The 55,468-nt window shown below is 71.7% G+C and carries 56 protein-coding genes (2 of these 56 only partly in view); 22 read left to right on the top strand and 34 right to left on the bottom strand.

Annotated elements, in window-relative coordinates; all coding sequences use genetic code 11:
- On the bottom strand, positions 1-422 hold the 5' end (the start) of the coding sequence (locus GQF42_RS28410; RefSeq protein ID WP_233273494.1) for an alpha/beta fold hydrolase. It extends 598 nt beyond the left edge of the window; 422 of the gene's 1,020 nt are visible here — the first part of the coding sequence; its start codon is at positions 420-422; its stop codon lies off the left edge, out of view.
- Positions 423-646: 224 nt separating this feature from the next.
- On the opposite strand from GQF42_RS28410, the gene GQF42_RS28405 reads away from it, so the two are divergent.
- The 4 genes from GQF42_RS28405 to GQF42_RS28390 all read left to right on the top strand — a co-directional run bounded on the left by GQF42_RS28405 (position 647) and on the right by GQF42_RS28390 (position 2,494).
- Positions 647-874, top strand: a complete 228-nt coding sequence (locus tag GQF42_RS28405; RefSeq protein WP_158924492.1) for a hypothetical protein — start codon at positions 647-649, stop codon at positions 872-874.
- A gap of 179 nt (positions 875-1,053) precedes the next feature.
- The gene (locus GQF42_RS28400; protein WP_158924490.1) at positions 1,054-1,695 is read left to right on the top strand and encodes a TetR/AcrR family transcriptional regulator; all 642 of its coding nucleotides are present in this window, start codon (positions 1,054-1,056) and stop codon (positions 1,693-1,695) included.
- Positions 1,696-1,829: 134 nt separating this feature from the next.
- Complete coding sequence (locus tag GQF42_RS28395) at positions 1,830-2,057, top strand: DUF3107 domain-containing protein (protein ID WP_031163497.1); 228 nt, start codon at positions 1,830-1,832, stop codon at positions 2,055-2,057.
- Positions 2,058-2,227: 170 nt separating this feature from the next.
- Positions 2,228-2,494: a hypothetical protein gene (locus GQF42_RS28390; protein ID WP_158924488.1), complete on the top strand. Its 267-nt coding sequence runs from the start codon at positions 2,228-2,230 to the stop codon at positions 2,492-2,494.
- Between the two features lie 121 nt (positions 2,495-2,615).
- Here GQF42_RS28390 and GQF42_RS28385 read toward each other — a convergent pair whose 3' ends face one another.
- On the bottom strand, positions 2,616-3,353 hold the full coding sequence (locus GQF42_RS28385; protein WP_199272830.1) for a ferritin-like fold-containing protein: 738 nt from the start codon (positions 3,351-3,353) through the stop codon (positions 2,616-2,618).
- 506 nt (positions 3,354-3,859) lie between these two features.
- Between GQF42_RS28385 and GQF42_RS28380 the strand changes: the two genes are divergently transcribed.
- On the top strand, positions 3,860-6,547 hold the full coding sequence (locus GQF42_RS28380) for a DEAD/DEAH box helicase (RefSeq protein WP_158924486.1): 2,688 nt from the start codon (positions 3,860-3,862) through the stop codon (positions 6,545-6,547).
- 157 nt (positions 6,548-6,704) lie between these two features.
- Positions 6,705-7,607, top strand: coding sequence for an alpha/beta fold hydrolase (locus GQF42_RS28375; protein ID WP_158924484.1), 903 nt, complete (start codon positions 6,705-6,707; stop codon positions 7,605-7,607).
- Here the strand turns inward: GQF42_RS28375 and GQF42_RS28370 are convergent.
- The 3 genes from GQF42_RS28370 to GQF42_RS28360 all read right to left on the bottom strand — a co-directional run bounded on the left by GQF42_RS28370 (position 7,604) and on the right by GQF42_RS28360 (position 10,954).
- Positions 7,604-8,653 (bottom strand): beta-ketoacyl-[acyl-carrier-protein] synthase family protein, encoded by a 1,050-nt coding sequence (locus GQF42_RS28370; protein ID WP_158924482.1) that lies wholly within the window; start codon positions 8,651-8,653, stop codon positions 7,604-7,606. The two genes, GQF42_RS28375 and GQF42_RS28370, sit on opposite strands and share 4 nt — an antisense overlap.
- An 88-nt stretch (positions 8,654-8,741) precedes the next feature.
- Complete coding sequence (locus GQF42_RS28365; RefSeq protein ID WP_158924480.1) at positions 8,742-9,602, bottom strand: MmyB family transcriptional regulator; 861 nt, start codon at positions 9,600-9,602, stop codon at positions 8,742-8,744.
- A gap of 446 nt (positions 9,603-10,048) precedes the next feature.
- On the bottom strand, positions 10,049-10,954 hold the full coding sequence (locus tag GQF42_RS28360) for an NYN domain-containing protein (RefSeq protein WP_158930694.1): 906 nt from the start codon (positions 10,952-10,954) through the stop codon (positions 10,049-10,051).
- 207 nt (positions 10,955-11,161) lie between these two features.
- Between GQF42_RS28360 and GQF42_RS45045 the strand changes: the two genes are divergently transcribed.
- Positions 11,162-11,314, top strand: a complete 153-nt coding sequence (locus tag GQF42_RS45045) for a hypothetical protein (RefSeq protein WP_199272829.1) — start codon at positions 11,162-11,164, stop codon at positions 11,312-11,314.
- A gap of 45 nt (positions 11,315-11,359) precedes the next feature.
- Here GQF42_RS45045 and GQF42_RS28355 read toward each other — a convergent pair whose 3' ends face one another.
- From GQF42_RS28355 to GQF42_RS28345, 3 genes are all read right to left on the bottom strand, one after another.
- On the bottom strand, positions 11,360-11,965 hold the full coding sequence (locus tag GQF42_RS28355) for a MarC family protein (protein WP_158924478.1): 606 nt from the start codon (positions 11,963-11,965) through the stop codon (positions 11,360-11,362).
- Positions 11,966-12,025: 60 nt separating this feature from the next.
- Positions 12,026-12,883 (bottom strand): PHP domain-containing protein, encoded by an 858-nt coding sequence (locus GQF42_RS28350; RefSeq protein ID WP_158924476.1) that lies wholly within the window; start codon positions 12,881-12,883, stop codon positions 12,026-12,028.
- 163 nt (positions 12,884-13,046) lie between these two features.
- Positions 13,047-13,688 carry a DUF6758 family protein gene (locus GQF42_RS28345; RefSeq protein ID WP_158924474.1) on the bottom strand — a complete coding sequence of 214 codons (642 nt, stop codon included), beginning with the start codon at positions 13,686-13,688 and terminating at the stop codon, positions 13,047-13,049.
- 157 nt (positions 13,689-13,845) lie between these two features.
- Between GQF42_RS28345 and GQF42_RS28340 the strand changes: the two genes are divergently transcribed.
- Entirely contained in the window at positions 13,846-15,072 is a 1,227-nt protein-coding gene (locus GQF42_RS28340) for an MFS transporter (RefSeq protein WP_158924472.1), read from the top strand.
- A 40-nt stretch (positions 15,073-15,112) separates the two neighbouring features.
- On the opposite strand, the gene GQF42_RS28335 is transcribed toward GQF42_RS28340, so the two are convergent.
- On the bottom strand, positions 15,113-15,697 hold the full coding sequence (locus GQF42_RS28335; RefSeq protein WP_158924471.1) for a suppressor of fused domain protein: 585 nt from the start codon (positions 15,695-15,697) through the stop codon (positions 15,113-15,115).
- Positions 15,698-16,176: 479 nt separating this feature from the next.
- On the opposite strand from GQF42_RS28335, the gene GQF42_RS28330 reads away from it, so the two are divergent.
- Positions 16,177-17,295, top strand: a complete 1,119-nt coding sequence (locus GQF42_RS28330; RefSeq protein WP_158924469.1) for a magnesium and cobalt transport protein CorA — start codon at positions 16,177-16,179, stop codon at positions 17,293-17,295.
- Between the two features lie 52 nt (positions 17,296-17,347).
- Positions 17,348-17,890: a hypothetical protein gene (locus GQF42_RS28325; RefSeq protein WP_158924467.1), complete on the top strand. Its 543-nt coding sequence runs from the start codon at positions 17,348-17,350 to the stop codon at positions 17,888-17,890.
- A gap of 84 nt (positions 17,891-17,974) precedes the next feature.
- On the opposite strand, the gene GQF42_RS28320 is transcribed toward GQF42_RS28325, so the two are convergent.
- Positions 17,975-18,682, bottom strand: a complete 708-nt coding sequence (locus GQF42_RS28320) for a hypothetical protein (protein WP_158924465.1) — start codon at positions 18,680-18,682, stop codon at positions 17,975-17,977.
- Between the two features lie 269 nt (positions 18,683-18,951).
- Here GQF42_RS28320 and GQF42_RS28315 point away from each other — a divergent pair, with 269 nt between their 5' ends.
- The 3 genes from GQF42_RS28315 to GQF42_RS28305 are packed head-to-tail and all read left to right on the top strand — an operon-like array spanning position 18,952 to position 22,022.
- Complete coding sequence (locus GQF42_RS28315) at positions 18,952-20,241, top strand: magnesium transporter MgtE N-terminal domain-containing protein (RefSeq protein ID WP_158924463.1); 1,290 nt, start codon at positions 18,952-18,954, stop codon at positions 20,239-20,241.
- Complete coding sequence (locus tag GQF42_RS28310; RefSeq protein ID WP_158924461.1) at positions 20,231-20,845, top strand: DUF1003 domain-containing protein; 615 nt, start codon at positions 20,231-20,233, stop codon at positions 20,843-20,845. The genes GQF42_RS28315 and GQF42_RS28310 overlap by 11 nt, the downstream gene beginning before the upstream one ends.
- Positions 20,846-20,888: 43 nt before the next feature.
- Positions 20,889-22,022: an Mrp/NBP35 family ATP-binding protein gene (locus tag GQF42_RS28305; protein ID WP_158924459.1), complete on the top strand. Its 1,134-nt coding sequence runs from the start codon at positions 20,889-20,891 to the stop codon at positions 22,020-22,022.
- Between the two features lie 99 nt (positions 22,023-22,121).
- Here GQF42_RS28305 and GQF42_RS28300 read toward each other — a convergent pair whose 3' ends face one another.
- Positions 22,122-22,529: a hypothetical protein gene (locus tag GQF42_RS28300; protein WP_158924457.1), complete on the bottom strand. Its 408-nt coding sequence runs from the start codon at positions 22,527-22,529 to the stop codon at positions 22,122-22,124.
- A 173-nt stretch (positions 22,530-22,702) separates the two neighbouring features.
- Between GQF42_RS28300 and GQF42_RS45040 the strand changes: the two genes are divergently transcribed.
- Positions 22,703-25,369 carry a DUF6185 family protein gene (locus GQF42_RS45040; protein ID WP_199272827.1) on the top strand — a complete coding sequence of 889 codons (2,667 nt, stop codon included), beginning with the start codon at positions 22,703-22,705 and terminating at the stop codon, positions 25,367-25,369.
- Positions 25,370-25,426: 57 nt separating this feature from the next.
- Here the strand turns inward: GQF42_RS45040 and GQF42_RS28290 are convergent, their stop codons facing one another.
- The 5 genes from GQF42_RS28290 to sigE all read right to left on the bottom strand — a co-directional run bounded on the left by GQF42_RS28290 (position 25,427) and on the right by sigE (position 31,509).
- Positions 25,427-26,095, bottom strand: a complete 669-nt coding sequence (locus GQF42_RS28290; RefSeq protein WP_199272826.1) for a hypothetical protein — start codon at positions 26,093-26,095, stop codon at positions 25,427-25,429.
- Positions 26,096-26,361: 266 nt separating this feature from the next.
- Positions 26,362-26,874 (bottom strand): sec-independent translocase, encoded by a 513-nt coding sequence (locus tag GQF42_RS28285; protein WP_158924451.1) that lies wholly within the window; start codon positions 26,872-26,874, stop codon positions 26,362-26,364.
- A gap of 83 nt (positions 26,875-26,957) precedes the next feature.
- Positions 26,958-28,688, bottom strand: coding sequence for a S1C family serine protease (locus GQF42_RS28280; RefSeq protein ID WP_407699534.1), 1,731 nt, complete (start codon positions 28,686-28,688; stop codon positions 26,958-26,960).
- Between the two features lie 1,052 nt (positions 28,689-29,740).
- The gene (locus GQF42_RS28275; RefSeq protein WP_158924449.1) at positions 29,741-30,802 is read right to left on the bottom strand and encodes a zf-HC2 domain-containing protein; all 1,062 of its coding nucleotides are present in this window, start codon (positions 30,800-30,802) and stop codon (positions 29,741-29,743) included.
- Entirely contained in the window at positions 30,799-31,509 is a 711-nt protein-coding gene (sigE, locus tag GQF42_RS28270) for an RNA polymerase sigma factor SigE (protein ID WP_158924447.1), read from the bottom strand. Before sigE ends, GQF42_RS28275 begins: the two co-directional genes overlap by 4 nt.
- A gap of 234 nt (positions 31,510-31,743) precedes the next feature.
- Here sigE and GQF42_RS28265 point away from each other — a divergent pair, with 234 nt between their 5' ends.
- Positions 31,744-32,442 carry an O-methyltransferase gene (locus tag GQF42_RS28265; RefSeq protein ID WP_158930690.1) on the top strand — a complete coding sequence of 233 codons (699 nt, stop codon included), beginning with the start codon at positions 31,744-31,746 and terminating at the stop codon, positions 32,440-32,442.
- Between the two features lie 135 nt (positions 32,443-32,577).
- On the opposite strand, the gene GQF42_RS28260 is transcribed toward GQF42_RS28265, so the two are convergent.
- Both GQF42_RS28260 and GQF42_RS28255 read right to left on the bottom strand, forming a co-directional pair.
- Positions 32,578-32,745 carry a DUF3117 domain-containing protein gene (locus GQF42_RS28260; protein WP_004950282.1) on the bottom strand — a complete coding sequence of 56 codons (168 nt, stop codon included), beginning with the start codon at positions 32,743-32,745 and terminating at the stop codon, positions 32,578-32,580.
- A gap of 144 nt (positions 32,746-32,889) precedes the next feature.
- Positions 32,890-33,054: a hypothetical protein gene (locus GQF42_RS28255; RefSeq protein WP_158924445.1), complete on the bottom strand. Its 165-nt coding sequence runs from the start codon at positions 33,052-33,054 to the stop codon at positions 32,890-32,892.
- Positions 33,055-33,116: 62 nt separating this feature from the next.
- On the opposite strand from GQF42_RS28255, the gene chcB reads away from it, so the two are divergent.
- Positions 33,117-33,920, top strand: a complete 804-nt coding sequence (chcB, locus tag GQF42_RS28250; protein WP_158924443.1) for a 2-cyclohexenylcarbonyl CoA isomerase — start codon at positions 33,117-33,119, stop codon at positions 33,918-33,920.
- A 4-nt stretch (positions 33,921-33,924) separates the two neighbouring features.
- On the opposite strand, the gene GQF42_RS28245 is transcribed toward chcB, so the two are convergent.
- Both GQF42_RS28245 and GQF42_RS28240 read right to left on the bottom strand, forming a co-directional pair.
- Positions 33,925-34,521, bottom strand: coding sequence for a DNA-3-methyladenine glycosylase I (locus GQF42_RS28245; RefSeq protein WP_158924441.1), 597 nt, complete (start codon positions 34,519-34,521; stop codon positions 33,925-33,927).
- Positions 34,521-34,871 (bottom strand): DivIVA domain-containing protein, encoded by a 351-nt coding sequence (locus tag GQF42_RS28240; protein ID WP_158924439.1) that lies wholly within the window; start codon positions 34,869-34,871, stop codon positions 34,521-34,523. Before GQF42_RS28240 ends, GQF42_RS28245 begins: the two co-directional genes overlap by 1 nt.
- Before the next feature lie 138 nt (positions 34,872-35,009).
- On the opposite strand from GQF42_RS28240, the gene folP reads away from it, so the two are divergent.
- Entirely contained in the window at positions 35,010-35,870 is an 861-nt protein-coding gene (gene folP, locus GQF42_RS28235; protein ID WP_158924437.1) for a dihydropteroate synthase, read from the top strand.
- A gap of 114 nt (positions 35,871-35,984) precedes the next feature.
- On the opposite strand, the gene GQF42_RS28230 is transcribed toward folP, so the two are convergent.
- A complete protein-coding gene (locus GQF42_RS28230) occupies positions 35,985-36,743 on the bottom strand; it encodes an LOG family protein (protein ID WP_158924435.1) in 759 nt (252 codons plus the stop codon).
- A gap of 106 nt (positions 36,744-36,849) precedes the next feature.
- A complete protein-coding gene (gene dapE, locus GQF42_RS28225) occupies positions 36,850-37,929 on the bottom strand; it encodes a succinyl-diaminopimelate desuccinylase (protein ID WP_158924433.1) in 1,080 nt (359 codons plus the stop codon).
- 141 nt (positions 37,930-38,070) lie between these two features.
- Between dapE and GQF42_RS28220 the strand changes: the two genes are divergently transcribed.
- Positions 38,071-39,060 carry a heavy metal transporter gene (locus tag GQF42_RS28220; RefSeq protein ID WP_199272825.1) on the top strand — a complete coding sequence of 330 codons (990 nt, stop codon included), beginning with the start codon at positions 38,071-38,073 and terminating at the stop codon, positions 39,058-39,060.
- A 286-nt stretch (positions 39,061-39,346) separates the two neighbouring features.
- The gene (locus tag GQF42_RS28215; RefSeq protein ID WP_158924431.1) at positions 39,347-39,757 is read left to right on the top strand and encodes an ATP-binding protein; all 411 of its coding nucleotides are present in this window, start codon (positions 39,347-39,349) and stop codon (positions 39,755-39,757) included.
- 122 nt (positions 39,758-39,879) lie between these two features.
- Here the strand turns inward: GQF42_RS28215 and GQF42_RS28210 are convergent, their stop codons facing one another.
- A complete protein-coding gene (locus GQF42_RS28210) occupies positions 39,880-40,977 on the bottom strand; it encodes a bifunctional succinyldiaminopimelate transaminase/glutamate-prephenate aminotransferase (protein WP_158924429.1) in 1,098 nt (365 codons plus the stop codon).
- A 111-nt stretch (positions 40,978-41,088) separates the two neighbouring features.
- Entirely contained in the window at positions 41,089-41,412 is a 324-nt protein-coding gene (gene fdxA / locus GQF42_RS28205) for a ferredoxin (RefSeq protein ID WP_067038742.1), read from the bottom strand.
- A gap of 140 nt (positions 41,413-41,552) precedes the next feature.
- Between fdxA and GQF42_RS28200 the strand changes: the two genes are divergently transcribed.
- Together GQF42_RS28200 and GQF42_RS28195 are read left to right on the top strand one after the other, a co-directional pair.
- The gene (locus GQF42_RS28200) at positions 41,553-42,575 is read left to right on the top strand and encodes a GNAT family N-acetyltransferase (protein ID WP_158924427.1); all 1,023 of its coding nucleotides are present in this window, start codon (positions 41,553-41,555) and stop codon (positions 42,573-42,575) included.
- Positions 42,576-42,582: 7 nt separating this feature from the next.
- The gene (locus tag GQF42_RS28195; RefSeq protein ID WP_158924425.1) at positions 42,583-43,449 is read left to right on the top strand and encodes a transglutaminase family protein; all 867 of its coding nucleotides are present in this window, start codon (positions 42,583-42,585) and stop codon (positions 43,447-43,449) included.
- Between the two features lie 18 nt (positions 43,450-43,467).
- Here the strand turns inward: GQF42_RS28195 and GQF42_RS28190 are convergent, their stop codons facing one another.
- The 8 genes from GQF42_RS28190 to GQF42_RS28155 all read right to left on the bottom strand — a co-directional run bounded on the left by GQF42_RS28190 (position 43,468) and on the right by GQF42_RS28155 (position 51,397).
- A complete protein-coding gene (locus GQF42_RS28190) occupies positions 43,468-44,082 on the bottom strand; it encodes a response regulator transcription factor (protein WP_158924423.1) in 615 nt (204 codons plus the stop codon).
- Positions 44,079-45,272, bottom strand: a complete 1,194-nt coding sequence (locus GQF42_RS28185; RefSeq protein WP_158930686.1) for a sensor histidine kinase — start codon at positions 45,270-45,272, stop codon at positions 44,079-44,081. The genes GQF42_RS28190 and GQF42_RS28185 overlap by 4 nt, the downstream gene beginning before the upstream one ends.
- Before the next feature lie 5 nt (positions 45,273-45,277).
- On the bottom strand, positions 45,278-46,018 hold the full coding sequence (locus GQF42_RS28180) for an ABC transporter permease (RefSeq protein ID WP_158924421.1): 741 nt from the start codon (positions 46,016-46,018) through the stop codon (positions 45,278-45,280).
- The gene (locus GQF42_RS28175; protein ID WP_199272824.1) at positions 46,015-46,944 is read right to left on the bottom strand and encodes an ABC transporter ATP-binding protein; all 930 of its coding nucleotides are present in this window, start codon (positions 46,942-46,944) and stop codon (positions 46,015-46,017) included. Before GQF42_RS28175 ends, GQF42_RS28180 begins: the two co-directional genes overlap by 4 nt.
- Before the next feature lie 271 nt (positions 46,945-47,215).
- Positions 47,216-49,630, bottom strand: coding sequence for a hypothetical protein (locus tag GQF42_RS28170; RefSeq protein WP_158924417.1), 2,415 nt, complete (start codon positions 49,628-49,630; stop codon positions 47,216-47,218).
- A 195-nt stretch (positions 49,631-49,825) separates the two neighbouring features.
- A complete protein-coding gene (locus tag GQF42_RS28165; protein WP_158924415.1) occupies positions 49,826-50,242 on the bottom strand; it encodes a DUF6113 family protein in 417 nt (138 codons plus the stop codon).
- The gene (gene mshB, locus GQF42_RS28160) at positions 50,239-51,099 is read right to left on the bottom strand and encodes an N-acetyl-1-D-myo-inositol-2-amino-2-deoxy-alpha-D-glucopyranoside deacetylase (protein ID WP_158924413.1); all 861 of its coding nucleotides are present in this window, start codon (positions 51,097-51,099) and stop codon (positions 50,239-50,241) included. Before mshB ends, GQF42_RS28165 begins: the two co-directional genes overlap by 4 nt.
- Before the next feature lie 103 nt (positions 51,100-51,202).
- The gene (locus GQF42_RS28155; protein WP_158924411.1) at positions 51,203-51,397 is read right to left on the bottom strand and encodes a hypothetical protein; all 195 of its coding nucleotides are present in this window, start codon (positions 51,395-51,397) and stop codon (positions 51,203-51,205) included.
- A gap of 164 nt (positions 51,398-51,561) precedes the next feature.
- Here GQF42_RS28155 and GQF42_RS28150 point away from each other — a divergent pair, with 164 nt between their 5' ends.
- On the top strand, positions 51,562-53,688 hold the full coding sequence (locus tag GQF42_RS28150; RefSeq protein WP_158924409.1) for a S9 family peptidase: 2,127 nt from the start codon (positions 51,562-51,564) through the stop codon (positions 53,686-53,688).
- A 194-nt stretch (positions 53,689-53,882) separates the two neighbouring features.
- Here GQF42_RS28150 and GQF42_RS28145 read toward each other — a convergent pair whose 3' ends face one another.
- Positions 53,883-54,944 (bottom strand): ABC transporter ATP-binding protein, encoded by a 1,062-nt coding sequence (locus GQF42_RS28145; RefSeq protein WP_158924407.1) that lies wholly within the window; start codon positions 54,942-54,944, stop codon positions 53,883-53,885.
- Positions 54,928-55,468, bottom strand: partial view of an ABC transporter ATP-binding protein gene (locus GQF42_RS28140; RefSeq protein ID WP_158924405.1) — the 3' portion only. The gene runs 443 nt beyond the window's last position; the window shows 541 of its 984 coding nt (coding positions 444-984); its start codon lies beyond the right edge, outside the window — the gene reads right to left on this strand; its stop codon occupies positions 54,928-54,930. Before GQF42_RS28140 ends, GQF42_RS28145 begins: the two co-directional genes overlap by 17 nt.

Below are 55,468 nucleotides of genomic sequence, written 5' to 3'. Positions count from 1 at the left end.
TCGGGGCGTACGGCGGCCACGCGCGTGGTGACCGCGCCGCCCAGCGAGTTGCCGAACAGGTGGACCGGGCCCCGGCCCGCCGCGTCGAGATGGCGGATCACCGCGCGCGCGTGCCCGGTGACGGAGTAGTCGCCGTCGTCCGGTGGCGGGGAGTCGCCGAAGCCCGGCAGGTCGAGCGCCTCGCTGTCGACGGCGCCGTCCAGCTGGGCCATCAGCTCCGACCAGTTCTGCGACGAACCGCCGAGCCCGTGGACGTACAGCGCGGGCGGCAGGCCCTCGCGCGCCGGGCGGCGGGAACGGATCGACAGGGTGACGCCGGGCAGGCCCACGGACCGCAGCCGCTCGCCTTCGCCGACCCGTACGGGCGCCACCTTCGGAAGCACGCTGGCGGCCGGCACGGACGGCGACTCGGTCGAGGACATGCGGCAATGTTACGAGGTGATCACGTCGAGGTTCATGTGTTCGCCGTCACAGCGTGAGGACGTCGTCACCGTGTGAGCCGGGCGTGTCCGGTGAAACGGGAGGCGAACGGGCGTCATGGCATGGCGTCCGGTTCGGCTCTCTCCTAGGCTCGTACACAGGGCACCCGAATGTGGCCCCTGCTGCCCTGCTGCTTCCGGGGACTTTCGTAGGAAGGGAGCCCACCATGCCCCATGACCCCACAGAGCCCTACACGACCGACTACCTGGAGAGCGAGACGGCCGCGGAACTCGATGTCGAGGCCCCCGAGGTGGACGCCGCCGAGCAGCACACCGACCTCGCGCCGCAGCGCGACGACCCCCTGACGGAAGTGGACCCGGACCGGGCCGCGAACGAGGCCGATCAGCTCGAACAGGCACATGTGGTCACGCTCGACGAGGACGACTACCGCTGACCCCGGCGGACCGCCCGGCCGGCTCCTGCGGCCGGGCAAGGGGCTGATCAGAGAGCGATCGCGGCTTTCGCCACCGTCCGGTACATGAAATTCTGCGCTCGCACCGCGCACACCACGGTTACCGAAAAGTACGATGGCCGCGCGGCCGACACCGCATGTGGACGACTTTGGGAGGCGGCGTGACAGCCATCGAGCAAACTGAGGCGGCACGCCCACGTGGCACCCGTCTGCCGCGCCGAGCCCGGCGGAACCAGTTGCTGGGCGCCGCCCAGGAGGTCTTCGTCGCGCAGGGCTACCACGCGGCGGCGATGGACGACATCGCCGAGCGGGCCGGTGTGAGCAAGCCGGTCCTGTACCAGCACTTCCCGGGCAAGCTCGACCTGTACCTCGCCCTGCTGGACCAGCACTGCGAGTCCCTGATCCAGTCCGTGCGCACCGCGCTCGCGTCCACGACGGACAACAAGCAGCGCGTGCGAGCCACCATGGACGCCTATTTCGCCTACGTCGAGGACGACGGCGGCGCCTTCCGGCTGGTCTTCGAGTCGGACCTGACGAACGAGCCCGCGGTGCGCGAGCGCGTCGACAAGGTCACGAACGACTGCGCCGAGGCGATCTGCGAGGTCATCGCGGAGGACACCGGTCTCTCACGCGCGGAGTCGATGCTGCTCGCCTCCGGGCTCGGCGGCCTCGCCCAGGTGGTGGCCCGTTCCTGGCTGCACAGCGACCGCAGTGTCCCGCGCGACCAGGCGGTGCAGCTGCTGGCCTCGCTGGCCTGGCGAGGCATCGCCGGATTCCCGCTGCACGGCACCGAACACCACTGACGGTCGTTTGTTCCCGGAGGCTGTTCGCTGTTGGCGTTCCTGCCAGCAGCGTGTACGTCCCCTCACCGGGCTAATGTGTGCTGCGTACGGCGCGGAAGATCGCGCACATCACTGACCGTCGGAGGGACATAGCCGTGGAGGTCAAGATCGGCGTGCAGTACGCGCCCCGCGAGATCGTTCTGGAGAGCGGTCAGAGCGTCGAGGAGGTCGAGCGCCTGGTGAGCGACGCGCTGGCCGGAAAGACGCAGCTGCTGAGCCTTCAGGACGAGAAGGGCCGCAAGGTCCTGGTGCCGACGGACCGCCTGGCGTACGTGGAGATCGGCGAGCCGACCGTGCGCAAGGTGGGATTCGGCACGCTGTAGGCCGACCTCGCAAGAAGGGCCCGGCGGCCGAGTGCCGCCGGGCCCTTCTGTGTGGATTGTGCACACGGACGGAGCACAAGTCCCGCACAGCGGAGGGTTGCAGTCCGCAGGTCACGGGTATGACGGGCTACGACCGTCAAGGGCAGACGTGCCGTGGGAGGGACCTCGAGATGATTCTTGAAGCGCTCGGATCCGCTGTGCTCGGTCTCGCACTCGCCTGGGCGGCGGTGCACCGCCTGTCCCACCGTCTGCCGGCCCGCCCGCTGGTGTTCTCGACGGGCATCGCCGGAGCCCTCTTCGGCGACTTCGTCACCCACACCGCACTCGGCCCCGGCGTCGCCTGGCTGAGCCTCGTGGGAGCCGCGGTCATCTCGGCGGCGTCCCTGTCCCTCCTGCTCCGCCCGGCAGGCAGGCTGCGCCGATCAGCCACGGCATAGAAGATCAGCCACGGCATAGAAGCAGAAAGCGCCCCGAGGGGCGCGGGGAACTGCGCGAGCAACCACGACGGACCCGCAGCCGCGCGACGACAGCACCCGCCCCCACGGGGCGTACCGTCTCTCAGGCCGCGAGGCCCAGCGCAGCCATCCGCTTCGTGTGCGCCTCGGTGATCCGCGAGAACATCCTCCCGACCTCCGCGAGATCGAACCCGTCGGCGACCCCGCCCACGAGCATCGTCGACAGCGCGTCCCGGTCGGCGACCACCCGCTGGGACTGCGACAGCGCCTCGCCCATCAGCCGTCGCGCCCACAGCGCCAGCCGGCCCCCCACGCGCGGCTCGGCGTCGATGGCGGCCCGCACCTTCTCCACCGCGAACCCGGCGTGCCCGGTGTCGTCGAGGACGGCGAGGACCAGCTCGCGGGTGTCGGAGTCGAGCCGGGCCGCGACCTCCCGGTAGAAGTCGCTCGCGATCGAGTCGCCGACGTACGCCTTGACCAGGCCCTCCAGCCAGTCCGAGGGCGCGGTCTGCCGGTGGAACCCGTCGAGTGCGGCGACGAACGGGTCCATGGCGGCCGTCGGCTCCTCGCCGATCTCGGTCAGCCGGTCCCGCAGGCGCTCGAAGTGGTGGAACTCCGCCGAGGCCATCTTCGCCAGCTCCGCCTTGTCCGAGAGGGTCGGCGCCAGCTTGGCGTCCTCCGCGAGCCGCTCGAACGCCGCCAGCTCCCCGTACGCGAGCGCACCGAGCAGGTCCACGACCGCGGCGCGGTACTGCGGGTCGGCGGAGGCCTGCGTCCAGTCCTTGGCAGCGATGCCCGTGGGTGCGACGGAGTCGTTGTCAGGCTTGTCAGAGCTAGTCATGAGGCGCACAATAGCCCGCTCGCGCCGCCCCGGAAGCGCCCAGTCGATCAGTGTGACCACGACTACGTGACCAAATCGGCCATCGCGTGTGCGCCAATCCGGGGTATGGTGGTAATGCGCCTGCCAGAGTGCGTCGACGGTGTTCGACGTCTCCCGACAGGGCGCACGCATGAGGATGCCCGGTCGGTGGCCCGATCGGCTCCGACCCGACAGCCCTCCCTGGCCGTGCGGCTCAGTACGTACGACGACCGGAGGGACACCCTCAGCGGTACGAGCGCTAGAGCGTCGGCAGAGGTCCCGTGTCTTACGGCTTGCCCGAGTGGTTCGCCCGTACGGCTAGCCGACGTCCCCGGCACGGTCAGACATGACCCCCGCGCTCGCCTCGCACCGCGCCACACAGAAGAGGCAGCACCCTGACTACGACGTTTCGAGAACTCGGAATCCTTCCCGAGACCGCCGAGGCCCTGGAGGCCGTCGGCATCATCACCCCCTTCCCCATCCAGGAGATGACGCTCCCGGTCGCCCTTTCCGGCACGGACGTCATCGGCCAGGCCAAGACCGGCACCGGCAAGACGCTGGGCTTCGGTCTCCCGCTCCTCGAGCGGGTCACCGTCCCCGCCGACGTCGAGGCCGGCCGCGCCGCTCCCGAGGCCCTCACGGACGCCCCGCAGGCGCTCGTCGTCGTCCCCACGCGCGAGCTGTGCACCCAGGTCACCAACGACCTGCTGACGGCCGGCAAGGTCCGTAACGTGCGCGTGACCGCGATCTACGGCGGCCGGGCCTACGAGCCGCAGGTCGAGGCACTCAAGAAGGGCGTCGACGTGGTCGTCGGCACCCCGGGCCGTCTGCTCGACCTCGCGGGCCAGAAGAAGCTGAACCTGAAGCACGTCAAGTGCCTGGTCCTCGACGAGGCCGACGAGATGCTCGACCTGGGCTTCCTGCCCGACGTCGAGAAGATCATCGACATGCTGCCGGTCAAGCGTCAGACCATGCTGTTCTCGGCCACCATGCCGGGTGCGGTCATCGGCCTCGCGCGCCGCTACATGTCCCGGCCCACGCACATCCGTGCCACCGCGCCGGACGACGAGGGCGCGACGGTCGCGAACATCAAGCAGTTCGTCTACCGCGCGCACAACATGGACAAGCCGGAGATGGTCGCCCGCATCCTGCAGGCCGAGGGCCGCGGACTGGCGATGATCTTCTGCCGTACGAAGCGCACGGCCGCCGACATCGCCGAGCAGCTCCAGCGCCGTGGGTTCGCCTCCGGCGCGGTCCACGGCGACCTGGGCCAGGGCGCCCGCGAGCAGGCCCTGCGGGCCTTCCGCAACGGCAAGGTCGACGTCCTGGTCTGCACCGACGTCGCCGCTCGCGGTATCGACGTCGAGGGCGTGACCCACGTCATCAACTACCAGTCCCCCGAGGACGAGAAGACGTACCTGCACCGGGTCGGCCGCACCGGCCGCGCGGGCGCCAAGGGTACGGCGATCACGTTCGTCGACTGGGACGACATCCCGCGCTGGCAGCTGATCAACAAGGCGCTGGAGCTGGACTTCAACGACCCGGTGGAGACGTACTCCAGCTCCCCGCACCTGTTCTCCGACCTCGGCATCCCCGAGGGCACGAAGGGCGTCCTGCCGCGCGCGGAGCGGACCCGCGCGGGTCTGGACGCCGAGGAGCTGGAGGACCTGGGCGAGACCGGCGGCCGCGGTGCACGCGGTCGCGGGGGCCGGGGCGGTCGCGCCGACTCCGGTGCCGCGCCGGCCGAGCGTGAGCGTCCGTCCCGTACGCCGCGCCGTCGCCGCCGCACGCGCGGTGGCACCGCGCTGGACGCCGCCGCTCCTGCCGCACCGGCCGCCACGACGGCTCCGGCCGCCGAGTCCGGCTCGGCGGAGGACTCCGCGTCGGCGCCGCGCACCCTGCGCCGCCGTCGCCGTACGCGCAGCGGGGCACCTGCGCAGCCGGTTCCGGCCGCCGAGACCGTGGTCGAGACGGTGGCCCCGGCCGCCGAGACCGTGGTCGAGGCCGTGGCCCCGGCCGAGGTTCCGGCCGCGCCGGACACCCTGGAGAAGCCGCGTCGGCGCCGCACCCGCAAGTCGGCCGAGCCGGCCGTCGTGACGGCTCAAACGGCGCCTGTCGCCGAGCCGGCGGCCGAGACGCCGGTGACGGTGGCGCAGACCGTGGCCGCGTCGGACCCGGTGACGGTGGAAGCACCGGAGGCGAAGCCTCGCCGCCGTACGCGCAAGACGGCCGCGTCCGCCGCCGAGTCGGCCGTCGCCACGGCCGAGAACGCCGGGAACGCCGGGAACGCCGGGAACGCAGACAACACGGCCGAGTCCGCCCCCGCGGCGAAGCCGCGCCGGACCCGGAAGACCGCCGCCGCTGCCGTCGAGACCGTCGGGGCCCCGGAGGCCGAGGCCGAGGTCAAGCCGCGCCGGACCCGCAAGACGGCCGCCGCCGCCGAAACCGCCGCCGACACGGCGGAGGCCACGGAGGCCAAGCCCCGCCGTACGCGCAAGACAGCTGCCGCCGCCGAAACCGCCGTAGAGACGGCGGAAGGCGCGGAGGCCAAGCCCCGCCGTACGCGCAAGACAGCTGCCGCCGCCGAAACCGCCGTAGAGACGGCGGAAGGCGCGGAGGCCAAGCCCCGTCGGACCCGCAAGACCGCGGCAACCGCCGAGGCCCCGGAGACCGAGGCCGAGGCCAAGCCCCGCCGGACCCGCAAGACGGCCGCCACCGCCGAAACCGCCGCCGACACGGCGGAGGCCACGGAGGCCAAGCCCCGCCGCACGCGCAAGACGGCCGCCGCGGCACCGGAGACGACCGAGGCCCCCGAGGCCGAGGCCAAGCCCCGCCGGACCCGCAAGACAGCTGCCACCGCCGAAACCGCCGCCGACACGGCGGAAGGCACGGAGGCCAAGCCCCGCCGGGCCCGCAAGACGGCCGCCACCGCGCCCGACGGCACGGACGAGGCCGCCCCCGCGACCAAGCCGCGCCGCACGCGCAAGACGGCCGCCGCCGTCGAGGTGGACGGCGCTGCCGAGGTGGCCGCGCCCAAGGTGCGGCGGACGCGCAAGGCCGCGGCCGTTGCTCCGGAGATTCCGGCGCAGGCCGCCGAGGAGCCGGAGGCCAAGCCGCGGCGTCGGACCCGCAAGGCCGCCGCGGTCGTCGAGGCCGTCGAGGCCGTCGAAGGCTGATCCGGCAGCACCCGTCACCGACGGCCCGGCCCACACCCGTGGGCCGGGCCGTCGCGCGTTGGGCACGCGAGAGCGCCTGCTGCGCCGAGGAGACTGAGAAGACCGTCGGCCGCCGCCCGATCCTTCTGTCCCTGGCCCCGCCCGATAGCCTCTTCCCATGAGCAGGCCCGCCACCTTCGTCCCGCCCCCCGGCGCCCGCGCGTACGCGCTGCCCACCGCGCGTGGGGAGTTCGCCGTCGTCGACGCTCCCGTGGCCGACGGGGTCGAGCCCAAGGGCGTGGCGCTGTTGCTTCCGGGGTTCACCGGGAGCAAGGAGGACTTCAATCCGCTGCATGTGCCGCTCGCGCTGCGCGGGTACCGGACCGTGGCCGTGGACGGGCGTGGCCAGTTCGAGTCGGACGGGCCCGAGGCCGACGAATCCGCCTATGCGCAGGAGGAGTTGGCGCGCGACGTGCTCGCCCAGGCGGAGGCGGTCGGGGCGGGAGCGCCGGTGCACCTGCTGGGGCACTCGCTCGGCGGGCTGATCTCGCGCGCGGCCGTGCTGCTCGACCACATGCCCTTTCGCTCGCTCACCCTGATGGCCTCAGGCCCGGCGCACATCTCGGAATCCCAGCAGCAGCGCGTCAAGCTGCTGCGGGACGCGCTCGCGGTGATGGACATGGCGGCGGTCTGGGAGGCGATCCAGGCCATGGAGACGCCCGAGGAGACCGAGACGGCCGCGCTCGACGGCGGGCTGGACGACCGGGACGACCTGCGGCGCCGCTGGCTGGGCACCCAACCGGCCCAACTCGTCGCCACAGGGCACCAGTTGTGCACGGAGCCGGACCGGATCGCCGAACTGGCCGCCGTACCACTGCCGTTCCATGTCCTGTCGGGCGACAGGGACGACACCTGGCCGCTGCCCCTGCTGGACGACATGGCGGTACGGCTGCGGGCGCGGCGCACGGTCATCGCGCGCGCCGAGCACTCACCCAACACCGACCGGCCGCGCGCCACCGCCCACGCGCTCGCCGACTTCTGGGACGACGCCTCCGCCCACCCGGCGCCGGTGCACCGCTAGGCGGTCCAGGTGGCGTGGACGGCGGAGACGCTGAAGCCGGGGCCGTAGGCGACGATCAGGGCCTTCTCACCGGCCGTCGGGGGCTTGTCGTGGGTGCGCTCGAGAACGCGGAGAACCGATACGCCACCGAGGTTGCCCTCTTCCCACAGGGTGTCGAGGGAGTGCTGGGCGTCGTCGTCGGCGAGGCCGAGCGCGGCTGCGGTGTCCTGGATGATCGGCCGCGAGCCGGGGTGTATGACGGGGACGGTCACGGCGCGGCCGTCGAGCCACCCGAGGACCGCGGGCATGACGGTCTTGGCCCCGCCCATGGCGGCCTTGGTGGAGTCGAAGTGGAAGCCGTGGGAGTCGATGCGGCCGGCGTAGTAGCGCAGGGAGCCCGGGAGGGCGTACTCGAAGAGGCCGTCGGGGCCTTCGATGGTGAGGCCGGGGCCGAGGGGGTCGCTGCTGACGATCGTGGCGGCCGCACTGTCGCCGAACAGCGCCTTGTAGATCATGTGCTCGATGGCGGTGTCCGTGTGGTTGTACACCGAGGAGGGGACTTCGGCGGCGACGACGAGGACGCGGGAGCCGGGGTGGAGCAGGGCCTGCTCGATCGCACGGACGAGGGCGGTGGCGCCTCCCACGCAGGCCCCGGTGGTGAGGGCGATACGGCGGACGGTGGGGCGCAGGCCGAGCCGGTCCACGAGGTGGACGTCGAGGTTCGGTACCGACCAGCCGGTGGAGTGGGCGGTGATCAGGCCGGTGATGTCGCCCGGTTCGAGGCCGTGGCCCCGGAGTGCGGAGCGGGCCGCGCTCTCGGCCAGGACCAGGGCGTCGGCGAAGGCTTTGGGCGCGCGTTCCTCGATGGGGGCGGTGCCGTTGATGGTGGGCGAGTTCAGCGGCTGGGTGAAGTACCGGGTCTGGACACCGCAGTTGCCCAGCACGCGGAGGATCGCTCCAAGGCGCGGATGGTCGGGATGGTGGGTGCGGATGTCGTCGGCTATCTCGCCCGTGGTGACCTTGTGCGCGGCGAGGGTGGTGCTCGGACGGGCGATGTGGACGGGCATGGGTCCCCCCTAGGACACGTAACCTGATGGAGGTCAAGGTACGGCAAAGTTGGCTGATTCGATTCCCTGCCGTCCCGGACATGCTCTCTCATCGTCCGTCACTCTCGGGCAAAGAGGAGGGCCCTGGGCCCGACCAGTCGGCCTGAAGCATGGGGGGACGCTGACTCGGTCGCCGTGGACCTGGCCGAAAAATGAGGATCGTGAACCGTGACCCGGGGGCCGCCATCGGCTGCGCGACACACATCCTCGCCCAGCCCGAGCCGTCGGCCGCGTGCCGGATCGGCCGCTCGTCGCCGTCGGGGTGGATCCAGGCGCCACCCAGCTCGTACAGCGATCGGGCGAGGGGGTCGTCGAGGAGGTCCTGCTCGATCTGCCGGAGGACCTTGTCGTCGGGGCGCTGCGCGAGCGCGGCCTGGAGCTGGGGCATGACGAGCGGCGCCCAGGCGCTCGCCCAGTCGGTGAGCTGCTCGCGGCCGTCGATCAGCATCCAGCGCATGGTGTTCTCGGGGGCCTGTCCGGACTCGAAGATCCGATGGAACGGCTCGTTGCAGGTGACCAGGTTCCAGGAGGCGTCGGTGACGTAGGCCGGGTGGGTCACGCCGGCGACGGCGTCCTCCCAGACGGAGGGGACGGCGTGGCCGCTGGTGTCGTAGAGCGGGCTGGGCGGGTCCTCACCGCGCGCGTAGCGACACAGTGAGATCCACTCCTGCTCGTTGAGGGCGAACAGGCGGGCTATGTCGCGCAACAGGTCGGCGGGCGCGTTGGGATAGGTACCGGACTCCAGGCGGTGGTAGGTGCCGTAGGCCCGGTTCAGCAGCTGGTCGACCTGGAGCTGGGACAGCCCGGGGGCGCGCCGTCCGGGCCCGGTCGGCCGGGTGAGGCCGTGGGTTTCGGGGGCTATGAGCGCGCGTCGGTCCTTGAGCAGGGCTTTCAGGGCTCGTTTGTTCACTGGTGCGGATCCCCCAGCGTTGTTGACGGTCGGTCAGTCTATTTAATGGCGTCGGCTTTAATCCGAAAGATCTCCCGTAGAAAGCGTGCAGGTGTGTCCTGCATGCTCGGTGGTGCGTGGCGTCGGCCTGCCAGTGTGCTCTCCGGTGACCACGTGGACACACCCCTTCGCGGGCGTCGGCCGGGAATCCTCGAAATACCGACCGGTATCTGCGAACGGGGCCACCGGGACAAAGCCAGGTCACGTACCGGTCCCCTCACCGCTTCCCGCAAGGGAAGCACAGTGCGGGATCCGGGACACCGCCGGTACTGCGCTGGCGCAGCTCCGGCGACCGGGCTGCGGCCGGTGCCCTCCCGCCCCACACCAGGGGCCTCGGCACCGGCCGCCGACGCGTTTCCGGCGGCGAACGCCGTGCCCGACGCAGGAGTTGGCATCCGGGTACCCGGCTAGTACTGCGCCTGCAGGTGCTCCCAGAAACCGTCCCTGAGGGAGCGGCGCAGGTCCGCCTGGCCGCGCAGGGAGTACTGGAGCAGGCCCTCGGCCTCGACCAGCAGGTCCTGGTCGACGGAGCCGGGCAGGTAGGGGTGGCCGGGGAGCAGCTCGACGAGAGCCTCGCGCCCCCGGGAGGCGAGCCATTTCGCCGCGATCTGGGCGCCGACGAAGCGGACGTCGTCACGGCTGGGCCGGGCCCCGGCGCCGGCCTCGTAGGCGACGGCCGTGCGGCGCGAGACGTAGGGCTTGAAGAACTCCAGATCCAGGGTGCGCTGACTGTCGACCTCCCAGAGCAGGGGCTCGGCCTGGTTGCGGCCCTCCGGCGCCTCGATGCCCCACAGGTGGACCCGGGCGCCGTAGCCCTGGGCCGCCTCGACCGCCGAGACCAGGTCCTCGTCGCCACCGAGAAGCACCGCGTCGCTGATGGCCCGGTGCCGGGCCAGTGACTCCAGATCCGTGCGGATCAGCGAATCGACGCCCTTCTGCTGGTTGTTGGCGTTGAGGTTGCCGAGGCGGACCTTGACATCGGGCAGCTCGGCGATGGACTGCTGCTCGGCGGTGTGGATGCGGCGGCGGGCGCCGTCGTACCAGTAGACGCGCAGCAGGCGGCTGTCCGCGAAGATCTGGCGTGCCTTGTCGATCAGTGCCTCGATCAGCCCCTCGGCGTCGAGGTCGAAGGCCCGGCGGTCCTCGGTCCCGGCGACCAGCCGGCCCGCCGCCGCGTACAGATAGCCCGCATCGACGAAGATCGCGTGGGTGGAGGGCGTCTTCGCCACCTCGGCGAGCATGCGCAGCAGCAGCTCGTTCGTGCGGTCGATGCGGGCACCCAGGGCCACGAGGTCGTCGTTCATCGGTTCCATTGTCCCGGTGCTCACGCTGCGGACACAACCGGTCCCGGTCGGTTCGCCGGGGGCCGCGGCGACGGCGCCTACCGCCCGGTAGTTAGTTGTTCGAAAAATTTCTTTAGCGTAGGGAATGTTTGTAACACGAAGCTCGTTGGATACCTACGACAGCACGTCGCACCAGTAGTTCTCCGCAGGAGGATGACCAGACGAAGGGAGAAGCCCGTGCGCTTCGAAATCAGGCGACTCGACGAGGTCGACGGCACCACCGTGGACTGCACCGTCGTGGACGCCGCCTCCGTCAACCGGATCGTTCAGCAGGCCGCCGCCGTCGGGCAGCGCCTGTGGATCCGCCCGGCCGAGGCCCCTGCCTCGTAACGGGAGCCCCCACTCAGGCCTTCCGGGGGAGCCGAGCCGAGTCGCTCAGCTCCCCCGGATCACTTGAGTGATCCCGTTGATGATCTGCTGCACGGCGATCGCGGAGAGCATCATGCCCGCGAGGCGCGTCACGAGGACGACGCCGCCGTCCTTGATGACCCGGATGATCAGCAGCGAGTAACGCATCACCAGCCACAGCACGACGTGGATCGCGAGGATCGCGGACCACACCGAGACCTGCGTGGCCACACTGCCGGCCTTCTGCACGGCCAGGATCACGGACACGATCGCACCGGGCCCGGCGAGCAGCGGCATGCCCAGCGGTACGAGCGCGACGTTCACGTCCTTGGTCTGCTTGGGCTCGTCCGTCTTGCCGGTGAGCAGGTCGAGCGCGATCAGCAGGAGCAGCAGACCGCCCGCGATCATCAGCGCGGGGATGGAGACGTGCAGGTAGTTCAGGATCTGATGGCCCAGGACGCCGAAGACGGCGATGACCCCGAACGCCACGCAGACGGCCTGGAAGGCCATCCGCTTCTGCACCTTGGCCGGCCGGCCGGCGGTCAGGGCGAGGAAGATCGGGGTGATCCCGGGGGGATCCATGATGACAAAAAGGGTCAGAAACAAAGAGCCGAAGACGGCGAAGTCGAACATGCTGAAGCAGGCCTTGCGGAAAGTAGTGATACGGGCGTGAGTCGGTGAGGCCGGCCGGCCTCAGGCTCCACCGGCTCCCGGCACCGGGAACGCGCCAGTGGCTCGCCGGGTGATCTCCCCGTACACCTCGGGGTCGGTCGTGTACGTGCCCAGCGACACGGTCTTGCGGCTGCCGTGGTAGTCCGAGGAGCCCGTGACCAGCAGGTCCAGCTCCTTCGCAAGGCCCCGCAGCCGCTCGCGCGCATCGGCGTCGTGGTCCACGTGATCGACCTCGATGCCGTCCAGGCCGGCCGCCGCCAGCTCGGCGATGCGTGTCTGCGAAACCGTCCGGCCACGCTTGGCGGCGGCCGGGTGCGCGAACACGCAGACCCCGCCCGCGCCCTTGACCAGCCGGATCGCCTCGAAGGGGTCGGTCTCGTGCTTCTCCACGAAGGCCCGCCCGCCGTCGGCCAGCCACTCCTCGGTGAACGCGTCGCTCACCGTCGGAACGACGCCCAGCTCGACCAGCGCGCTCGCGACGTGCGGGCGCCCCACCGAGCCACCGGCGGCGATCCGCTCGACCTGCTCCCAGGTGACCGGCACACCGAGCGCGTTGAGCTTGGCGACCATGGCCCGGGCCCGCGGCACCCGGTCGTCCCGCACCAGCTCTCGCTCGGCGAGCAGCGCGGGTTCCTCGGGGTCGAAGAGGTAGGCCAGCATGTGCATGGACACACCGTCGACACGGCAGGACAGCTCGGCCCCGGTGACCAGCGTCAGCCCCTCGGGCAGCGCGGCGATCGCCTCGCCGTACCCGCGCGTGGTGTCGTGATCGGTCAGCGCGACGACGTCCAGCCCGGCGGCGGCAGCGTTGCGCACCAGCTCGGCCGGGGTGTCCGTACCGTCGGAGGCCGTGGAGTGGCAGTGCAGATCAATACGCACAAGGGCTCCAGACACCGACGATTCAAAGGGGGACACTCGATAGTACCGGTATTTCCAACCCCCTGAGGGGCGCGGAGAACGGTGCGAGCAACCACGACGCGACCCGCATCCGCCCCCGCATCAGCACCCGGCACCGCATCGGCACCCGGCACGGCAGTGGGCGCTACGGCCGGAGCAAGCGCGGCGACAGCGCTCCGCAGGGCACCAGGTCCAGCTCCGCCCCCGCCTCGCGCAGATCCGTCAGCACCAGTTCGTCGTACATCAGCAGTCCGGACTGCTCGGGCCACATCACCGCCCACAGCCACATGCCGAGCGCCTCGCCGGCGAAGACCGCGCGGTCCTCGGGGGTGCGGAAGACGTGCCAGAGGGGGGTCGGGCGGCCGGCGGCCAGCACCTTGACCTCGGGCGGCTTCTCGATGTTCATGTACGACCCCGGGTCCGGGCCGTCGATGCCCGCGTACCGCGCGCCGAGGCCGACGCCGAGTTCCTCGGCGACCAGGATCAGCTCCCCCATCCCGCCGAGCGGGCCGGGTCCGGAACAGGCGACCGCGGTCGCACGGCCGCCGCTGCGGTCGTCGCCCGCGTAGGCCACACCGGTGAAGAGCCAGCCGACCGGCAGCGGCCAGGGCATCCACACCGGGACCTGGGTGCGCTGCACGACGACGGCGAGGGCTTCGACGCTGGGCGGGATCACGGGCTGCAGCGGATACACCGTGCCGTGCACATCGCACTGCCACGAATCGGCGAAGAGACCGGGAGCCCTGACCCGGCCACCACACCTCGGGCAACTGGGTTCGCCCCTCATAGGGCTCCACGGTCCTACCCCTGCCCGCCCACGTCAAGGACGATCACCCGTCCGGACCGAACCCCACCAAGCAGAACTAGGTGCATCTTGCATTAATTAGCTGCTCTAACTTACTATGTGCATACGTCAACTAATTCTGCTCGAGAGCGGAGGACGCATGGACGACCCATTCGACGCGGGAGCCGGTGGCCTGCTGCGACAGCCCAAGGCGGTCTGGGCCACGGCCGGCGCCTCCGTCGTCGCCTTCATGGGCATCGGCCTGGTCGACCCGATCCTGCCCTCCATCGCACAGGGCCTGCACGCCACGACCAGCCAGGTGTCCCTGCTCTTCACCTCGTACTTCCTGATCACCGCGGTCGCGATGCTGCTCACCGGCTTCGTCTCCAGCCGCATCGGGGGCCGCCGGACCCTGCTGCTCGGCCTCGCCTTCGTCGTGGTCTTCGCGGGCCTGGCCGGCACCTCCGGCTCGGTCGCGCAGCTCGTCGGCTTCCGGGCGGGCTGGGGTCTGGGCAACGCCCTGTTCGTCTCCACCGCCCTCGCGGTGATCGTGGGCGCGGCGGCCGGCGGCAGCGCGGCGGCGATCCTGCTCTACGAGTCCGCGCTCGGCCTCGGCATGGCCTGCGGTCCGCTGCTCGGCGCGGTACTCGGCAACCTCAGCTGGCGCTACCCCTTCTTCGGCACGGCCACACTGATGGCGATCGGCTTCCTGTGCATCACGGCGTTCCTGAAGGAGCAGCCGAAGCCGGCCCGCAGGACCTCGGTCCTGGACCCGATCAGGGCACTCGGCCACGGCGGCCTCGCCTCGGCCGCGGTCTCCGCCTTCTTCTACAACTACACGTTCTTCACCGTGCTGGCCTTCACGCCGTTCGTGCTGGACATGACGCCGTACCGCTCGGGCGCGGTGTTCTTCGCCTGGGGCGTGCTGCTCGCCGTCTTCTCGGTGATCGTGGCCCCGCGCATGCAGGCGCGCTTCGGCTCGCTGAAGGTGCTCGGCGGCTCCCTGGTGCTGCTCGCCGCGGACGTCCTGGTCCTCGGCTACGGCAACCACACCACGGCCGTCGTCTGCACGGTCCTGTCCGGCGCCTTCATCGGCGTGAACAACACCGTCTACACCGAGCTGGCCCTCGGCGTCTCCGACGCGCCGCGCCCCGTGGCGAGCGCGGGCTACAACTTCGTGCGCTGGTTCGCCGCCGCGGCCGCCCCCTACTTCGCGCCGAAGATCGAGGAGTGGACCGACATCCACATCCCGTTCGTGGTCGCGGCGCTCACCGCCCTGGCGGGTGCCGCCGTGGTCGCCGTCCGGCGCGAGGCGCTGACCCACGACGCCGAGGAGCTGGAGGTGGCGCACGCCACGGAGGACGGCGTCAACGCCCTCGCCAACTGACCGGATCCCGCCCCGCGTTGGTGAGATCAGTCACGTCGGCTCAGTCGAGCGGGACGGATCTGCGGGCGGGATCCCTCAGGTCCGTCCCGCTCGCCAGCCAGCGTTCCTGGAGGGCCTGGGCGCCGTGCACCCGCTTCCAGGCCGCCTCGTTCGGGGTCATCGGAAGCAGCGGCAGGAACCGTACGGGATCCATCGGGTCGTCCAGCTCCAGATCCTCGACCAGGCCGCCGGGCTCGCCCACCAGGACCGAGGTGAAGGGAGCGCCGGGCCACAGCGGGTCGCCGGTGTCCAAGGAGGCGCCGGGAGCCACGACCAGACCCTCCACCTGCGGGGACGCGGCCAGGACGGCCAGCGGCCGCAGCACCTTGTCGGTGTCGGCGAGGCCCGCGCGGACGGAGAGGACCAGCTCGGCACGGGGACCCTTGACCGGCTCGGCGAGCATCGCCGTGGGCTCGGTCATGGGGTGCTGGGACATGCCGAGGGTGGCGTAGCGCAGGAGATCCCCCTCCTGGAAACGGAGCACCTCGATGCGGTCCGTACCGAGGAAGGTGACGGCGGCGCGGGCATCCGGTTCACCCAGCGCAGTGCTCAACCGTGCCTCGACAAGAGGAAGAACATCAACCATCCCGTGAGCATAGAACCCGTCAGCAGCGGGCAAAGCGTCGCCTTGACACCGAGGGCGGCTGCTACTCTGAGCCGGTGGTTCGGGGCAGCACGCACAAGCGTCGCTCCAAGTCCCGACGCCGATTGGGACTCCCTTACGAGGGACCGGCCGGAGGAGGTGGGGCTGTCATGGATCGAAGTCGACCTGGTAGTACCACTCGCTCTTCCGACCGCTGATCTGGTCGCTGGCTGAATCTCTGGCTGTCCGCCGCCTCCCGTGCGCGCTGCCGTCCGGATGATCCGGAAGAGCACTTCGTTTCGCTTTGCCTGATCCGCCTGATCACCGTCAGTTCTGCATCAGCAGCGAAGTCCCCACCGCAACGGTGCGGTGCTCCCCGCTTTGTGGACGTGCCAAACATCCGCAGTCAGGACCGTCCTCATTCCGGGTAGTTCCACCCGTCGCCGTGTGCTCTCGCTGCCTGCCTGCGAAGGAGCCTGCCCATGTCGATGATCCGCGACCTGCGCGCCGTGGTCCGCCCGTCCCGTCCCTCGCTGCGCAAGGACACCGCCGCCTCGTACGACACCACCCGTGACCCCGCCACCCCCTCGGCCGTCGTGGACTGCGCCGTCTACCGCGACGGCGCCCGGGTCGAGAGCGGCAAGCCGCTGAGCCCGCACGAGGCGATGCGGCAGGTACGGCGCGACGGCGGCTTCGTCTGGATCGGGCTGCACGAGCCGACCGAGGCCGAATTCGCCGGTATCGCGGGCGAGTTCGGGCTGCACCCGCTGGCCGTCGAGGACGCGGTGCAGGCCCACCAGCGGCCGAAGCTGGAGCGGTACGACGACTCGCTGTTCACGGTCTTCAAGACCATCCACTACGTCGAGCACGACCGGCTCACCGCCAACAGTGAGGTCGTGGAGACCGGCGAGGTCATGTGCTTCACCGGCCGGGACTTCTTCATCACCGTCCGGCACGGCGGCCAGGGCTCGCTGCGGGCGCTGCGCCACCGCCTCCAGGACGACCCGGAGCTGCTGGCCAAGGGCCCCTCGGCCGTGCTGCACTCCATCGCCGACCACGTCGTGGACGGTTACATCGCGGTCGCCGACGCCGTGCAGGACGACATCGACGAGGTGGAGACCGAGGTCTTCTCGCCGGGCCGGGGCGGAGTCGCGCGCGGTGTGGACTCGGCCCGGATCTACCAGCTCAAGCGCGAGGTGCTGGAGTTCAAGCGGGCAGTGGCCCCGCTGCTGCGGCCCATGCAGCTGCTGAGCGAGCGGCCGATGCGGCTGATCGATCCGGACATCCAGAAGTACTTCCGGGACGTCGCCGACCACCTCGCCCGGGTCCAGGAGCAGGTCGTGAGCTTCGACGAGCTGCTCAACTCCATCCTCCAGGCCAACCTGGCGCAGGCGTCCGTCGCGCAGAACGAGGACATGCGCAAGATCACCGCCTGGGCCGCGATCATCGCCGTACCGACGATGGTGACCGGTGTGTACGGCATGAACTTCGACCACATGCCGGAGCTGCACTGGAAGTACGGCTACCCGCTGGTCCTGAGCGTCACCGTCGCCGCCTGTGTGGGCATCCACCGTGTGCTCAAGCGCAACGGCTGGCTGTGAACCGGGCCGGACGGGACGGCCGGCCGTGCGGGCGGCTGGATAGGCTGGGCGCATGACAAGCGAGCTGCCCGGCCAGGCCCTTTTCGACCGGGCCCTCATCGAGGAGAGCGTGAAGAAGTCCGGCCTCGTCTGGGTCAGGGGCGCCGGCGCTCCGGCCGCGCGCGCACTGTGGCACGTGTGGCACGAGGGCGCGGTGTGCCTGGTCGGCGACGGGCCCGGGGAGCAGCCGCTGCCGGCGCTGGTCGACGGCGGCCTCGCCGAGGTGACCGTGCGCAGCAAGGACAAGGGCGGCCGGCTGGTGACGTTCCCGGCGACCGTGACCGAACTGGCCGCGGGCTCGGCCGATTGGGAGACGGCCGTCGCCGAGCTGAAGGGCAAGCGCCTGAACGCCCCGGACGGCGAGGAGATGCCGGGCCGCTGGGCCCGCGAGTGCCGGGTGCTGCGCCTGACTCCGGACGGGTCCGTGGCGCCGTTGCCGTCGGGCAGCCTGGCCGAGGTGCCGGTGCCCACGCCGGCGACCACGCGGCAGCCGATTCCGGCGGGGCTGCCCAAGCTTCTTGCCAGGCGGCGGAAGAAGGAGCGCCACGGGGGCTGAGCCGGGTTCGGCACCGCCCACGCCCCGGTCGGCACCGCCCCCGCCCCGGTCGTCGCCGAGCGCCGCCCCGGCGCCGGGAACGAGCTACGACGCCGGCAGCTGCCTGCCGTAGTCCACCGTGTCGTCCTTCGCCGGCTCGGTCACGGTGAAGTCCTTGCCCCAGTCCGAGAAACGGAGCGTGCCCGCATCGCCGGCGCGGGACAGGAGGAGCGGGTACGGCGTGCCCTGCAACGAGACGTCGAGGGTGCCGCCGGAGCCCTTGTCGCCGGTGATGCGGATGGTGGGGGTGCCCGACTGGTCGTGGTGGCCGTCGGTCGCCAGGGAGCCGTGCAGCGTCAGCAGCCCGTCGAGCAGGACCGACTTGTCGGTGAAGCCGCTGAACTTCTTGTACGCGGGATCCTGCTGCGGCACCTTGACGTACTTGCCGTTCAGCTTGCCTGCCGTGCCGTCGCCGCCGCCACCGTCGCCCGCGTGGCTCCAGAAGTCCGAGTCGGCCTTCAGATAGAGCTGCTGACCGATCCGCAGGAGCTGGAAGGTCGCTCCCTGCGAGGTCACCGATCCGGTGCCGCCGTCGGCCTTCAGCCGCATGTCCAGCTGGTACGTACGGCCGCTGGTGACCACGGTCCCGGCCAGCCGTAGCGCCGAAGCCGTGTCCGCCGCCGCCCGCGTCCTCTCCTGGATCGCGTCGGCGGACAGCTTGCCCACCCCGTTGGTCCCCGCGTCCGGATCGTCGCCACCGCATCCCGCCAGCACCGCCACCCCTGTCACGGCCAGTGCGCACATCGCGGTCATCCGCGTGGTCCGGCGGATTCGGCCCCGGGGAGTCGCAGTCACAGGTGAGGCTGCCTTTCTGACAAGTCCTGAGCGGCGTACGGCAGCGTACCGGTGCCCCGGCCGCCCGGCGGAGCCAGTCCGTCCGGACTCTCCGCCAGCGCGTGTCCGGCCGGTACGGGCTAGCCTGAAGCGCATCCGAAAGGGCAAATCAGAGTAATTCCCCAGCACCGGACAACTCCCGCGCACACAGCAATCCACCGGCAAAGGAAGCAAGGAAGACTGAAGCCATGGCAGCCGGCGCCCCACGGATCTTCGTCTCACACCTCGCCGGGGTCCCCGTCTTCGATCCCAACGGCGACCAGGTGGGCCGCGTCCGCGACCTGGTCGTCATGTTGCGCGTCGGCCGACGGCCCCCGCGGGTGCTCGGGCTGGTCGTCGAGCTGTCCACCCGGCGCCGGATCTTCCTGCCCATGACCCGGGTGACCGGCATCGAGACCGGACAGGTCATCACCACCGGCGTCATGAACGTCCGCCGCTTCGAGCAGCGGCCCACCGAGCGGCTGGTCTTCGGGGAGCTGCTGGACCGGCGCGTGACGCTCGTGGAGACCGGCGAGGAGGCGACCGTCCTCGACGTGTCCGTGCAGCAGCTGCCCGCCCGCCGGGACTGGGAGGTCGACCGCGTCTTCATCCGCAAGGGGAAGAAGAGCGGTGCCTTCCGGCGGGCCAGGGGCGAGACGCTGACCGCCGAGTGGTCGGACGTCACCGGCTTCTCCCTCGAGGAACACGGGCAGGGCGCCGAGAGCCTGCTCGCCACCTTCGAGCAGCTGCGCCCGGCCGACCTCGCCAACGTGCTGCACCACCTCTCCGCCAAACGGCGGGCCGAGGTCGCCGCCGCGCTCGACGACGACCGCCTCGCCGACGTACTGGAAGAACTCCCGGAGGACGACCAGATCGAGATCCTCGGCAAGCTCAAGGAGGAGCGTGCGGCGGACGTCCTGGAGGCCATGGACCCCGACGACGCGGCCGACCTGCTCTCCGAGCTGCCGGAGGAGGACAAGGAACGGCTGCTGAGCCTGATGCAGCCGGCCGACGCGGCCGACATGCGCCGTCTGATGTCGTACGAGGAGCACACGGCAGGAGGTCTGATGACCACCGAGCCGATCGTGCTGCGCCCGGACGCCACGGTCGCCGACGCGCTCGCCCGGGTCCGCAACCCCGACCTCTCCCCCGCGCTCGCCGCCCAGGTCTACGTCTGCCGCCCGCCCGACGAGACCCCGACCGGCAGGTACCTGGGCACCGTCCACTTCCAGCGGCTGCTGCGCGACCCGCCGTACACGCTGGTCAGCTCGCTCGTGGACGACGACCTGCAGACTCTGGCCCCGGACGCCGCCCTGCCCGTCATCGCCGGGTTCTTCGCCACGTACGACATGGTGGCCGCGCCGGTGGTGGACGAGGCCGGGTCGCTGCTGGGGGCGGTGACCGTGGACGACGTACTGGACCACATGCTGCCCGAGGACTGGCGGGAGACCGAGTTCCACCTGGACGAGGGAGAGGGGGCGGCCGCGCATGGCTCCTGAGCGCGAGAGCGGCACCCGCGAGCGCACCCCGACGGGTGCCACGGCGGCCACCCGGCCCCGTACGCCCCGTCTGGACCAGCCGCGCCCGCCCAGGCGCCGGATCCTGCCCGAATGGGACCCGGAGGCCTTCGGGCGGCTGTCGGAGAAGATCGCGCGGTTCCTGGGCACGGGACGCTTCATCGTCTGGATGACGGTCGTCATCATCCTCTGGGTGCTGTGGAACGTCACCGTGCCCGCCGTGCTGCGCTTCGACCAGTACCCGTTCATCTTCCTGACCCTGGCCCTGTCCCTGCAGGCCTCCTACGCGGCCCCGCTGATCCTGCTCGCGCAGAACCGGCAGGACGACCGCGACCGGGTCAACCTGGAGCAGGACCGCAAGCAGAACGAGCGGTCGATCGCCGACACCGAGTACCTGACCCGGGAGATCGCCGCGCTGCGCACGGGCCTCGGCGAGGTGGCGACCCGCGACTGGATGCGCTCGGAGTTGCAGGACCTGATGAGGGACCTGGAGGAACGGTGGCGCTCCGACGGACACGACGGTCATGTCGTATTCCCGGCGGAACGGTCAGAACGGTCCACGGGACGTGACACAGACGACCGCTGAAGGGCATCCCGAAGGCCCCTCGGCGCGCCGTACCATCGTCCTTATGGCTACGGAAGACGCGGTGCGCGAGGCACTGGCGACGGTGAACGACCCCGAGATCAACCGCCCCATCACCGAACTGGGGATGGTCAAGTCGGTGGAGATCGGCGCGGACGGAGCGGTCGCGGTCACCGTGTACCTGACGGTGTCCGGCTGCCCCATGCGCGACACCATCACCCAGCGCGTCACCGACGCGGTCTCCCGCATCGAGGGCGTCACCCGGGTCGACGTCACGCTGGACGTGATGAGCGACGAGCAGCGCAAGGAGCTGGCCACCGCCCTGCGCGGCGGCCAGGCCGAGCGCGAGGTCCCCTTCGCCAAGCCGGGCAGCCTGACCCGGGTCTACGCGGTCGCCTCCGGCAAGGGCGGCGTCGGCAAGTCCTCCGTGACGGTCAACCTGGCGGCGGCCATGGCGGCCGACGGACTCAAGGTGGGCGTCGTCGACGCCGACATCTACGGCCACAGCGTGCCGCGCATGCTGGGCGCGGACGGTCGCCCGACCCAGGTCGAGAACATGATCATGCCGCCGTCGGCGAACGGCGTGAAGGTCATCTCCATCGGCATGTTCACCCCTGGCAACGCCCCGGTCGTCTGGCGCGGCCCGATGCTGCACCGGGCGCTCCAGCAGTTCCTGGCGGACGTCTACTGGGGCGACCTCGACGTCCTCCTGCTGGACCTGCCGCCCGGCACCGGCGACATCGCGATCTCCGTGGCCCAGCTGGTCCCGAACGCCGAGATCCTCGTCGTGACCACGCCTCAGCAGGCGGCGGCCGAGGTCGCCGAGCGCGCCGGCTCCATCGCGGTGCAGACCCACCAGAAGATCGTCGGCGTGGTCGAGAACATGTCCGGCCTGCCCTGCCCGCACTGCGGCGAGATGGTCGACGTCTTCGGCACGGGCGGCGGCCAGCTGGTCGCCGACGGCCTGACCCGCACCACCGGTGCGACGGTCCCGGTCCTCGGCAGCATCCCGATCGACGTCCGTCTGCGCGAGGGCGGCGACGAGGGCAAGCCGGTCGTCCTGACCGACCCGGACTCCCCCGCGGGCAGCGCCCTGCGGGCGATCGCCGGGAAGCTGGGGGGACGGCAGCGGGGCCTGTCGGGGCTGTCGCTGGGGATCACGCCCAAGAACAAGTTCTGACACGGGCCGTCCCGCAGCGGGACGGCCGGGACGAAGGGGCGCCGTCTTCCAGGACGGCGCCCCTTCGTTCGTATGCCGCTCTCTCGCCTTTCTCTGCGATCACGGTCGATGGTCGTCTTCGCGTCCGTTGCCGGGGCACAGGTCGAGCGTGGTGCACAACTGGAGCACCTCGTACGTCGCTGCGCCGCGCTCCGCACCCGGTGGCCCGCCCTCGCCGTGCGGCAGGAAGCGCCACTGCGAGGCCTTGGTGTGCCGGGTGCCGGCCGTCTTCTCCACATGAGCGTGAAGCGTGCGGGCTCTGGAGTCGTTCGTCTCCACCAGGACCTCGTCCGCGGCGATCGGGAAGTGGTCGTGCAGAAGGCACAGGCCGAAACGGTTCAGGTTCCCGTGCTTGGCCAGCACCGCCACCAGATCCCGGACGAACTCCGCGTCCTGGGGCCCGAGCCCCTGGGCTTCCTCGAATCGGGGAAGAGGGTTCCTCGGCACGGACATTGATGTGTCGGTCATGACCCCTCCGTCAATCAGCCGACGGTCATCGGATTCCATTATCAGCCACTGACTGATTTCCTGCACTTCGAAGGCAACGGCCGATGGAGTGGGCCGGTGGTCCTCCGGCCGTGTGTCAGTGAGCGCCGCATATGACACCCGGCTAAATTCCTCGGGGAGGAGGTGCCGGGGCGATGAAGGGGATCCGGTGGCGGCGGTTTTTGCTGTTCCTGGCGTTGGCCGCGCTGTGGTGGGGGTGTCCCGCCGCGCAGGCACAACAGAACAATAGCGTCAATTGTCGGGATAATCAGCTCGATACCAGCACCGTCGACGCCGGGATCCGGTTCGACCAGAATCCCGGCGGAAACTACGTCAGAGTCTATTCCACCGAGAAAATCAAGTTACCCCTGGACAAATGGCCCCTGGCGAGGCAGCTGACGTTCAGCGAAGACTCCCGGGAATACCAGACCGCAATGCACTGCCTGCTGCGCGGGCCGGACAATTCGCTGCACACCGGGGAGTGGCGGACCCAGTCACCGGTCGTGAGCATCACGGGCAAAAGAGTCAGTGTCGAATACGATTCCATCGCTTTGATCAACAGTTACAAACCAATTGTGCTGGGTCCCTGGGAGATCAACCGGGAGCAGGACGAGAGATGGCAGGTTCGGCTCCGTCCGCCGACACTCCAGAAGGCAGGCTGGGAGAAAGTCGAGGCCGACCTGGGCGGCCTGGATTTCAATGACCGCTCCGGACTCGCATTCCGCTCCACGGAGAAGAGACTGGTATGGGAGAACAACCGGCCCACCAGTATCCGGCTCGAGGTCGACCTCCCGTGGCAGCGCTCCTGGGTCCTCAGCTACGGCCAGTCGTTCTGGAGCACGGCAGGAGTCGCGGCCTGGTGGGTGTGCGCTTCCGCCGTGATCGCACTCGCGGCGCTGCGTACCCGGCGGGCCCATCCGGTCGGCGCCGCCGGCAGCGGGCACGACGACAACCCCACACAGGCCGTTCTGCAGTGGGCCGTGCTCAGCGGGGCGGTCGCCCTGATGCTGATTCTGCTCAACTCCCAGAATTCGATCAGCCCGCACGGGTACACCCTCGTCTGCATCGCCGCCGGACTGGCGCTCGTCCTCGTCGCCCGTCCCTGGTGCGGCGGCGGTCCGATCACGACCGCAGGCGGTACGACCGCTAGCGGTACAGCCGCACGCGGTACAGCCGCAGGCGGTACCGCCGCAGGCGGTACAGCCGCAGGCGGTACCGCCGCAGACGGTACGACCGCAGACGGTACGACCGCCGCGTCCGGCCCCTTCGAGGACCGACGGCGTCGCCAGGCGCCCGCCGTCATCGGCACGGCCTCGACGGTGGCCGCGGTCGGCCTGCTCGTGGTCCTGGCACCCGAGCTGTTCGGCCTGCCGCCGACGCTGGTGTCGAAGGTGGCACCCAGCGCCTCCGCCAAGTTCGGGTACGTGCTGATCGACCTGGCCACCGTGTGGTTGTGGCTGGCCGCCATGACCGCGTGGGCATGGCGCTTCGGACGCGAGGGAGCCCTGATCCCGGCCTCCTGGACCGCCCGGTGGGACAAGGCGCCGGTTCGTTGCGTCGCCGTCCTCTCCGCGCTGCTCGGGGTGGTCGCCGCAGGCCTGCTCCTCTACCTCTGCTGGGAAAGCGAGAACCAGTGGAGACGAATCACCTGGCTCACCGGCCAGAACACCGGGGCCCAGCACGGGGCGTACGTCAGCAAGTACCTGGGAGGATTCCCCGGCACCGAGCTCACCTGGGTCTTCTCCTACAGTTGGGTCCTGACGGGTATCGCGCTCCTGGCCCTGTTGCACATTCGCAGCAAAACGCCACGGGTCCGGACCGGCCGTAAACGGAAAAGTACCGCTCTGGGCCCGGAAGGGCCGGACCTGCTGCTCACCGCGGTGGTGTTCGCCTTCACCACGGGTCTGCAGGGCGCCACACTGGCGGGGAACAGCGCCCAGTACAGCCTCTGGCTCATCCTGAACATCGGCTCGTTGTTCGCGGTCCTCGCCGCAGGGCGACGGTGGTCGGTACTGAGCCAGTTGGGCGACGCCTTCTACGTGAAGAGGCTGAGCACCAAGAAGCGTCGCCGTGCGCTGATGGCCAAGGCCCATGAGTACCGCAGCCTCAACCACCAGTTGGGACTGCTGGACCAAGGGCGCGCCGAAGGCGTCACCTGCGAACAACTGGAGGGCCGGCTGCACGGGTTGCGCCGGTGGCTGGCGGACGGCTGCGGCCACAACAACCCGCCCGAGCACATTTCCGTTCTGGAAGCCGCCCTGGCCTGGGGACCGGAAGGCCGCTGGTGGACGAACGCCCTGCGCACCGCGCGGCCGGCCTTCTGCTTCGGGATCCCGGCCAGCGGAGCGCTGCTCTATCTGCAGTTGCACAATCCCTGGAACATGCTGCAACTCAGCTTCCAGCCCACGGGAATTCCCAATGTCGTCGCAAGTCTCATCGCCTATCAGGTGGCCTGGGCCGCCGCCGGGTTCGTCCTGGGCGCGCTCTGGCGCCTGCTCCCCGGCCGTCGCAGCCCCGTTCGCGCCTGGAGCCTCACCTCCGCCTACGCCGTGCCCGCCTGCCTCGCCGTGCTGCTCAACAGGTTCACCGACGTGGACTTCGGCATGCTGCTTCTCTACTCCGTGCTCATGCTGATCATCCTGACGCTCACCAGCATCTGGATGGACACCTCGACGTTCAGGAAGGAACGGCAGTACTGGCCCAGTCGTTTCGCACTACTGCTGTCCGTCTACCAGCTCCGGGGCCTGTCCGGGCACATCACCTGGCTGCTTGCCCAGCTCGCGGCAGCGGCGACCATCTGGCAGCAACTGGCCCGCGGCTAGCGGGCGCGCCCCGGACCGCCGCAGGGCTGCGGCGGTCCGGGGCGCGCCCACCAGGACCTAGGCGGTGTACGCGGCGATGTCCTTGACCACGGCGAACCCGAGCCCGTACGCGCTCATGCCCCGCCCGTACGCCCCGAGGTGCACACCCTGCCCGGTGGAACCGGCGAGCACCCACCCGAACTCCGACTCCCGGTAGTAGAACGAGACCGCGGCCCCGTCCACCGGCAGCGAGAGCCGGGACCACTCCGGCCCTTCGAGATCGTCGGCCAGAGCCCACGCGGTCTCCGTCTGCTGCTCCAGCCAGTCGTCCCGCAGGCTGTGGTCCATCTGCCCGGGCCAGGTGAACGACAGCAGCCCCACTCCGGCCAGCCACGCCGCCGAGGAGACCGATGTCGCCTCCAGCAGCCCCGTACCGTCGGCGCTCCTCCGGGACGGCTGCGCGGCGACGGTGACCACCACCGCGAACTTCTCCCGCGGCTCACCGGCGGCGCCGCTCTCACTCCGTACGGACGGCTCGTCACCGTGCCCTATCGAACCGTGCTCGACGGCACCGTCGGCCGCCGTACCGACCTGCATCAGCCAGCGCGGCCCGGTGAACGCCTCGTCGAGGCCGTACCACGGGAAGGGCGCCTGCAGGTATCCGTCGACCGTGCGCCGGGCGGAGAGAAACTGCTGTCCACCCTCCGCAGCCGGCGCCTGCGCGCCCACCCGACTCGTCGTCTCCATCTGCCCGGACGCCTCCTCGCTCTCGTCGGACCGGGGCGGCCCGCCCCCCTTCGGGCGCACTCGTCCGGTCCGCACAACAACTCGGCAGCATATCCACCCGGCCGAGGGCCGCAGGGCAGGCGCTGGATGCGTGGGTCGCGCGAACGACCTGTTCAAGCCGTGTGCGACGGGGGTGTGCTATGAAACGCGTCACGTGCGCGGCATGCGCCCGCGTGCGCGTGTCGGCGACCGCCGGCCGCGGCCGGTGCGTCGGTGGGAACGCTGGGTCAGGTGGCGTCCGCGTCGAACGGCGGCCGCTCGTCCGTGCCGGGCCCCTCGGGCTTCTTTGTCATGTCGATGCGCCCGCCCGAACCGGAATTTCCGGATCCGGAATTCCCGGAGCCGGAATTCGAGGACGAGGACGACGCGGAAGAAGAGGCCGAGGAAGAAGTCGAGGAGGCAGCGGAAGCCTCACTGTCCCAGCCGTTGACGGCGTCCGTGACCTCGGCCATCTCCTTCTTCAGGTCGAAGCCGTTGCGGATCTCCTTCAGGCCCAGCTCGTCATTGTCCAGCTGCTTGCGGATGAACGTCTTGGGATTGAGGTCCTCGAATTCGAAGTCCTTGAACTCGGGGCCCAGTTCGCTGCGGATGTCCTGCTTGGCGCTCTCCGAGAACTCGCGGATCTTCCGGATCGTGCGCGTCACGTCCTGGATGACCTTGGGGAGCTTGTCCGGGCCGAAGACGAGCACGGCAATGACGACGATCGTCACCAGCTCCAGTGGCCCTATGTCATTGAACACCTGACGCTCCTTGCGTGTCCTCGGTCGCTCAACGGTACCCGGCGTTGCTGTCCGACCGGTACCGTCCCGAGGTGAGACTTGTGTCAGTTCTGCTCCGCCGCGCCGAGCACCAGCGCAATCTCCCGGTCGGTGCCGTCGCGCCGCACCGTCAGCCGTAGCCGGTCGCCGGGCCGGTGGGCACGGATCTTGACGATCAGTTCCTCGGCGGTGTGGACGCGCTCCGCATCGACCTCGGTGATCACATCGCCCGCCTTCAGACCGGCCCGGTCACCGGGGCCGCCCCTGGTGACGGCGGGGCCGCCGCTCGCGCTCTTGCTGTCCACACGGGCGCCGTCGCCGGTGTAGGCCATGTCGAGCGTGACGCCTATGACGGGGTGGGTCGCCCGGCCGTCGTTGATCAGCTCCTCTGCGACGCGCTTGGCCTGGTTCACGGGGATGGCGAAGCCGAGGCCGATGGAGCCGGACTGGCCGGCGCCCGAGTCGGAGCCGTCGTCGGCGGAACGGATGGCCGAGTTGATGCCGATCACCCGGGCGCGGGAGTCGAGCAGCGGTCCGCCGGAGTTGCCCGGGTTGATGGGCGCGTCGGTCTGCAGCGCGTCGACGTAGCTGACGTCGCTCCCGTCACCCTTTTCGCCGCCCGCCGTTATGGGGCGTTCCTTGGCGCTGATGATGCCGGAGGTCACGGTGTTGGCCAGGTCGAAGGGCGCGCCGATGGCGACGACGGCGTCGCCGACCCGGACGTCGTCGGAGTTCCCGAGCGGCAGCGGGGTGAGCCCGTGCACGCCGTGGACCTGGACGACGGCGAGGTCGTAGCCGCTGTCGTGGCCGACCACCTTGGCCCTGACGGTGTCGCCGCTGCTGAAGGTGACGGTGATCGAGCCGCCGGCTCCGGCGGGGGCGACGACGTGGTTGTTGGTGAGGATGTGCCCCTGGGTGTCGAGTACGAAGCCGGTGCCGGTGTCGGACTGGTCGGTCCCGGAGACGTGCAGTGTGACGACGCTGGGCAGCGCGCGGGCGGCGATCCCGGCCACACTGTTCGGTGCCCGCCCGGCGGGCACCGAGCCGGCCTGCGGCAGGTGCACATCGCCGCCGAGTCCCTGCCTCTCGACATAGGCTCCGACGACGCCGCCGACCCCCGCGCAGACAAGAGCGACGACCAGGGTCCACCCCAGCACCAACCGCCTGCTCCACCGCCCGTCCCTCGCTCCGACGGCTCCGGTCTGCTGGAGGACCCCGTGCAGGAGAGCCTGCTCCTGCGCCGACCCGGGAGCCCAGGGGTCATAACGCCCCCAGGGGTCACCCACGGCGTGCGCGGCTTGTGCGGGGAGGGGCACGGGGGCGCCGACTGCGGGGGGCGGGGCAGCGGCGCCGGGACCCTGCGAACCGAGCCCGGGCACCGAGCCCGTCGGCGCGGGAACCCCCGACGCGGAAGCCGGGGTCACGGGCACCGGGGCGGGAGCCGATGGCGTGGGGGTGGGCATGGGGGCCGGAGGTGTGGACCCGGTCATGGGTGCGGGAGCCGGAGGCGCGGGAGCACCGGCGGCCGGGGCCGCAGGCACCGGGGCAGGAGCAGGGGGCGCGGGCGCGGCGGCACCGGGCGCGGGGATGGGCGCGGGCGCGGGGATGGGCGCGGGCGCGGGGATGGGCGCGGGCGCGGCGGCACCTGGCGTCTGAGCCCCCGGCACAGGCGCAGGGGCGCCGGGCGCAAGAGTGCCTGGTGCAGGTGCGGAGGCGCCGGGCGCAAGAGTGCCCGGCGCGGAAGCACCGGCGACCGGCACCGCAGGCACCGGAGCAGGAGCCGAAGGCGCGGGCACCGGCGCGGCAGGCCCGTGAGTGCCCGGCGTGGGCGCGGGAGCGCCGGGTGCCGGTGCCGAGGGGGCGGGGGCTGCCTGGGCCGCGGCCGCTGCCGGGTGCTGGACGGGCGGTGCGGGTGCCCAGGGGCCCGGCTCACCGTAGGGTGGGGTGCCGTAGGGGTCGGGGTCGTGCAGGGGCTTGGGACGCCCTGTGGGAGCCGCCCAGGCGCTGTCGCCGGGCCCAGCCGGTACGTCGGTCGCCGCACCCCTGTTCGCCTCGGCCTCGCCCGCCTCGAAGCCGACGCCGGCGGCAGACGACGGCTTGGCCAGTTCGAAGTCCCCCTCGGCCATGGCCATGGCCGCCGCCTCGGCTCCGTCCGACGCCCCGGAATTCGCGCCCCCGGAACTCTCGGCCCCCGACGCCAGCGCCTCGGGCTCGACCCCCTCGGACGCACCCGCCTCCGGCTCGCCCCCCTCGGACGCACCCGCCTCGGACACAACCGCCTGGGACTCGACCACCCCCGACGCCACCGCATCGGGCTCGACTCCCTCGGACGCCACCGCCTCCGGCTCGCCTCCCTCCGACGCACCCGCCTCGGACACAACCGCCTGGGACTCGACCACCCCCGACGCCACCGCATCGGACTCGCCCCCCTCGGACGCACCCGCCTCCGGCTCGCCTCCCTCCGACGCCGCCGTCCCGGGCCTCTCCGCATTGCCCCCCGTGGCCTCGCGCGTGTCTGCCGCAGGCTCGGTCTCAGGCGTCCCGGACCGCTCGGACGGCTCGCTCCCGGGTCTCCCCGTGCGGGACCGCACGGGCCGGGCCCCCTCGGCCTGCGGTGCTGTCTCCCGGCCGGTGTCGTCCGGTCGGCCGGGCGGCGTCGCCCCCGCCGGTCCCTCCGGTTCCTGCCCCGGCGGGACGCGGTTCCCCTCGTTCATGCTCTCCCCACAGCTGGCCGCGGCCGCACGCTTCGGCGGCGACCGCGGAACGTCGACTACGCCCCCGGGTCATCGCCGCGGGAACGGCCCTCACCGGATTCAACCAGGTTCGCGGGCCGTGGCGCAGTGGCCGGTCAGGGGGTTTGCAAGGGCGCGGAAGGGGACGGCGCGGGTGCGGCGGACGCGGCGGGGGACGTGGGGCTGGGGACGGGGGCGGTCAGCAGGCCGGAGCCGGTCACTCCGGGGACCGTGGACCAGGCGTTGAGCGGGTAGACCACGGTGTCGTCGAGCGGACGTATCAGCGGGGAGATCGCGGCCGCACCGGCCATCACCGGCGCGGCCAGGCCGCGCAAGGCGTCGCCCGGGGTCTGCCCGGTCGCGGAGGGCGGCATGCCGGGCACCAGCGGCGCGGACATCGACGTCGGCGCCGCCGAGGTCTGCCCGAGCAGCGCGCTGCCCTGGACGAGCAGCGGGCCCGTCGAGCGGCGCCGCTGGCCGGTGCTGTCGGGTGTGACCGCACCTGCGCCCGAACCGGCCGAGCGTGCGGGAACGATGCTGCCGGTGCCGGCGCCGCCGCGGGCGTCCGCGGAGGTGTCGCCAGGGAAGGCGGTGGTCACGCCGCCGAGGGCGACCGCGGCCAGTGAGACCGCACCCGCGGCGACGAACGCGAACCGCAGGCCGCGCGAGGCGGAGCGGACCTCGTCCGGACGGCCGACGGGATGGATGCGGAAGCCGCGCTCATGGGCCGCGGGGGCCGGGCCGTGGGGACGGGCAGGCACGTACCCGAACGCGAAACGCTCCCCGCGCCGCGCTCCGAAGACCCCGGAGACGTCCGGTATGCCGGACAGGCCGGACGCTCCACCGAAGCCGTCGCCTCTTCCGGCCGGCTCGTCCTGAGCGTCGTCCCCGAAGAGACCGCCGCCCGGCGGGGACATGCCGTCACCGCCCGCGGGCAGGCCCTGGAGGCGGGCCAGGAGGCTCGCCGAGGGCGGCGGCGGGGCCGCCTCCGCGAACACGTTCTTCAGCCGGCGCTGGGCGTCCGCCTCCGCCTTGCACCGGGCACAGGTGGCCAGGTGCGCGAGGACCCGCTCACGCGACTCATGACCGAGCTCTCCGTCCACCAGGGCGGAGAGTCGGTCTCCCAGGTGCTGCTCTGCGAGGTGCGCCTCCGCAGGTTTCGACCGAGATCCACTCACGCGGTCGCGCCCCCTCCTCCCAGAGCGGGGACACGGGTCATGAAGGAGCGCCGTTCGGCCGCGCGCGCCTCCGGGGACCGGTGCGCGAGGGCCTTGCGGAGCTGCGAGCGGCCGCGGTGGATACGGGAGCGGACCGTGCCGAGCTTCACGCCGAGGGTCGCGGCGATCTCCTCGTACGACAGTCCCTCGATGTCGCACAGGACGACGGCGGCGCGGAACTCGGGCGCCAGGGTGTCGAGGGCCTGCTGGACGTCGGCGTCGAAGTGCGCGTCGTTGAGGAGCTGCTGCGGGGTGGGCTCACGGCTGGCCAGGCGCTCGGCCGCGTCGTCGCCGAGGGCGTCGAAGCGGATGCGCTGCTTACGGCGGACCATGTCCAGGAAGAGGTTGGTGGTGATGCGGTGCAGCCAGCCCTCGAAGGTGCCCGGCGAGTACGTCGACAGGGACCGGAAGACACGGACGAAGACCTCCTGGGTGAGGTCCTCGGCGTCGTGCTGGTTGCCCGTCAGGCGGTACGCCAGGCGGTAGACCCGGGCGCTGTGCGTGCTGACGATCTCCTCCCACGTGGGCGGAGTCCACGCCTGCCCGTCCGCGTCGGTGGAGAAGGTCGCGGTCTGGGCCTCGCCTGCGGCGAAACCGGCGTGGTGGTCAGCAGCGGTGTCGGTCACGGATTTCGGCCTGCCCGCCGACCCGAGGAAGCGCCGCAGCACTCCGCCCCGATCTCCGGGCGCAGCCGCACCTCCCCTGTCGGCTCTGGTGGTGTCCAGTGGAGCCCCTACCATAGCCACCTCGCCCGTTAGCTCCGGATAAGCGGTTTTACGAGAATTTGATACTTGCTGATACGGCTCATGCTGCTGCGTCAGCAGTTGCTCGGTGCCCCGATCCACCTCATACCCCCCGTCGTGCGGCCGGCCACCGTCTCTTCCCCTTAAACGTCCGGTCCCATCTGCGGGTTCCCGACGCCAACGGATACAGTCACGCCCAGGCAACCACGGGGACAGGAGAGGGTCATTACCGGCAACCGGCAGACGAGCTGGGCGTTCGCCGACGCCTACGTCGCCGAGGACGAAGCGCTGCACTGGGCCCGCGACCGGGCCCGCGAGGCAGGGCTGCGCTCGGTGTCGCCCGGCACGGGCGCCGCGCTGCGACTGCTCGCCGCCTCCGTGGACGCCAAGGCCGTCGCGGAGATAGGTACCGGCTGCGGGGTGTCCGGAATCCATCTGCTGCACGGCATGCGTCCGGACGGGGTGCTCACCACGGTCGACCCGGAACCGGAGCACCAGCAGTTCGCCCGGCAGGCCTTCCGCGCCTGCGGCTTCGCCAGCAACCGGGCCCGCTTCATACCGGGCCGCGCCCTGGATGTCCTGCCCCGGCTCGCGGACGCGGGCTACGACCTCGTCTTCTGCGACGGCGACCGCCAGGAGTACTCCGACTACCTCACTGAATCCTTGCGCCTGCTGCGACCTGGCGGCCTGGTGGTCTTCGAGGGCGTCTTCGCGGGCGGCCGTACGGTCGACTCGGGGCCGCAGCCGACGGAAGTGCTGCGGCTGCGCGAACTGCTGCGCTCGGTGCGCGAGAGCCAGGAGCTGGTCTCGTCGCTGCTGCCGGTGGGCGACGGGCTGCTGTGCGCCGTCAAGAAGTGAACGTCCACAGGGCGAGCGTCCGCGCGGGGAACGTCATCGCGCGGTGAGTGTCCGGTCGCCCGGTCCGGGTACGCGGCTGCCCCGGCAGCGCGCGTACGATGCCGGGGCAGCCGCGAGGACTGATTCGCCGACCCGTCAGACGACGACGTTCTTCAAGGCGTCGGCGAGCGCCGCGGCCTCATCAGGGGTCAGCTCGACGACGAGTCGACCGCCGCCTTCGAGCGGAACGCGCATGACGATGCCCCGCCCCTCCTTGGTCACCTCGAGCGGGCCATCACCCGTCCGCGGCTTCATGGCCGCCATGCTCGTTCCCCTTCCTGAAACCAGCTCATCGTCTGCCGAGAGCCCCCGGAGGGCACCCGCGGTTCCCAAACGGACACGCGACACCGGCATCGAACACATTGCTTCCCGGCCATTATCCCGCATCGCAGGACCCGATGACCAACATCAGTCGGCATCGCTTGGGCAACGCGCGCGAGCAAAACCACCCAATTCGGGGATGTGGCTGCGATACTGCGCCTCCGCACGGACATACGCCGACCGGATGCGCTCCGATTTTCTTTGACGCAGGTCACATGACCGGTCCGGCCCTTGGGCGACGATCTCCGCCATGCTGTCCTCGTACATGGACGTACTGAGCGGTACGTCATCCGTGACACCGGAGGGAATGCCCCATGGCCGACACCGTGCTCTACGAGGTGAGCGACGGACTCGCGACGATCACGCTGAACCGCCCCGAGGCCATGAACGCGCTGAACATCGCGACGAAGGCCGCCCTGCGGGAGGCGGCGGAATCGGCGGCCGGGGACACGGCCGTACGGGCGATCCTGCTGACCGCCGCCGGGGACCGGGCGTTCTGCGTGGGCCAGGACCTCAAGGAGCACATCGGGCTGCTCGCCGCCGACCGTGAGTCGGGTGCCGGGCAGACGATGAGCACGGTCAAGGAGCACTACAACCCGATCGTCACGGCACTCGCCGGGGCGCCGAAGCCGGTCGTCGCCGCGGTGAACGGTGTCGCGGCCGGGGCGGGCTTCGGCTTCGCGCTCGCCGCGGACCACCGGATCGTGGCCGACACGGCCGCCTTCAACACGTCGTTCGCGGGCGTCGCGCTGACCGCCGACTCCGGCGTCTCCTGGACCCTGCCCCGGGTGATCGGCCCGAGCCGCGCCGCCGACCTGCTGCTCTTCCCGCGCAGCATCAGCGCCCAGGACGCGCTGGAGCTGGGCATCGCCAACCGAGTCGTCCCCTACGCCGAGCTGCGCGCCGAGGCGGAGAAGGTGGCTCGGGCGCTGGCCGAGGGGCCGACGGTGGCGTACGCGGCGATCAAGGAGGCCGTGGCGTACGGGCTCACGCACTCTCTGGTGCAGACGCTGGCGAAGGAGGACGAGCTGCAGGCCCGGGCGGGGCAGTCCGAGGATCACGCGATCGCGGTGCAGGCCTTCGTCAACAAGGAGAAGCCCAAGTACCTGGGCCGGTGAACGGTCAACGGGCGGGCGGGCTGATACGGCTCACGCAGGCCTCCAGGTGATCGTTCACCAGCCCGCACGCCTGCATCAGCGCGTACGCCGTCGTCGGCCCGACGAACCGCAGACCCCGCTTCTTGAGGGCCTTCGACAGGGCCGTCGACTGCGGGGTGACCGCCGGGATGTCGGCAAGGATCCTAGGGGCCGGGCGGCCGGCCGGGTCCGGGGCGTGGGACCAGATCAGCTCGTCCAGTTCGCCCTCGGACCAGTCGGCGAGCACGCGCGCGTTGGCGAGCGTGGCGTCGATCTTGGCGCGGTTGCGGATGATGCCCACGTCGGCCAGCAGCCGCGCGCGGTCGTCGTCGGTGAAGGCGGCGACCTTCTCGATGCGGAAGCCGGCGAAGGCCGCGCGAAAGCCCGGGCGGCGACGCAGGATCGTGATCCAGGACAGGCCCGACTGGAAGGCCTCCAGGCTGATCCGCTCGAAGAGGGCGTCGTCGCCGTGGACCGGACGGCCCCACTCCTCGTCGTGGTACGACACGTAGTCCTCGGTGGACAGGGCCCACGGGCAGCGCAGGGCGCCGTCCGGCCCGGCGACGGCGGCTCCGTCGGTCATCACCGCTCCTCCTGCTCGGGCTTGGCGAGGCGGGGGTGCGCGGCGGCGGCCCGGGCTCCGGCCAGCGCCGACTCCAGGTCGGCGATCCGGGCGTCCCGCTCGGAGAGCTCGGCGGCGAGGCGGCCGAGGGCGTCGTCGACGTCCGCCATGCGGTAGCCGCGCGGGGCGAGCGGGAAGCGCAGGCTCTCCACGTCGGCGCGGTCCACCGGGCGGTCCGCGGGCAGCGGGTCGTGGAGCCGCTCCGGCGCCGCCTCGGGCAGGGGGGCGCTCTCGCCGCCGCCCACCACGGCGAGTGTCACCGCGGCGACCACGACGGCCAGCGCGACGACCAGGAACAAGAACATCACCATCGCCTTAGGGTCCCCACGCTCGATGCCGGTCGTTGTGCCGGACGCCGAAACTGTCAGAGTCCGATCGTGCCATGCGAGTCTGACAGTCAGGGTCGCAGGCGGCTGCACTGCGCAAGGTACTAGGAGAGGTCACAGCGGATGCTCAGGCTGGGCAGTCGGGAATTCGGGCCCCACGAGCCGGTGATCATGGCGATCGTCAACCGGACCCCCGACTCCTTCTACGACCAGGGGGCCACGTTCCGCGACGAACCCGCTCTCGCGCGTGTGGAACAGGCAGTGGCCGAGGGTGCCGCGATCATCGACGTCGGCGGGGTGAAGGCCGGGCCGGGCGAGGAGGTCACGGCCGACGAGGAGGCCCGACGGACGGTCGGCTTCGTGGCGGAGGTCCGGCGGCGCTTCCCGGACGTGGTCATCAGCGTGGACACCTGGCGGGCCGAGGTCGGCGAGGCCGTGTGCGAGGCGGGGGCGGACCTGCTGAACGATGCGTGGGGCGGTGTCGACCCCGGGCTGGCGGAGGTCGCCGCGCGCCACCGGGTGGGGCTGGTGTGCACGCACGCGGGGGGCGCGCAGCCGCGCACGCGTCCGCACCGGGTGACGTACGACGACGTCATGGCCGACATCCTCGAGGTGACGCTGGCACTGGCGGAGCGGGCGGTCGCGCTGGGCGTGCCGAGGGAGTCGGTTCTCATCGATCCCGGGCACGACTTCGGGAAGAACACCCGGCACAGCCTGGAGGCGACGCGGCGGCTGCCCGAGATGGTCGCGACGGGCTGGCCGGTCCTGGTCTCACTGTCCAACAAGGACTTCGTCGGCGAGACGCTGGACCGGCCGGTGAAGGAACGGCTGATCGGGACGCTGGCGACCACCGCGGTCTCGGCATGGCTCGGGGCTCAGGTGTACCGGGTCCACGAGGTGGCCGAGACCCGGCAGGTACTGGACATGGTCGCCACCATCGCCGGCCACCGGCCCCCTGCGGTGGCGCGCCGCGGCCTGGCCTGACGGCCGTCCCCGGCCCTGCGGGAGTGCGCCGGGATCGCACCGCTCACCGTGCGGTCGCCCCGGCCGTCTCCCGTGCCCTCCGGCCGGCCGGGTCGGGCCGGCCGGAGGTCCGCGTCAGCGGGCCGCCTCCTTCGAGACCAGGGCCACCGCTTCCTCCACCTCGTCCGTGACGTGGAACAGGAGGAGGTCCTTCTCCGTGGCCTTGCCCTGGGCGACCAGGGTGTTGCGGAGCCAGGAGACCAGGCCGCCCCAGTACTCGCTGCCGAACAGGACGATCGGGAAGCGGGTGACCTTCTGGGTCTGGACCAGGGTGAGGGCCTCGAAGAGTTCGTCCAACGTGCCGAGGCCACCGGGCAGGACCACGAAACCCTGCGCGTACTTCACGAACATCATCTTGCGGACGAAGAAGTAGCGGAAGTTCAGGCCGATGTCGACGTAGGGGTTCAGGCCCTGCTCGAACGGCAGCTCGATGCCGAGGCCGACCGAGACGCCGCCCGCCTCGCAGGCGCCCTTGTTGGCCGCCTCCATCGCCCCGGGGCCACCGCCCGTGATCACCGCCCAGCCCGCCTCGACCAGGCCACGGCCGAGCCGTACGCCCGCGTCGTACTCCGGCGAGTCCACCGGGGTGCGTGCCGAGCCGAACACGCTGATCGCGGGCGGGAGTTCGGTGAGCGTGCCGAAGCCCTCGATGAACTCCGACTGGATCCGCAGGACCCGCCAGGGGTCGGTGTGGACCCAGTCGGTGGGGGCGCGCTCGTCCAGCAGCCGCTGGTCGGTCGTGCTCGGTGTCACCTGTCCGCGCCGTCGGAGGACCGGTCCCAGGCGCTGCTCGTCCGGCGGGATCTTCTTTCCCTCGGGGTTGCCGGTAGGCATGGTGCGCTCCCTCCGCTTGCCGGTAGTTCGACCTCAGACTAGATCGCCGCGGGTTACGGAGGGGGGACGTATGCATGTCCGGCGTGCAGCGACGCGCGCCGCGGGGTTACGCCGTGAGCCACTCGCGCAGGCGCTCCTCGCCCGCGAGGATCCTGGCCGTCTCCACCCGCTCGTCGCGCTTGTGCGCCAAGTGCGGGTTGCCCGGGCCGTAGTTGACGGCCGGGATGCCGAGGGCGGAGAAGCGGGAGACGTCCGTCCAGCCGTACTTGGGCTGCGGGGTGCCGCCCACCGCCTCGATGAAGGCCGCCGCGGCCGGATGGGACAGGCCGGGCAGCGCGCCGCCGCTGTGGTCGTCGACCACGAACTCCGTCACCCCGCAGTCGGCGAAGACCTCGCGGACGTGCGCGATCGCCTCCTCCTCGGTGCGGTCGGGGGCGTAGCGGAAGTTGACCGTGACCACGCACTCGTCGGGGATGACGTTGCCGGCCACTCCCCCGCCGATGCGCACCGCGTTCAGGCCCTCGCGGTACTCCAGGCCGTCGATGACGGGGTAGCGGGGCTCGTAGGCCGCCAGGCGGGCCAGGACGGGGGCCGCCGCGTGGATGGCGTTGGAGCCCATCCAGGAGCGCGCGGAGTGGGCCCGCTCGCCCGCGGTCTTCAGCAGCACCCGCAGCGTGCCCTGGCAGCCGCCCTCGACCTGGCCGTCGGAGGGCTCCAGCAGGATCGCGAAGTCGCCCTGAAGCCAGTCGGGATGGGCCTCGGCCACGTGCCGGAGTCCGTTGCGCTCGGCCTCGACCTCTTCGTTGTCGTAGAAGACGAAGGTCAGGTCGCGGTTGGGGGCGGGGACCGTGGCCGCGATGCGCAGCTGCACCGCGACGCCGGACTTCATGTCGCAGGTGCCGCAGCCCCACAGCACGCCGTCCTCGTCGAGCCGCGAGGGCACGTTGCCGGCGATCGGGACGGTGTCGATGTGGCCGGCCAGGATGACACGCTCGGCCCGGCCCAGATTCGTGCGGGCGACCACGTTGTTGCCGTGGCGGTCCACCGTCAGGTGCGGCAGGGCGCGCAGGGCTGCCTCGACCGCGTCCGCGAGCGGCTTCTCGGTCCCGCTCTCGGAGGGGAGGTCCACGAGCTGCGCGGTGAGCGCGGCGGCGTCGAGCGTGAGGTCAAGCGAGGTGTCGGCCATGCCCCGACCCTAGCGCGACGCCCGCCGGGACCCGATCCGCCGCCCGCCGCGCTCCGTCACCCGCCGTACGGCCCTGGGCCTGCTGCTCGCGCTGCCCGGACCCCCCGTGGGGTCGTGACGCGGCTCCAGTACCTTGTAGGCGTGCCAGAGCCGTCCCCCACCCGTCCCAAGCGTCGCGGCCGTCTTCTTCGTTTCTCCGCGGCCCTGTTGGTCCTGTGCGGCGTCGCCGCGTACCTCGTCGTGCAGTACGTCACCGGAGGGCGGCCGCGTGGCTGCACGGTGGTGTCGGCCTCGGGCGACGGGACGTCGTACGAGTTCACACCGGAGCAGGCGGTGAACGCGGCGACGATCGCGGCCGTCGGCACCGGGCGCCACATGCCCGAGCGGGCCGTGTCGATCGCGCTGGCCACGGCCATCCAGGAGTCGGGGCTGCACAACATCGAGCACGGCGACCGCGATTCGCTGGGCCTGTTCCAGCAGCGGCCCTCGCAGGGCTGGGGCACCGAGCAGCAGATCATGGACCCGGCCTACGCGGCGGGCATCTTCTACGCGCACCTGGCGAAGGTGCCGGACTACACCGACCTGCCGCTGACGGTGGCCGCGCAGCGTGTACAGCGCAGCGGCTACCCGGAGGCGTACGCCAAGCACGAGCCGGACGCCACGCTGCTGGCCGCGGCCCTGACCGGGACCGCGGCGGCCACGCTCACCTGCGACGGGCACCCGGACGCCAAGGCCACGGCGACCGGTCCGGACGCGGTGCGGGCCGCGCTGGTACGGGACTTCGGGCGCGACGCGCTCCAGGAGACCGGCGCCGAGGTCGGCGGTACGCCCGTGCCGTCGCCGTCTCCGTCGCCGAGTGTGACCGCGACGGCGCAGGGCCGGACGGTGACCGTGCCGGTGTCGCAGGGCGCGAAGGTGGATGCGACGGGGCGCGGCGAGCAGGAGCGGGGCTGGCAGCTGGCGCACTGGGCGGTCGCGAACTCCTCGGCGCTGCACATCCAGCGGGTGTCGTACGCGGGGCGGCAGTGGACCGCCGGGAGCGACGACGGCCAGTGGGAGAAGGCGGCCTCGGACGGGGCCGACGGGGCGGCGCAGTCCGCGAAGGCCGTCCGGATCGTGACCGGACAGTAGTACGAGGGGTCACTCCGGCGGGTTGTGCGGCGGCGGTTCGTTCCGCCGGACGGGCGCCTTGTGCGCCGATGCCGGAATCCCTTGGAAAATCAAGGGGTGTAAGGATTCTGCGGGATTTCCGGCAGGCGTTCTTTGCCCGTTTTTCTCCACACCTGATAATGCGATGCGTTATCCATTCGTTACCTTCGGCGTCCGCAACCTTCGCGGGCTTCGAGCGGTAGTCACGGCGTCCGAGCCCGGACCCGGACCCGGACACACACCGTTCTCTCCCGTCGAATGGAGCATCATGTCCCTCCCTCTGACCCGCCGGATCGCCCGTACCGCGCTGCTCGTCGCAGCGGGAGCGGCCGCCGGGGTCGGTGCGGCCGGCTCCGCCAGTGCGGCTCCGAGCCAGCCGGCGGCGGCCCCGAACCTGGGCGGCCTGACCGCCCTGGACGCCACGCACGTCGCCGACACCGCCAACAGTGCCGCAACGAACGCCACCTCTCTCGCGGGCAACGCGGGCGGCCGGGTGGTCGGGACGGCGGTGCCGGCCGCGGGCCAGGCCGGCGGCAGTGCCGTGCAGAAGGCGGCGCCGGTGGCGCAGCAGGCCGCGGGCAGCGTCGCCGGGACGGCCGGGAACGTCCTCGGGGACGCAGCGCAGGGCGGCGGCGCGCTGCCGACGTCCAACCTGCCGGTTCAGGGGCTGGGTGGCTGACCGTCCGCTGCGCTGCCGCTGAGCTGACACCGGCGACGGGGTCCAGGGAGTTCCCTGGGCCCCGTTTCCTCGTGTGCGTTTCCCTGTGCGCGCGGCGACCGCCCGCGGCGGTACGGCCCGGGTCAGGCCGACAGGCGCTCCACCGCCGCCCGGATCCGTTCGTCCGTCGCCGTCAGTGCCACGCGTACGAACCTCTCGCCCGCCGCGCCGTAGAAGTCGCCCGGAGCCACCAGGATGCCGAGGCCGGCCAGGTGGTCGACCGTGGTCCAGCAGGACTCGTCGCGGGTGGCCCAGAGGTAGAGGCTGGCCTCGCTGTGCTCGATACGGAAGCCGTGGCCGAGCAGGGCCTCGCGCAGGACCTCGCGCCGGGCCGCGTAACGCGCGCGCTGCTCGTGGACGTGGGCGTCGTCGCCGAGGGCCGCCACGACCGCCGCCTGGGTCGGCGCGGAGGTCATCATGCCGCCGTGCTTGCGGATCTCCAGCAGCGGGCCGAGTACGGCCGGGTCACCGGCGACGAAGGCCGCGCGGTAGCCCGCCAGGTTGGAGCGCTTGGAGAGGGAGTGGACGGCGACGATGCCGTCGTACGAGCCGCCGTTGACGTCCGGGTGCAGCACCGAGACCGGGTCGGCCTCCCAGCCCAGCTCCAGGTAGCACTCGTCGGAGACGACGAGGACGCCGTGGGCGCGGGCCCAGGCGACGATGTCCGTCAGCTCCTCCTTGGACAGCACCTTGCCCGTCGGGTTCGACGGGGAGTTGAGCCAGAGCAGCTTCAGGTTCGTCGGGTCGAGGTCGCGCGGGTCGTCGTAGACCTCGTACGCGGCGCGGGCGAGGCGGGCGCCGACCTCGTACGTCGGGTAGGCCAGACGCGGGTAGGCCACCTTGTCGCCGGGGCCGAGGCCCAGCTGGGTGGGCAGCCAGGCGACCAGTTCCTTGGAGCCGACCACCGGCAGGACGTGGCGGTGGGTGACCCCGCGGGCGCCGAGACGGCGCTCCAGCCAGCGGGTGATCGCGTCGCGCAGCGCCGGGGTGCCCCAGACCGTCGGATAGCCCGGCGAGTCGGCCGCGTCGATCAGGGCCTTCTGGATCAGCTCGGGCACCGGGTCGACCGGGGTGCCCACGGAGAGGTCGACGATCCCGCCTGGGTGCGCGGCGGCCGTCTTCTTGTACGGCTCCAGCTTGTCCCAGGGGAACGTCGGCAGGCGGTCGGAGACTGTGGACACGGTCAGTGGCTCACTTTCGTACGGGGCGGCAAACGCCTCGGTCCCGTGCGGCGGTGACCAGGCGGTCGGGGCCGTACGGGACCGAGGCGGCGGTGCGGGCCGCTTGGGGCGTTACTCGCCGGCCTGCGGCGGCAGGGCGGCGATGAAGGGGTGGTCGCGCTCGATCAGCCCCAGCTTGCTGGCACCGCCGGGCGAGCCCAGCTCGTCGAAGAACTCGACGTTCGCCTTGTAGTAGTCCTTCCACTCCTCCGGAGTGTCGTCCTCGTAGAAGATCGCCTCGACCGGGCAGACCGGCTCACAGGCACCACAGTCGACGCATTCGTCCGGGTGGATGTACAAGGACCGCTGGCCCTCGTAGATGCAGTCGACCGGGCACTCCTCGATGCACGCCTTGTCCTTCACGTCGACACAAGGCTGCGCGATGACGTAGGTCACGCTGTCGTTCCTCCTCGATAGGGCGCTGGCGGGCCTCCTCAGGCTCCGCCGCCTGGCGCGCGGGAGCGCGGCGTCGTCGATGCCCGCCCCTAGTATCTCCGTTCCGGAGCATGATCCGAACAGGAGGGGTGAACTGACCAGTGGAAATCTCGGCGGCAGGACGTCTCGAAGTCCGAATTACCCCTGCTGACGTGGGCAAACGGGTCTCCGTACGGTGCTTGGAAGAGCCTGGAGCAACATCGGAGAAGTTCACCGACACGGTGGGTGTTCTCACATCATGGGATGCCGGCGTGCTCATGATCACGCGACGGAACGGGGAGAGTGTCCGCATCCCGGAAGCCGTCGTGGTGGCGGGGAAGGTCGTCCCGGCGGCGCCGGCGCGCCGCCGGGGGCCCGCGGCCACCTACCAGGAACTCGCGCGCATCTCCTCGCGCGGCTGGCGGCCGGTGGAGAGCGAGCGGCTCGGCGAGTGGGAGCTGCGGGCCTCCTCCGGGTTCACGCGGCGGGCCAACAGCGTGCTGCCGCTCGGCGATCCGGGGCTTCCGCTCGACGCGGCCCTGGCAGCCGTACGACGCTGGTACGGCGAGCGTGGTCTGCCCGCCTATCTGCAGACCGCCACCGGCGCCGAGGGCACACAGGAGCTGCTGTGCGCGGAGCTGGAGCGGCGCGGCTGGGTGCGGGAGGTGAGCGCCGAGGTGTGGACCGGTGCCCTGGCGCCGGTCGCGGACCGGGCCGAGGGTGCCGGTGTGGCCCTCGCCCGGGAGGCGGACGAGGCGTGGCTCGCCCGGTATCAGCGCAAGGGGGTGAGCGAGGTGGCCCTGCGGGTGCTCGGCTCGGGGCCCTCGGTGTGGTTCGCGACCGTGCCGGGGGACGGCGGCGCGCCTCCGGCGGCCATCGGGCGGTGTGTCGTGGACGGGCGGTGGGCCGGGTTCGCCGCCGTCGAGGTGGACCCCGGCCGGCGCCGGCAGGGGCTCGCCACGGAGGTGATGGCCGCGCTGGCCCGCCGGGCCCTGGACGAGGGCGCGTCGGCGGCCTGGCTCCAGGTCGAGACGGACAACGAGGGCGCGCGCGGCCTGTACGCCGCGCTGGGCTTCGCCCCGCACCACGCCTACCACCACTACCGGGCGCCGGACGAGCAGGGCGAACGCCGTGGAAGGGGCTGAGCCCGTCATGCGTCACCCGCATCTGCCGCCCCCGTGTCCGCCACCGCCGGAGCGCTCCGCCGCGCTGCGACGGCGGTTCGCCGAGGAGGCGCGGTCCGAGCGGCCCGATCTGTCGGCGTTGTGTCTGCTGATCGGCGCCGCCGCGGACGGCTCGCTGGACGAGGCCGGGATCGACGCCGCGCAGCTGGAGCTGGACCGGCTGGCGGGCGAGCTGCCGTACCGGCCGGGCGGGCCGCATGCCTGGGCGGAGGCGGTACGGCGGCTGCTGGGCGACCGCTACGAGTTCCACGGCACCGCGGGCGACTACCAGCGGCTGGAGTCCTCGCTGCTGCACGAGGTGCTGCGGCGGCGGCGCGGGCTGCCGATCCTGCTGTCGGTGGTGTGGCTGGAAGTCGCCCGTCGGGCGGGGGCTCCGGTGTACGGGGTCGCGCTGCCGGGGCACTTCGTGGTGGGGTTCGGCGCGGCGGCTGAGCAGGTGCTGGCCGATCCGTTCGACGGCGGACGGGTGCTGACCGGGACCGACACCGAGCTGCTGGTGGTGGGGGCCACCGGGGCGCCGCTGCAGCCGTCCATGCTCCAGCCCGCGGCGCCGCTGGAGGTCGTCCAGCGGATCCTGAACAACGTCCGGGCCTGGGCCACCGCCCGGCCCGAGCGGTCGGACGTGGCACTGTGGGCCGTGGAGCTGGCGCTGCTGGTGCCCTCACACCCGGCCCGGCTGCGTTACGAGCGGGGGCAACTGCTCGTACAACGGGGCGAGTTCGTCTCGGGTGCGGAGGAACTGGACGCCTACGCCGACCTGATCGAGGTGGTGGACGAGTCCGCCGCCCGCACCATAAGGCAACAGGCTCGAACGGCCCGGGCCATGCTCAACTGACCCGTCGGCCGGGCGCTTTCACAGCCAGCCCTTCTCCCGCGCCGTCCGTACCGCCTCCGCCCTGTTGCGAACCGCCAGCTTCTGGATGGCCGTGGAGAGGTAGTTGCGGACCGTGCCCTGGGAGAGGTGGAGGCTTTTGGCCAGTTCGGCGTTGGTCGCGCCGTCGGCCGCCGCGCGCAGTACCTCGCGTTCGCGCTCGGTGAGGGGGTTCGCGCCCTCGGCGAGCGCGGCGGCGGCGAGGGTGGGGTCGATGACCCGCTCCCCGGAGAGCACCTTGCGGATCGCCTCGGCGAGCTGGGCGGCCGGGGCGTCCTTGACGAGGAAGGCGTCGGCGCCGGCCTCCATGGCGCTGCGCAGGTAGCCGGGGCGGCCGAAGGTGGTGAGGACGACCAGCTTGACCCGGGGGAACTCCCGGTGCACCCGGGCGGCCGCCTCGATACCGGTGCAGCCGGGCATCTCGATGTCGAGCAGGGCCACGTCCACGTCGTGCGCTCCGACGGTGGCGAGCACCTGGTCCCCGCGCGCGACCTGGGCGACGACCTCGATGTCGTCCTCCAGGCCGAGCAGCGCGGCCAGCGCCTCGCGGACCATCGACTGGTCCTCGGCCAGCAGGACCTTGATCGTGCTCGTCATGCCCCGGATCCTACGTGCCCCGAAGGAGCCGTGGGGACGCGGGCGACGAGCCGGAACCCATGCTTGATCCGGCCCGCTTCCAGGCTGCCGCCGGCCTGCTCCAGCCGCTCCATCAGGCCGGTCAGACCGTTGCCGGGGACTGCGCCGACACCGCCGGATCCGTTGTCCTCGACGGAGAGTTCGAGGATCGGTCCGTCGAGTGTCTGACGGTGGGCGACCTGGACCAGGCAGCGGTCGGCGCCGCTGTGCCGCACCACGTTGGTGACCGCCTCGCGCAGCGCCCAGGCGAGCGCGGACTCGGCCTCCTCGTCGACCCCGTCGAGGCCGGGTTCGGCGGGCACGTCGGCGGTGACACCGGCGGCGGTCAGGGCGACCTGGGCACCGGCGAGTTCGGCGGCGAACCGGGGGCGCCGGTAGCCGGTGACGGCCTCCCGGACGTCGACCAGCGCCTGACGGCTGACCTGCTCGATGTCGGCGACCTGCTGGGCCGCCTTGTCCGGATGGTCCGGCAGCATCCGGCCGGCCAGCTCGCTCTTCAGCGTGATCAGGGACAGGGAGTGGCCGAGCAGGTCGTGCAGGTCACGGGCGAGGCGCAGCCGCTCCTCGTTGGCGGCGAGGTGGGCGACGGTGGCCCGCGCCTTGCGCAGCTCGACCGTCGTACGGACGAGCTGGCCGACGCCGACCATCGCGAAGCCGATGAGCGGGACGAGGATCAGCGAGTCGTCCCAGCCCTGCTCGCCGTCGTGCACCGCGACCAGGTACATCACCACGGCCGTCGACGGGATCGCCCAGAGTGCGGCCCGGGGCGGCAGGGTGGCCCCGCAGGCGACCGAGAGGTAGACGAAGAGACCGAGCCAGGAGCCGCCGAGGCTGTAGGCCAGGACGGGGGCGAGGACGGTGAGGACCGCCAGCATCGAGATGACGATCCGCGGCGTGAAGGGACGGCCCATGTGGCGGAAGACCAGCGTCAGGTAGGTGCCGACGAAGGCGGCCAGGCCGAGCGCGCCGGCCGCGGTGGCACCCGTTGTGTGGTTTCCCGAGGTCAGGTCGTGGACGGGCGAGCTGAGGAAGACCAGCCACACACCGATCCACAGCGCCTTGACCATCACCTCGCGCCGGTTGCGGGTCGCCTGGCCGATCCTCACCTGGGTCTCCGCCCGCTCCTCGCGGGCCTGCGGGTCTTCCGTCATGGTGCTCACGCCTTCAGCGTGTCCTTCCGGTACAGCCAGGCCGCGCCGCCCGCGAACAGGACGAAGTAGACGGCGAGGACGGCGACGTCCGTCGCGTGCGGGGCCTGGCTCTGCTCGATCGCCCGCCCGAGAGCAGCGTACGCGTGCGTGGGCAGCCACTTCGCGATGTCCTGGAGGATCTTCGGGAACGTCGTGGTCGGCATCCACAGGCCGCCGAGGATCGACAGGCCGAAGTAGATGATCATCGTGATGGGGCGGACGGCGTCCCCGGAGGCGACGTAGCCGATGGCGACGCCGAGCGCGGCGAAGACGAGGCTGCCGGCCCAGATGATCCCGGTCAGGGCGAGCCACTGCCAGGCGTCCAGGCGTACGTGCTTGATCGCGGCGGCGGCCGCGAACACCACGACGATCGACGGCAGGCTCACCACGGCGGCACTGGCGGTCTTGGCGAGGACGTAGCCGCGCCCGGGCAGCGGGGTCAGCCGCAGCTGCCGCACCCAGCCGCTCTCGCGCTCCTTGGCGATGCGCTCGCTGTTGCCCATCAGCACGGCCGTCAGGGCGCCGAAGGAGGCCATGGAGACCATCATGTACGTCGCCAGGGTCAGGCCCGTGCCGTCGACCTTGGTCTTGCTGTCGGCGTTGCCCGCGATGATCAGGAAGAGGATCGCCGGGTAGAGCACCGAGAAGAACAGGAACTTCTTGTTGCGGAAGGCGCGGGCCAGCTCGAGCTTGATCAGGGCGTTCATGACTGCTTGGCCTCCTCGGCCTCCGTGATGGCGACGAAGGCCTGCTCCAGACCGAGGCCGGCGACTTCGAGATTGCGCGGGTAGACACCGAGGCCGTACAGGGCGTGGACGGTGGCGTCGGCGTCGGACGACTGGATGCGGACGGTCTGCCCGGACACGTCGAGGGAGGTCAGGAAGGGCAGTCCGCCGAGGGCGGCCTCGTCGATGGCGCCCTCCAGGTCGAAGGCGATCCGGCGGGCGCCGGCCTTGGCCTTGATCTCCGCGGCGGTGCCGTCGGCGAGGAGCCGGCCGCGGTGCAGCACGAGGACCCGGTCGGCGATGGCGTCGGCCTCTTCGAGGTAGTGGGTGGCGAAGAGGACCGTGCGGCCCTGGTCGGCCTGCTCGCGCATGGTGGCCCAGAAGGCCTGGCGGGCGGAGACGTCCATGCCGGTGGTCGGCTCGTCCAGGATGATCAGGTCGCTGTCCCCGGCGGTGGCGAGGGCGAACCGCACGCGCTGTGCCTGGCCGCCGGAGAGCTTGTTGACCTTGCGGTCGGCGATCTGCGCGATACCCGCGCGGGCCATCACGTCGGCCGCCTTGTACGGCTTCGGGTGCAGCGAGCAGGCCAGCTTGACCAGTTCGGCCACGGTGACCTCGTCCATCAGGCCGCCGCTTTGCAGCATGGCGCCGACGCGCCCGGCGACGATGGCCTCACGGGGGCTGGTGCCGAAGACGTTCACCGTGCCACTGTCGGCGTTCTTCAGACCGAGGAGCAGGTCGAGGGTGGTGGACTTGCCGGCCCCGTTCGGGCCGAGGAGGGCGACGGTCTCGCCGGGGTGCAGCCGGAGCGAGAGCCCGTCCACGGCCCGCACGCTGCCGTACGTCTTGGTCACCTGGTCGAAGCCGACCACCGGGGTGGTGGTGGCCGGTGCCGCAGTCGTTGTCATGCCGTCCATGCTCGCCGAGCGGGCGCCCGGCCCGGCAGTGTCGGCGGTCCTGGGAGCCGGATGACAGATGTCATGCGGATCGGGTGACAGGCACGGCCTGTGGCCCGGCGGCAGCATCGGCGACCGGGGCACCGGGCTGCGCCACCGCTGCGGCCGAGGCCGCGGCGATGCGCGCCGGGCCGGCCCGGCGCGCGGCGGCGCGGGCCACCTCGGCGGGCGCCGGGGGCGGTGAGACCCGTACCGCCGACGGCCGCGCCGGGTGTCCGAGGGGTCAGTTCGGGTTGGTGGAGATGACCGCGACCCGGTTGGTCCTGCTCATCAACGCCTGGCGGAGGGCGCCGTACACGTCCTGCGGGGTGACGGCCGTCTTGCTGCCGTTGCCGCGGGTGATGAGCACGCCGTTGAAGGCCCCGCCGTAGAGCTGCTTGAGGGCGTTCAGGTCGGGCTTGTCGACGAGCTTGCCGCCGACGGGCACCACCCTGAGGAACTTCCAGAGCGACTTCTCCGGGCTCATCAGGACCACGTGCCCCGCGCCCGCCTCCACCGTCACCTTGCCCGACATGGCCGGCTGCGCGAACTGCTTCATCTCGCGGTCGACTTCGGCGTTGGACACCGTCGGCTGCTTGGTGGTCGTCGGGACGGTGACCGCACTGGCCGCGTCCGTCTCCACCAGCGTCCGGTAGGCCTGTTCGACCGCCTGGGTCGACTGGCCCGCGTCGATGGCCTTGCCCGCCTTGCCGTAGACGGCGACGGCCTGGCCGGCCTTGAAGTCGATGCCGCCCTCGACGACCGAGCCGGAGCCGCCGCCGGCCTGCTGGAGGGCGGCCTGCAGTTTCTCCTCGTCGACCGGCATGGACGGCTCGATCACGCGCTTCTGCCCGAAGAGTGAGCCGATGACGTGGACCGGGTTGTAGTCGCTGGTCGCGGCCTTGCTCACGGTGTCCTGGAAGTCGAACTGCAGGCCCGCGTTCTCCGGGGTGAGCGCGACCGTCCTGCCGCCGACGGACAGTTTCAGCGGCTTGTTCACCCGGCCGCCGAAGGCGTCGTCCAGCTTCTTGACGGCGTCGTCGCGGGTGCCGCCGCCGATGTCGACGCCGAGGACCGTGGTGCCCTTGGGGACGTCGGTGTGGTTCATCAGCAGTCCGGCGCAGTAGGCACCGCCCGCGACGACGACCACACCGGCGCCGAGCAGCACCAGCTTGCTGCGGCCCTTCTTCTTGGGCGTGGCCTTGGCCTTGGGCGCAGCCGGCTTGGCCGGGGCCGGTGCGGCCGGGCCGTCGGATCCGGGACCGGCGAACGGGGACGCGCCCGCGCCCGGGACGACCGGGATGCCGCTGGTGACGGTGTGTCCGGAGACGTTGTCGGGGCGGTAGCCGGGCGTGCCCGGCTCGGGGGCCGGCTTCTGCGGGGTGAGGATCGCAGTGTCGTCGCTCATCCCGCCGCCGGGACCGAGACCGGTGGGGCCGCCGACGGGAGCCCCGGGGACCGCGGGACCTTCGAGGTCGGCCAGGTCGGCGAGGGCGCTGCGCGGGGGTGTGGTGCCCCGGCCGCCGGACGTGCCGGGGGCGTTGAAGGCGCTGTTCTGGCCGCCGAAGGCGGCACCGAAGGGGTCATTCGCGTCGAGGCCCGGGCCGCCGGCCGAGGCGGCGAGGGGGCTGTCGCCGGTGACGGGGCCGCCGGTGGGACCGGCCGGGCCCTGCGGGCCCCCGGGACCGCCGTGGCCGTGGGGTCCGTTGAAGCCGCTGGGGCCGCCCGGGCCGCCGGGCCCGTTCGCACCGCTCGCGCCCGCGCCCGCGCCGAAGGCGTCGTGCCCGCCCGTCGCGCCGGGACCGCCGTAGCCGCCCTGGCCGTTCGCGCCGGCCGCGCCCGGGGTGCCGTAGCCGCTCTGGCCGTTCGCGCCGGGACCGTCCTGGCCGCCGGTCTCCGCGAAGTACGGCAGGTCGTCACGGCGTGGCTCGGCGGTGGAGGGGCCGGGGCGGCTGCCGGGGCCCAGCGGGCCCGCGTTCAGCGCCTCGGTCACGTCGAAGGAGCCGGTGCCGCCGCCGTGTCCGGGGGCGACCGGGCCGCCGGTGGCGCCGGGCAGGTTCTTGGCGTTGCCGCTGCCGGAGCGGGAGGCGCCCGGGACGCTCATGGAGCCGACCACACCGCCGGGGCGGCCACCGCCGGAGCGTGCGCCGGTGGTACCGGCCGTGCCGGATGCTCCCGGACCACCCGGACGGGCGCCCGGCGAGCCGGTGGCGGCTGCCGGGGAACCGGCCTGGATCCCGGTCCCGTTGGTGCCGCCGCCCGGACCACCCTTGGGCGCCGAGGACTTGCGGGGCGCGAACCAGGCGCTGGCCTTCTCCTCGCCCGGTGCCCCGGGCGCGCCGGGGGCCTCCGCCGCGGCCGGCCGCTCGGGCGCGGGCCGGGAGTCGGCGGCGGGCGCCTCGTCCCCGGCGCCCTCGTTGTCCCCGACGGGCTTGCGCACGACGACCGGCGGAATGGGCCGGGACCCGGGGATGTTGATCCGGATCCGGGTCGTCAGCGTGGTCTCGGTCTTCTTCTCCTCCGGCTGCGTGCCCGAACGGCCCGCTGCCGCACCGTCGTCGGTAGCCATGGGGGTCCCGTACGGCGGCGTGCCGGAGGGGTATGCGGCTCCGCCGCGCCCGTTGGGCCCGGAGGACGGAGTGTCAGTTTCACGACTCAAGGCAGGTTCTCCCAGTTGGCTCCACCGCCCGTTACGACCGGACTGCTTTGGGGGTCCCCCCAACTCGAGCGAAGTCGAGAGCTCGGGCGGCTCGGCGGCGCGCACCACCATACTGGCCGCCTCTGGCGCTTATCCCATGACCGCTGAGGAAACCCACACCGGACTCGCACGTGCGCCGCACGGCGAAGTGGTACGTCACTTGCCAAGTCGGACAGGATCACCGTGAGGTTGCCGCCCCGCGCCAAGGGTGGCACAGATCACAGCAAGCACCATGCCGCCCAGCAGGAAGAGGTAGGAACCGCCTCCTGCGCCGAACAGGAAGTCGCCTTCGGGGCGCGAGGTGGTGAGCAGTACGACGGCGATGATCCAGCCCGCCACGGGAGCGACGGCCCCGCCCCGGCCGCGGGTGGCATAGGCACCGCCGAGGAACAGCCCGGCCGCGCCCGCGAGCGCGAGGAGCAGTCCGCCGGGGAACCAGGCGGCCTGGACGAGCGTCCCGGCGAAGCCGACGACGGCACCCAGCAGGAAGAGTCCGGCATATGCGGCGATCCGCCCGGCCGAGGGCCGTTGCAGCGGCTGGGCGAGCAGCGAGCCCGGTCCGGTGTTGCTCATGACGTCTCCTCAAGGCCGAGACCGGCGAACAGGTCGCTCTCCCCACTCTCGGCCGTGCCGCGCACCAGTTCGTAGTACTCGGTGGTGAACAGCGGCTGGGCCAGGTCGTTCGAGAGCGCGAAGTAGGGCTCGGCCACGTCGATCTGGGTGACATGGGCGCGCATCGCGGCGGCCTTGGCGGCCGCGTGGGCGGTGCCCTCCACCGCGGTGGTGATCCGCTCGTCGCCCACCACGCCCGGGACGTCGGCCACGGAGGCGCTCTTGTCGAACGGCAGTGCGGGCAGCTCGTCCTGCAGGCGCTCGAAGGCGGCCTCGGCGACGGAGCGCGGTACGCGGTTCCAGTAGACCTTGGCGATCCGGTGGCCGCGCTCGGCCGCGAGGTCGACGGCGCGCATCGCGACGCGGTGGGCCTGGATGTGGTCCGGGTGGCCGTAGCCGCCGTTGTCGTCGTAGGTCACGAGGACCTGGGGGCGGACCTCCAGGATCACCTCGGCCAGGTGCCCGGCGGCCTCGTCGACGTCGGCCTGCCAGAAGCAGCCGCGGTCCTCGTTGTCGGGCAGGCCCATCATCCCGGAGTCGCCGTAGCGGCCCGCGCCGCCGAGGAGGCGGGCGTCGCCCACCCCGAGCGCGCGCACGGCGGCGGCCAGCTCGCCGCGCCGGTGCATGCCCAGCGCGGCACCGGTCAGATGCCGCAGCTCGGGCGGAATGACCTCGCCGCGCTCACCGAGGGTGCAGGTGACCAGGGTCACGTGGGCACCCTCGGCCGCGTACCTGGCCATGGTCGCGCCGTTGTTGATCGACTCGTCGTCCGGGTGCGCGTGCACCAGCAGCAGACGACGGGCTGGCAGTTCCGTCATGGGACCCACCCTACGAGGTACCCGCGACAGCGGCCCCGGCACACGCGGCCGTCGAAGGACACCGGCGCAGGCCGCCGGAGACCCGGCAGCGGCGCAGGGCGTCTCAGAACTTGACGCTGCTGATCATGCTGGCCACGCTCGTCGTGAGCTGGCTGATCGTGGGCGCGATGGTCGAGGAGGCGAGATAGAAGCCGAGCAGGACGCAGATGACCGCGTGCCCGCCCTTCAGCCCCGACTTCTTGATCAGCAGGAAGACGATGATCGCCAGCAGCACCACCGCCGAAATCGAGAGTGCCACGGCGGCTCACCTCCAAAAGTCGCCAGATCCGGATCAGTTGACCAAGTCCACGCAGACGCCAGCAGGTTCATACCCACACAGCGGTAGTGATCATAACTATCCGTGCTCGCGCATCGCTCGGCGCACGGCCGCACAAGGGGGCGCATGGCCAATATGGTCGGGGTATGACGACCGAGGCTGACTCCTTCCCCCGACGGCACGCCCGGACACAGCGGTTCACGCTCGGCGCGCCGCGTTCGTTCACCGTGGCGCCCGACGGTTCGCGTGTCGCGTTCCTGCGCTCCGGCTCCGGCACCGACCGGGCCAACTCCCTGTGGATCCTGGACCTTCCGGACGGCACCGAGCGCCCGGCGGCCGATCCGCGCGCCCTTCTCGACGGCGCCCTCGAGGAGCTGTCGGCCGAGGAGCGGGCGCGCCGGGAACGCAGCCGGGAGGGAGGTGCCGGGATCGTCGGCTACGCCACCGACACCGCCCTGGAGTTGGCGTCTTTCGCCTTGTCAGGACGGCTCTTCACGGCCGAGCTGCGGGCCGGCACGACGCGCGAACTCCGCGTCCCGGGACCGGTGATCGACCCGCGCCCCGCCCCCGACGGCCGGCACATCGCGTACGTCGCACAGGGCGCACTGCGGGTCGTGGGAGCCGACGGGGAGCAGGACCGGGCGCTTGCGGAACCGGAGTCGGAGGGCGTCGGTTACGGCCTGGCGGAGTTCATCGCGGCCGAGGAGATGGGGCGTTCACGGGGCTTTTGGTGGGCGCCGGACGGGAGCCGGCTGCTCGTGGCGCGCGTGGACGACACGCCGGTGAAGCGGTGGTGGATCGCGGATCCGGCCCACCCGGAGCGTGAGCCGGTTAACGTCGCCTACCCGGCCGCCGGCACCCCGAACGCGGACGTACGTCTGTTCGTACTGGGCCTCGACGGGCTGCGCACGGAGGTCGCGTGGGATCGGGCCCGCTATCCGTATCTGGCGCATGTGCACTGGTCAGCGGCGGGTGCGCCGCTGCTGCTGGTGCAGGCGCGGGACCAGCGCAGCCAGCTGTTCCTGGCGGTGGACCCGGAGACGGGTGCCACCCGGATGGTGCACGCGGATGAAGATCCGATTTGGCTGGAACTTTTCCCTGGGGTGCCCTGCTGGAGCCCCTCCGGGCAGCTTGTCCGTATCGCGGACGAGGGCGGCGCCCGGGTGCTCGCGGTCGGCGAACGGCCGCTGACCAGCGACCAGTTGCACGTCCGGGCGGTATTGGACGTGGGCGCGGACGACGTACTGGTTTCCGCCTCCGCGGGCGAGGAGGCACATGCCAGGGAAATTGGCGAAGTTCATGTGTACCGCGTGAACGAACTGGGCCTGGAACGTGTGTCGCAGGAGCCTGGTGTGCACACGGCGGTACGAGCGGGCGGTGTGACGGTGCTCGTCTCCGCGACCCTGGACCGGCCGGGCACCCGGGCGCAGGTGCTGCGTGACGGAAAACCGGCGGTCACTGTCCGGTCGTACGCCGAAGATCCCGGTTTGTCCCCCCGGGTGACCCTGATCGAGGGGGGCGCACGTCGAATTCCGTGCGCCGTGCTTATGCCACGGGACTACCCCGACGACACTCCCCTGCCGGTGTTGCTGGACCCCTACGGCGGTCCGCACGGCCAGCGGGTGGTCGCCGCGCACAACCCCCATCTCACCTCGCAGTGGTTCGCCGACCAGGGCTTCGCGGTGATCGTCGCCGACGGGCGGGGCACCCCGGGGCGCTCGCCGGCCTGGGAGAAGTCGATCCGGGACGAGGTCGCGGCCGTCGCCCTGGAGGACCAGGTGGCAGCACTGCACGCGCTCGCCGGGCAGTTCCCGCTGGATCTGGACCGGGTGGCGATCCGGGGCTGGTCCTTCGGCGGATACCTGGCGGCACTGGCGGCACTGCGCCGGCCGGACGTCTTCCACGCGGCGATCGTCGGCGCACCGGTCACCGACCTCAGGCTGTACGACACCCACTACCAGGAGCGCTATCTCGGCGACCCGGAACAGCGGCCGGAGGTCTACCACCGCAACTCGGTGGTGGACGACGCCGGTCTGGTCGACCCCGCCGAGCCGCACCGGCCGATGATGATCATCCATGGCCTGGCGGACGACAATGTGGTGGTCGCCCACTCCCTGAGGCTGTCCTCCGCCCTGCTCGCCGCCGGCCGCCCGCACGAGGTGCTGCCGCTGTCCGGGGTGACGCACATGACCCCGCAGGAGACCGTCGCCGAGAACCTGCTCCGGCTCCAGCTGGACTTCCTGCGGCGTTCCCTTCCCCACCAGGGAAAATGACCGGCGACCGCGTTAACACACAGGCAACTCCACGGAAGCCGGGGCGATATACGGACGCGGAAGTCTGATCAGCGTACGGCCGTGCGGGTGCCGTGAGCGGGCCGGGACGCGCCATGTCGTCCCGGCCCGCAGCCGTGTCCGGCCGCCACCGCCCGCAGCCGTGTCCGGTCGTACCCGCCACTGCCGTGCCCCGCTCACGCGGGCCCGTTGCGCCGCCCGCCCTCCCCCGTGACCGCCTGCCGTTCCGCGGCGAAGTGGCAGGCCGAGTCGTGCGCGGCCAGGGAGCCGGTGCCCCGGAACACGGCGGGGACGGCGAGCGCCGGCACCTCCACGGCACACCGCTCCTGGGCCTTCCAGCAGCGGGTGCGGAAGCGGCAGCCGGAGGGGATGTTCGTCGGCGAGGGCACGTCACCGGTGAGGATGATCCGCTCGCGCCGGTCGCGGGCCTCGGGGTCGGGCATCGGGACCGCCGAGAGCAGCGCCTGGGTGTAGGGGTGCGTGGGGTGGTCGTAGATCTCGGCGTCCCGGCCGATCTCCACGATCCGGCCCAGGTACATCACCGCGACCCGGTCGGAGATGTGCCGCACGATCGACAGGTCGTGGGCGATGAAGACGTAGGAGAGGTCGAACTCCGACTGGAGCCGGTCCATCAGGTTGATCACCTGGGCCTGGACGGAGACGTCCAGTGCGGACACCGGCTCGTCGGCGACGATCACCTCCGGGCGCAGGGCCAAACCCCGTGCGATGCCGATGCGTTGGCGCTGTCCGCCGGAGAACTGGTGCGGATAGCGGTTGACGTACTCCGGGTTGAGGCCGACCACGTCCAGCAGTTCCTGCACCCGGCGGCGCCGGTCGCCCTTGGGCGCGGCCTCGGGGTGGATGTCGTACGGTTCCGCGACGATGTCGCCGACCGTCATCCGGGGGTTGAGGGAGGTGTACGGGTCCTGGAAGACCATCTGGATGTTGCGGCGTACGGCCTTGAGGGCGCGGCCTGACAGCCGGGTGATGTCCTCTCCCTTGAACCGGATGGAGCCGGCGGTCGGGCGCTCCAGGTGGCACAGCATCTTGGCGACCGTGGACTTGCCGCAGCCCGACTCGCCCACGATGCCGAGGGTCTCGCCCTTGCCGAGGGTGAAGTCGACGCCGTCGACGGCCTTCACGGCACCGACCTGTTTCTTGAAGAGGACGCCCCGGGTGAGCGGGTAGTGCTTGACGAGTCCGTCGACCTCCAGGATCGGCTCACTGCTCGGGGCCATGCAGGCACTCCCTCCAGAAGTGGCAGGCGCTGCCCCGGTGTTCGCCGACCTCGTACAGCGGAGGTACCTCCGTGCGGCAGACGTCCCGGGCCATCGGGCAGCGGGGGTGGAAGGCGCAGCCGGGCGGGATGTTCATCAGGTTCGGCGGCAGGCCCTTGATGGCGTACAGCTCCTGGCCCTTCTGGTCGAGGCGCGGGATGGAGTCCAGCAGGCCCCGGGTGTAGGGGTGGGCGGGCGCCTTGTAGATGTCGTGGACGGGTGCGTTCTCGACGATCCGCCCCGCGTACATGACGGCGATCCGGTCGGCCACGTCCGCCACGACCCCCAGATCGTGCGTGATGAGGATCAGTCCCATGCGGTACTCGCGCTGCAACTCCGCGAGCAGGTCCATGACCTGGGCCTGCACGGTGACGTCGAGGGCGGTGGTGGGCTCGTCGGCGATGATCAGCGCCGGCTCCAGGGACAGCGCCATGGCGATCATGATGCGCTGGCGCATACCGCCGGAGAACTGGTGGGGGTAGTCC

The organism is Streptomyces broussonetiae (genome assembly GCF_009796285.1).
Lineage (GTDB): Bacteria > Actinomycetota > Actinomycetes > Streptomycetales > Streptomycetaceae > Streptomyces > Streptomyces broussonetiae.
This window is presented reverse-complemented; position numbering and strand designations above follow the sequence as displayed.

Coding starts and splice junctions, on each gene's coding strand:
- GQF42_RS28405 (WP_158924492.1), top strand. CDS start 647: ATGCCCCATGACCCCACAGAGCCCTACACGACCGACTACCTGGAGAGC.
- GQF42_RS28190 (WP_158924423.1), bottom strand. CDS start 44,082: ATGACGAGCACGATCAAGGTCCTGCTGGCCGAGGACCAGTCGATGGTC.
- GQF42_RS28320 (WP_158924465.1), bottom strand. CDS start 18,682: ATGACCGCGATGTGCGCACTGGCCGTGACAGGGGTGGCGGTGCTGGCG.
- GQF42_RS28240 (WP_158924439.1), bottom strand. CDS start 34,871: ATGGTGATGTTCTTGTTCCTGGTCGTCGCGCTGGCCGTCGTGGTCGCC.
- GQF42_RS28185 (WP_158930686.1), bottom strand. CDS start 45,272: ATGACGGAAGACCCGCAGGCCCGCGAGGAGCGGGCGGAGACCCAGGTG.
- GQF42_RS28245 (WP_158924441.1), bottom strand. CDS start 34,521: ATGACCGACGGAGCCGCCGTCGCCGGGCCGGACGGCGCCCTGCGCTGC.
- GQF42_RS28310 (WP_158924461.1), top strand. CDS start 20,231: ATGGCTCCTGAGCGCGAGAGCGGCACCCGCGAGCGCACCCCGACGGGT.
- GQF42_RS28195 (WP_158924425.1), top strand. CDS start 42,583: ATGCGTCACCCGCATCTGCCGCCCCCGTGTCCGCCACCGCCGGAGCGC.
- GQF42_RS45040 (WP_199272827.1), top strand. CDS start 22,703: ATGAAGGGGATCCGGTGGCGGCGGTTTTTGCTGTTCCTGGCGTTGGCC.
- GQF42_RS28255 (WP_158924445.1), bottom strand. CDS start 33,054: ATGGCGGAGATCGTCGCCCAAGGGCCGGACCGGTCATGTGACCTGCGT.
- GQF42_RS28165 (WP_158924415.1), bottom strand. CDS start 50,242: ATGAGCAACACCGGACCGGGCTCGCTGCTCGCCCAGCCGCTGCAACGG.
- GQF42_RS28290 (WP_199272826.1), bottom strand. CDS start 26,095: ATGGAGACGACGAGTCGGGTGGGCGCGCAGGCGCCGGCTGCGGAGGGT.
- chcB (WP_158924443.1), top strand. CDS start 33,117: ATGGCCGACACCGTGCTCTACGAGGTGAGCGACGGACTCGCGACGATC.
- GQF42_RS28300 (WP_158924457.1), bottom strand. CDS start 22,529: ATGACCGACACATCAATGTCCGTGCCGAGGAACCCTCTTCCCCGATTC.
- GQF42_RS28380 (WP_158924486.1), top strand. CDS start 3,860: ATGACGCTCCCGGTCGCCCTTTCCGGCACGGACGTCATCGGCCAGGCC.
- GQF42_RS28370 (WP_158924482.1), bottom strand. CDS start 8,653: ATGCCCGTCCACATCGCCCGTCCGAGCACCACCCTCGCCGCGCACAAG.
- GQF42_RS28175 (WP_199272824.1), bottom strand. CDS start 46,944: ATGACAACGACTGCGGCACCGGCCACCACCACCCCGGTGGTCGGCTTC.
- GQF42_RS28315 (WP_158924463.1), top strand. CDS start 18,952: ATGGCAGCCGGCGCCCCACGGATCTTCGTCTCACACCTCGCCGGGGTC.
- folP (WP_158924437.1), top strand. CDS start 35,010: ATGCTCAGGCTGGGCAGTCGGGAATTCGGGCCCCACGAGCCGGTGATC.
- GQF42_RS28345 (WP_158924474.1), bottom strand. CDS start 13,688: ATGAGGGGCGAACCCAGTTGCCCGAGGTGTGGTGGCCGGGTCAGGGCT.
- GQF42_RS28375 (WP_158924484.1), top strand. CDS start 6,705: ATGAGCAGGCCCGCCACCTTCGTCCCGCCCCCCGGCGCCCGCGCGTAC.
- GQF42_RS28325 (WP_158924467.1), top strand. CDS start 17,348: ATGACAAGCGAGCTGCCCGGCCAGGCCCTTTTCGACCGGGCCCTCATC.
- GQF42_RS28355 (WP_158924478.1), bottom strand. CDS start 11,965: ATGTTCGACTTCGCCGTCTTCGGCTCTTTGTTTCTGACCCTTTTTGTC.
- GQF42_RS28305 (WP_158924459.1), top strand. CDS start 20,889: ATGGCTACGGAAGACGCGGTGCGCGAGGCACTGGCGACGGTGAACGAC.
- GQF42_RS28150 (WP_158924409.1), top strand. CDS start 51,562: ATGACGACCGAGGCTGACTCCTTCCCCCGACGGCACGCCCGGACACAG.
- dapE (WP_158924433.1), bottom strand. CDS start 37,929: ATGGCCGACACCTCGCTTGACCTCACGCTCGACGCCGCCGCGCTCACC.
- GQF42_RS28215 (WP_158924431.1), top strand. CDS start 39,347: ATGTCCCTCCCTCTGACCCGCCGGATCGCCCGTACCGCGCTGCTCGTC.
- GQF42_RS28180 (WP_158924421.1), bottom strand. CDS start 46,018: ATGAACGCCCTGATCAAGCTCGAGCTGGCCCGCGCCTTCCGCAACAAG.
- GQF42_RS28390 (WP_158924488.1), top strand. CDS start 2,228: ATGATTCTTGAAGCGCTCGGATCCGCTGTGCTCGGTCTCGCACTCGCC.
- GQF42_RS28335 (WP_158924471.1), bottom strand. CDS start 15,697: ATGGTTGATGTTCTTCCTCTTGTCGAGGCACGGTTGAGCACTGCGCTG.
- GQF42_RS28385 (WP_199272830.1), bottom strand. CDS start 3,353: ATGACTAGCTCTGACAAGCCTGACAACGACTCCGTCGCACCCACGGGC.
- mshB (WP_158924413.1), bottom strand. CDS start 51,099: ATGACGGAACTGCCAGCCCGTCGTCTGCTGCTGGTGCACGCGCACCCG.
- GQF42_RS28330 (WP_158924469.1), top strand. CDS start 16,177: ATGTCGATGATCCGCGACCTGCGCGCCGTGGTCCGCCCGTCCCGTCCC.
- GQF42_RS28340 (WP_158924472.1), top strand. CDS start 13,846: ATGGACGACCCATTCGACGCGGGAGCCGGTGGCCTGCTGCGACAGCCC.
- GQF42_RS28230 (WP_158924435.1), bottom strand. CDS start 36,743: ATGCCTACCGGCAACCCCGAGGGAAAGAAGATCCCGCCGGACGAGCAG.
- GQF42_RS28260 (WP_004950282.1), bottom strand. CDS start 32,745: ATGGCGGCCATGAAGCCGCGGACGGGTGATGGCCCGCTCGAGGTGACC.
- GQF42_RS28360 (WP_158930694.1), bottom strand. CDS start 10,954: ATGGAACCGATGAACGACGACCTCGTGGCCCTGGGTGCCCGCATCGAC.
- GQF42_RS28145 (WP_158924407.1), bottom strand. CDS start 54,944: ATGGCCCCGAGCAGTGAGCCGATCCTGGAGGTCGACGGACTCGTCAAG.